General features: G+C 41.9%; 50 protein-coding genes and 1 tRNA gene (1 of these 51 running past the window's edge). 19 read left to right on the top strand and 32 right to left on the bottom strand.

What is annotated here, in order from left to right; genetic code table 11:
• The 3 genes from glp to H0262_RS12700 form a co-directional block, all read right to left on the bottom strand.
• Nucleotides 1-1,174 carry the 5' portion of a gephyrin-like molybdotransferase Glp gene (glp, locus tag H0262_RS12710; RefSeq protein ID WP_181210997.1) on the bottom strand. 116 nt of this gene lie to the left of the window's left edge, so only the first 1,174 of its 1,290 coding nucleotides appear in the window; it begins with the start codon at nt 1,172-1,174; its stop codon lies beyond the left edge, outside the window.
• Between the two features lie 269 nt (nt 1,175-1,443).
• Nucleotides 1,444-2,643 (bottom strand): globin domain-containing protein, encoded by a 1,200-nt coding sequence (locus H0262_RS12705; protein WP_181210996.1) that lies wholly within the window; start codon nt 2,641-2,643, stop codon nt 1,444-1,446.
• 427 nt (nt 2,644-3,070) lie between these two features.
• Nucleotides 3,071-3,586, bottom strand: coding sequence for a hypothetical protein (locus H0262_RS12700; protein WP_149410024.1), 516 nt, complete (start codon nt 3,584-3,586; stop codon nt 3,071-3,073).
• 366 nt (nt 3,587-3,952) lie between these two features.
• Between H0262_RS12700 and recJ the strand changes: the two genes are divergently transcribed.
• Nucleotides 3,953-5,779 carry a single-stranded-DNA-specific exonuclease RecJ gene (recJ, locus tag H0262_RS12695; protein WP_181210995.1) on the top strand — a complete coding sequence of 609 codons (1,827 nt, stop codon included), beginning with the start codon at nt 3,953-3,955 and terminating at the stop codon, nt 5,777-5,779.
• 62 nt (nt 5,780-5,841) lie between these two features.
• Here the strand turns inward: recJ and H0262_RS12690 are convergent, their stop codons facing one another.
• The 7 genes from H0262_RS12690 to H0262_RS12660 form a co-directional block, all read right to left on the bottom strand.
• Nucleotides 5,842-6,504 carry a trimeric intracellular cation channel family protein gene (locus tag H0262_RS12690; protein ID WP_011513071.1) on the bottom strand — a complete coding sequence of 221 codons (663 nt, stop codon included), beginning with the start codon at nt 6,502-6,504 and terminating at the stop codon, nt 5,842-5,844.
• A gap of 74 nt (nt 6,505-6,578) precedes the next feature.
• Nucleotides 6,579-7,214, bottom strand: coding sequence for a trimeric intracellular cation channel family protein (locus tag H0262_RS12685; RefSeq protein WP_181210994.1), 636 nt, complete (start codon nt 7,212-7,214; stop codon nt 6,579-6,581).
• A 15-nt stretch (nt 7,215-7,229) separates the two neighbouring features.
• Nucleotides 7,230-8,333 carry a multidrug resistance efflux transporter family protein gene (locus tag H0262_RS12680; RefSeq protein ID WP_181210993.1) on the bottom strand — a complete coding sequence of 368 codons (1,104 nt, stop codon included), beginning with the start codon at nt 8,331-8,333 and terminating at the stop codon, nt 7,230-7,232.
• Between the two features lie 59 nt (nt 8,334-8,392).
• Entirely contained in the window at nt 8,393-9,127 is a 735-nt protein-coding gene (gene queE / locus H0262_RS12675; RefSeq protein WP_181210992.1) for a 7-carboxy-7-deazaguanine synthase QueE, read from the bottom strand.
• Between the two features lie 221 nt (nt 9,128-9,348).
• Complete coding sequence (gene dapD / locus H0262_RS12670; RefSeq protein WP_020443027.1) at nt 9,349-10,170, bottom strand: 2,3,4,5-tetrahydropyridine-2,6-dicarboxylate N-succinyltransferase; 822 nt, start codon at nt 10,168-10,170, stop codon at nt 9,349-9,351.
• A gap of 110 nt (nt 10,171-10,280) precedes the next feature.
• Nucleotides 10,281-11,213: an alpha/beta fold hydrolase gene (locus tag H0262_RS12665; protein ID WP_181210991.1), complete on the bottom strand. Its 933-nt coding sequence runs from the start codon at nt 11,211-11,213 to the stop codon at nt 10,281-10,283.
• A 275-nt stretch (nt 11,214-11,488) separates the two neighbouring features.
• Nucleotides 11,489-11,564 (bottom strand) — tRNA-Asn (locus tag H0262_RS12660).
• Between the two features lie 396 nt (nt 11,565-11,960).
• Between H0262_RS12660 and H0262_RS12655 the strand changes: the two genes are divergently transcribed.
• The 8 genes from H0262_RS12655 to H0262_RS13210 all read left to right on the top strand — a co-directional run bounded on the left by H0262_RS12655 (nt 11,961) and on the right by H0262_RS13210 (nt 20,058).
• On the top strand, nt 11,961-12,698 hold the full coding sequence (locus H0262_RS12655) for an SDR family NAD(P)-dependent oxidoreductase (RefSeq protein WP_181210990.1): 738 nt from the start codon (nt 11,961-11,963) through the stop codon (nt 12,696-12,698).
• A 51-nt stretch (nt 12,699-12,749) separates the two neighbouring features.
• The gene (locus H0262_RS12650; protein ID WP_181210989.1) at nt 12,750-14,462 is read left to right on the top strand and encodes an NAD(P)/FAD-dependent oxidoreductase; all 1,713 of its coding nucleotides are present in this window, start codon (nt 12,750-12,752) and stop codon (nt 14,460-14,462) included.
• 37 nt (nt 14,463-14,499) lie between these two features.
• Nucleotides 14,500-15,540, top strand: a complete 1,041-nt coding sequence (locus H0262_RS12645) for a DUF1365 domain-containing protein (RefSeq protein ID WP_181210988.1) — start codon at nt 14,500-14,502, stop codon at nt 15,538-15,540.
• A gap of 92 nt (nt 15,541-15,632) precedes the next feature.
• The gene (locus H0262_RS12640; RefSeq protein WP_181210987.1) at nt 15,633-16,997 is read left to right on the top strand and encodes a cyclopropane-fatty-acyl-phospholipid synthase family protein; all 1,365 of its coding nucleotides are present in this window, start codon (nt 15,633-15,635) and stop codon (nt 16,995-16,997) included.
• Nucleotides 16,998-17,033: 36 nt separating this feature from the next.
• The gene (locus H0262_RS12635; RefSeq protein WP_181210986.1) at nt 17,034-17,444 is read left to right on the top strand and encodes a DUF2177 family protein; all 411 of its coding nucleotides are present in this window, start codon (nt 17,034-17,036) and stop codon (nt 17,442-17,444) included.
• A gap of 96 nt (nt 17,445-17,540) precedes the next feature.
• The gene (locus H0262_RS12630) at nt 17,541-18,077 is read left to right on the top strand and encodes an acyl-CoA thioesterase (protein ID WP_011513082.1); all 537 of its coding nucleotides are present in this window, start codon (nt 17,541-17,543) and stop codon (nt 18,075-18,077) included.
• 169 nt (nt 18,078-18,246) lie between these two features.
• Complete coding sequence (locus H0262_RS12625) at nt 18,247-19,344, top strand: cation diffusion facilitator family transporter (RefSeq protein ID WP_181210985.1); 1,098 nt, start codon at nt 18,247-18,249, stop codon at nt 19,342-19,344.
• A 279-nt stretch (nt 19,345-19,623) separates the two neighbouring features.
• Nucleotides 19,624-20,058 carry a DUF2059 domain-containing protein gene (locus tag H0262_RS13210; RefSeq protein ID WP_259275471.1) on the top strand — a complete coding sequence of 145 codons (435 nt, stop codon included), beginning with the start codon at nt 19,624-19,626 and terminating at the stop codon, nt 20,056-20,058.
• A 238-nt stretch (nt 20,059-20,296) separates the two neighbouring features.
• Here the strand turns inward: H0262_RS13210 and dps are convergent, their stop codons facing one another.
• Nucleotides 20,297-20,794: a DNA starvation/stationary phase protection protein Dps gene (dps, locus tag H0262_RS12615; RefSeq protein ID WP_133105181.1), complete on the bottom strand. Its 498-nt coding sequence runs from the start codon at nt 20,792-20,794 to the stop codon at nt 20,297-20,299.
• A gap of 329 nt (nt 20,795-21,123) precedes the next feature.
• On the bottom strand, nt 21,124-21,543 hold the full coding sequence (locus H0262_RS12610; RefSeq protein ID WP_181210984.1) for a GFA family protein: 420 nt from the start codon (nt 21,541-21,543) through the stop codon (nt 21,124-21,126).
• Nucleotides 21,544-21,727: 184 nt separating this feature from the next.
• Between H0262_RS12610 and uvrB the strand changes: the two genes are divergently transcribed.
• The 3 genes from uvrB (at nt 21,728) to H0262_RS12595 (ending at nt 25,714) form a co-directional block, all read left to right on the top strand.
• Nucleotides 21,728-23,839 carry an excinuclease ABC subunit UvrB gene (uvrB, locus tag H0262_RS12605; RefSeq protein WP_020443038.1) on the top strand — a complete coding sequence of 704 codons (2,112 nt, stop codon included), beginning with the start codon at nt 21,728-21,730 and terminating at the stop codon, nt 23,837-23,839.
• A 229-nt stretch (nt 23,840-24,068) separates the two neighbouring features.
• Nucleotides 24,069-25,121, top strand: a complete 1,053-nt coding sequence (locus H0262_RS12600; protein WP_181210983.1) for a histidinol-phosphate transaminase — start codon at nt 24,069-24,071, stop codon at nt 25,119-25,121.
• A 221-nt stretch (nt 25,122-25,342) separates the two neighbouring features.
• Complete coding sequence (locus tag H0262_RS12595) at nt 25,343-25,714, top strand: hypothetical protein (RefSeq protein ID WP_181210982.1); 372 nt, start codon at nt 25,343-25,345, stop codon at nt 25,712-25,714.
• 140 nt (nt 25,715-25,854) lie between these two features.
• Here H0262_RS12595 and H0262_RS12590 read toward each other — a convergent pair whose 3' ends face one another.
• Both H0262_RS12590 and H0262_RS12585 read right to left on the bottom strand, forming a co-directional pair.
• Nucleotides 25,855-26,127 (bottom strand): hypothetical protein, encoded by a 273-nt coding sequence (locus tag H0262_RS12590; RefSeq protein WP_181210981.1) that lies wholly within the window; start codon nt 26,125-26,127, stop codon nt 25,855-25,857.
• A 51-nt stretch (nt 26,128-26,178) separates the two neighbouring features.
• Nucleotides 26,179-26,565, bottom strand: coding sequence for a hypothetical protein (locus H0262_RS12585; RefSeq protein ID WP_011513090.1), 387 nt, complete (start codon nt 26,563-26,565; stop codon nt 26,179-26,181).
• Between the two features lie 638 nt (nt 26,566-27,203).
• On the opposite strand from H0262_RS12585, the gene H0262_RS12580 reads away from it, so the two are divergent.
• From H0262_RS12580 to H0262_RS12570, 3 genes are read left to right on the top strand one after another with little or no spacing between them, the layout of a single operon-like run.
• Nucleotides 27,204-28,235 carry a TAXI family TRAP transporter solute-binding subunit gene (locus H0262_RS12580; protein WP_181210980.1) on the top strand — a complete coding sequence of 344 codons (1,032 nt, stop codon included), beginning with the start codon at nt 27,204-27,206 and terminating at the stop codon, nt 28,233-28,235.
• A complete protein-coding gene (locus H0262_RS12575) occupies nt 28,216-28,770 on the top strand; it encodes a DUF1850 domain-containing protein (protein WP_310502996.1) in 555 nt (184 codons plus the stop codon). Before H0262_RS12580 ends, H0262_RS12575 begins: the two co-directional genes overlap by 20 nt.
• On the top strand, nt 28,742-30,820 hold the full coding sequence (locus tag H0262_RS12570; RefSeq protein ID WP_220432436.1) for a TRAP transporter permease: 2,079 nt from the start codon (nt 28,742-28,744) through the stop codon (nt 30,818-30,820). The genes H0262_RS12575 and H0262_RS12570 overlap by 29 nt, the downstream gene beginning before the upstream one ends.
• 134 nt (nt 30,821-30,954) lie before the next feature.
• Here H0262_RS12570 and lipA read toward each other — a convergent pair whose 3' ends face one another.
• Nucleotides 30,955-31,998, bottom strand: a complete 1,044-nt coding sequence (gene lipA, locus H0262_RS12565) for a lipoyl synthase (protein ID WP_181210978.1) — start codon at nt 31,996-31,998, stop codon at nt 30,955-30,957.
• Nucleotides 31,999-32,160: 162 nt separating this feature from the next.
• On the bottom strand, nt 32,161-32,580 hold the full coding sequence (locus H0262_RS12560; RefSeq protein ID WP_181211013.1) for a carboxymuconolactone decarboxylase family protein: 420 nt from the start codon (nt 32,578-32,580) through the stop codon (nt 32,161-32,163).
• A gap of 542 nt (nt 32,581-33,122) precedes the next feature.
• Here H0262_RS12560 and acnB point away from each other — a divergent pair.
• Together acnB and H0262_RS12550 are read left to right on the top strand one after the other, a co-directional pair.
• Nucleotides 33,123-35,726, top strand: coding sequence for a bifunctional aconitate hydratase 2/2-methylisocitrate dehydratase (gene acnB / locus H0262_RS12555; RefSeq protein WP_181210977.1), 2,604 nt, complete (start codon nt 33,123-33,125; stop codon nt 35,724-35,726).
• Nucleotides 35,727-35,966: 240 nt separating this feature from the next.
• Complete coding sequence (locus H0262_RS12550) at nt 35,967-36,410, top strand: PACE efflux transporter (protein ID WP_259275470.1); 444 nt, start codon at nt 35,967-35,969, stop codon at nt 36,408-36,410.
• A gap of 117 nt (nt 36,411-36,527) precedes the next feature.
• On the opposite strand, the gene H0262_RS12545 is transcribed toward H0262_RS12550, so the two are convergent.
• A complete protein-coding gene (locus H0262_RS12545; protein WP_020443046.1) occupies nt 36,528-37,325 on the bottom strand; it encodes an enoyl-CoA hydratase/isomerase family protein in 798 nt (265 codons plus the stop codon).
• A 444-nt stretch (nt 37,326-37,769) separates the two neighbouring features.
• Between H0262_RS12545 and H0262_RS12540 the strand changes: the two genes are divergently transcribed.
• Complete coding sequence (locus H0262_RS12540; protein WP_181210976.1) at nt 37,770-38,582, top strand: alpha/beta fold hydrolase; 813 nt, start codon at nt 37,770-37,772, stop codon at nt 38,580-38,582.
• 122 nt (nt 38,583-38,704) lie between these two features.
• Here H0262_RS12540 and H0262_RS12535 read toward each other — a convergent pair whose 3' ends face one another.
• The 11 genes from H0262_RS12535 to H0262_RS12485 all read right to left on the bottom strand — a co-directional run bounded on the left by H0262_RS12535 (nt 38,705) and on the right by H0262_RS12485 (nt 52,092).
• Nucleotides 38,705-39,784: an HpcH/HpaI aldolase/citrate lyase family protein gene (locus H0262_RS12535; protein ID WP_181210975.1), complete on the bottom strand. Its 1,080-nt coding sequence runs from the start codon at nt 39,782-39,784 to the stop codon at nt 38,705-38,707.
• Nucleotides 39,785-39,861: 77 nt separating this feature from the next.
• On the bottom strand, nt 39,862-41,043 hold the full coding sequence (locus H0262_RS12530) for a cysteine protease StiP domain-containing protein (RefSeq protein WP_181210974.1): 1,182 nt from the start codon (nt 41,041-41,043) through the stop codon (nt 39,862-39,864).
• Nucleotides 41,044-41,124: 81 nt separating this feature from the next.
• Nucleotides 41,125-41,943 carry an HAD hydrolase family protein gene (locus H0262_RS12525; RefSeq protein ID WP_181210973.1) on the bottom strand — a complete coding sequence of 273 codons (819 nt, stop codon included), beginning with the start codon at nt 41,941-41,943 and terminating at the stop codon, nt 41,125-41,127.
• Nucleotides 41,944-42,487: 544 nt separating this feature from the next.
• Nucleotides 42,488-43,459, bottom strand: a complete 972-nt coding sequence (locus H0262_RS12520) for a peptide ABC transporter ATP-binding protein (RefSeq protein WP_011513103.1) — start codon at nt 43,457-43,459, stop codon at nt 42,488-42,490.
• Nucleotides 43,456-44,517, bottom strand: a complete 1,062-nt coding sequence (locus tag H0262_RS12515) for an ABC transporter ATP-binding protein (RefSeq protein ID WP_181210972.1) — start codon at nt 44,515-44,517, stop codon at nt 43,456-43,458. The genes H0262_RS12520 and H0262_RS12515 overlap by 4 nt, the downstream gene beginning before the upstream one ends.
• Nucleotides 44,517-45,431: an ABC transporter permease gene (locus tag H0262_RS12510; protein WP_133105167.1), complete on the bottom strand. Its 915-nt coding sequence runs from the start codon at nt 45,429-45,431 to the stop codon at nt 44,517-44,519. The genes H0262_RS12515 and H0262_RS12510 overlap by 1 nt, the downstream gene beginning before the upstream one ends.
• A 235-nt stretch (nt 45,432-45,666) precedes the next feature.
• Nucleotides 45,667-46,683, bottom strand: a complete 1,017-nt coding sequence (locus tag H0262_RS12505; RefSeq protein ID WP_181210971.1) for an ABC transporter permease — start codon at nt 46,681-46,683, stop codon at nt 45,667-45,669.
• Between the two features lie 212 nt (nt 46,684-46,895).
• Nucleotides 46,896-48,539, bottom strand: coding sequence for an ABC transporter substrate-binding protein (locus H0262_RS12500; RefSeq protein WP_181210970.1), 1,644 nt, complete (start codon nt 48,537-48,539; stop codon nt 46,896-46,898).
• A gap of 476 nt (nt 48,540-49,015) precedes the next feature.
• Nucleotides 49,016-50,287 (bottom strand): phosphoribosyltransferase domain-containing protein, encoded by a 1,272-nt coding sequence (locus H0262_RS12495; protein ID WP_181210969.1) that lies wholly within the window; start codon nt 50,285-50,287, stop codon nt 49,016-49,018.
• 173 nt (nt 50,288-50,460) lie between these two features.
• Nucleotides 50,461-50,886, bottom strand: a complete 426-nt coding sequence (locus H0262_RS12490; RefSeq protein ID WP_149492791.1) for a hypothetical protein — start codon at nt 50,884-50,886, stop codon at nt 50,461-50,463.
• 39 nt (nt 50,887-50,925) lie between these two features.
• Nucleotides 50,926-52,092, bottom strand: a complete 1,167-nt coding sequence (locus H0262_RS12485) for an ATP-grasp domain-containing protein (RefSeq protein WP_181210968.1) — start codon at nt 52,090-52,092, stop codon at nt 50,926-50,928.
• A 309-nt stretch (nt 52,093-52,401) separates the two neighbouring features.
• On the opposite strand from H0262_RS12485, the gene H0262_RS12480 reads away from it, so the two are divergent.
• Nucleotides 52,402-53,685, top strand: a complete 1,284-nt coding sequence (locus tag H0262_RS12480; protein ID WP_181210967.1) for a TerD family protein — start codon at nt 52,402-52,404, stop codon at nt 53,683-53,685.
• Between the two features lie 128 nt (nt 53,686-53,813).
• Here H0262_RS12480 and H0262_RS12475 read toward each other — a convergent pair whose 3' ends face one another.
• From H0262_RS12475 to H0262_RS12460, 4 genes are all read right to left on the bottom strand, one after another.
• A complete protein-coding gene (locus H0262_RS12475; RefSeq protein ID WP_011513115.1) occupies nt 53,814-54,422 on the bottom strand; it encodes a TerD family protein in 609 nt (202 codons plus the stop codon).
• Nucleotides 54,423-54,481: 59 nt separating this feature from the next.
• Nucleotides 54,482-55,201, bottom strand: a complete 720-nt coding sequence (locus H0262_RS12470) for a TIGR00266 family protein (protein WP_181210966.1) — start codon at nt 55,199-55,201, stop codon at nt 54,482-54,484.
• 225 nt (nt 55,202-55,426) lie between these two features.
• Nucleotides 55,427-56,002, bottom strand: a complete 576-nt coding sequence (locus H0262_RS12465) for a TerD family protein (protein WP_011280043.1) — start codon at nt 56,000-56,002, stop codon at nt 55,427-55,429.
• Nucleotides 56,003-56,487: 485 nt separating this feature from the next.
• Nucleotides 56,488-57,555, bottom strand: a complete 1,068-nt coding sequence (locus H0262_RS12460) for a DUF475 domain-containing protein (protein WP_011513117.1) — start codon at nt 57,553-57,555, stop codon at nt 56,488-56,490.
• Between the last annotated feature and the right edge of the window lie 116 nt (nt 57,556-57,671).

Genomic DNA, 57,671 nt, shown 5'->3' with positions numbered 1-57,671 from the left:
GTTGTTTGGTAAAGCTTTCAACGTAAAAACTGCCTGCTTCATCTTGGGTTAAAACGCCTCTTTGGAAGTCCTTACGACCAGCTGATTTTTTAACATCGTTTTTAAGTGTTGCCATGACTGTTAATTGCATGGGTCGCTCTGAACGAGACGCGCCTGCCATTTGCCACAAAGCAGGAATCACAAACTGTAGCGTACCAACGACCGTCGATAGTGGATTACCAGGCAAACCAAAATATAAGACAGGCTTGGCAAGGTTTTGTGTCAGCTCACCAAAAACAAACGGCTTACCAGGTTTCATCGCGACTTTGTAGTGATTAATCTTGCCCAATTGCTCAATGACGGTGGTCAAAAAATCATAATCACCAACGGATACACCAGCGGTAGAGATTAGTACGTCACACTCTTGCATGGCTTGAGTGACAGCAGCCGTCGTTTTGTCTAAATCATCAGGGATAATCCCATAATCACGAATAGCTATTGGTAAATCAGAGAGCAGGCTTTTAAGAGTGGGGGTATTAGAATTATAGATTTGCGCCAAACTTTTAAGCTCATTGCCAATCGCCACTAGCTCATCGCCTGTCGCGAGTACACCAACAATTAATGGCTGATAGACGTTGACTTTATCAAAACCCAAATTCGCCAATAAACTGATATCAGCAGGATTCAGCCGCTTACCTTTGAGTAAAACGGCTTCTCCCGCTGCAATTTCTTCGCCTTGTTTGCGAATATGGTCATCAGACTGGGCAGTTTGACTAAGGATGATAGGGTATGGCTGTGATTTATCAATGCTGCTTTTTATCGCGGCAAAATTGGTGTTTTCTTGCATGATGACGGTATCACATTCATCAGGTACGACCGCACCAGTAAAAATGCGTACTCCTTGACCTGACTGGATATCACCATTATAAGGGCTACCAGCTTGCGATTCGCCGATGATGGTGATGGTAGTATTTGTTGCAAGCTTAGTCCCTTTAGCAATCGCATAACCATCCATCGCGGATAGGTTCTCTCTTGGTACCGAAAAAGGCGAGACGATATCTTCAGCCAGTATGTGATGACAGCTGTCTAATAAATCGTAGTTAGCGACGGCTCTTTTATCAAGCGGATAGTCGTTATTATTATAATTCTCTACGCGCTGCTGTATCTCAGCTACAAGCCCTTCAACCGTAATCATAACCTTGTACTCATCTTATTAATGTTGAGCTATATATAGCATCAGACATACTTTATACCATAAGAATGACATGGCTGACAGGGATTTTATAAGCGGAGTCGTAAGATATGATTGAGGTTGTACGTTAAAGAATGGATGAAGATAGAGCAGATTTTCATATCACTTTACCGAGATAGTTTTTTTATCGATTGCTCGAAGAAAACGATGCAGAAGCTTCAAAAAACCCCATCCCAGTAATGCTATTTTGTCATTAACAATTGCTTATAACCTTAAGCCAGCTCTATACTCATTTTAGGACCAAAGGGTTCGTAATGAATGTTATTAAGGACATGGTCAAGGATGATCAGGCTATCAATAATGCTTTCCATAAAAGGCATGGAACCACAAACATAAATATCAGCAAGTTTAGGCAAATTGCTAAGCCAAGCTTCATTCAGAATCTGCCCAGACTCAAAGTAAAAAATGTGCTTTTCTACGTTTGTCGCAGTAGCCAATAGTTTATTAACTTCACTATCAAAAGCATGATGCTCTCGGTTTTGGCAAGCATAAACCCAAACGATAGGACGTTTTGGATTAGCGGTAACTTGAGATTCTAACATGGATAAAATAGGTGTCACGCCAACGCCAGCACTGATCAGTACCAAGGGAATATCATTTTGCTGCATCAACTCCTGATTCAGCTCAAAATCACCAGCCGGTGCCGACAATAAAACGGTGTCACCGATGGCTAGATGATCATGTAAATAATTAGACACTAGACCATGATGCTCATTGCGATTGTCACGTCTAACTGCAAACTGGATACCTTGATCGCTATTGGCTGAGTATAAAGAGTAGTGACGCAGAGCAATATGATCGCTATCTGCTGGGTCTGTTTTTACGGTAATGTATTGACCGGCAGACAGTTTAATTTTGCTTAAATCGATAGTCTGATTGTTTACTGAATGGTCATTTACCGAGACGACGGTAAAGGCGGCGATATCAGTTGCTGCTTCTACTTTTGCCGTTACTATAAACGGTGCAAAGCCTTGCCATATTGCCTGCTCATACATACCGTGCTCGATTTGGATAAATATCGAGGCAATCTCATCATAAGCTTCTGCCCAAGCCGTAAGGATATCGTCAGTTGCTGCATCACCCAATACTTCCTTGATGGCAGCAAGCAGATGCTTGCCAACGATAGGGTAGTGCTCTGGTAGGATTTGTAAGGCGCGATGCTTATGGCTGATTTGCGTTACTTGAGGCAATAACGTGGCTAAGTTTTCTAGATGTTTAGCCGCTGCCAAAACCGTCATTGCCAACGCAGTCTGTTGACGACCAAGCTTTTGATTGGTTTCATTAAAAATATCAAGTAGTTCAGGATGCTCATGAAACATATTTTTATAAAATACAGTAGTAATCGCGATCCCATGCTCTTCGAGTACCGGTACCGTTGCTTTGACGATTGCTAATGTTTGTAGTGACGCCATTGTGGATCCTTTAGTGATTATTCACATTGATAATATTTAGTGATTTAAGATTAATGAACGAAATTAATAACGATAATCAAAATTTCGAACCGTTTGGATGAGCCAATAAAACGCAGTGACTCAACACTTAAAAGTCAAATCGTTAACCGAAATTATAAGATTCATTTAAAATGAATCTTATAATATATTATCTCTGTTCTAATATCAATGATGCAATACTATTGTACTGATTCCTTTTGGCAACATTTCTGTATCACAATCTAATTTTACTTTGCAGGCAAAGGGGTTCATTTATGCAAAGTCCACATACATAAATCATTAGCTTTAAAACGCTACGGTTCATTAAATAGGTGGCACAAAAAAGCCCTGTTAGGTACAGGGCTTTTTTTATTAAGCGATAGGTAACTTTTTTATTTAAAATAGTACTTTAGACATTTTTGCCGTGTTGCTTTTGCTGAATGTCTTTAGCTAAGTTATAGCATTCATTGATATGGTCAGTAGCAATCTTCTTAAAGATCATATAGCCCATAGTACCTGCGACCAGTTGACCACCAAGTGGGATAAATTTGGTTACTTGCTTAGCAGCGATACGACCACCGAAGCCTTGCACGGTCTTTTTAACGATACCACGAGTTGCCATTAAGCCTGCAAAGTCAACGGTACGATCTTTTAGCGCACTCCAGTGAATAGCGCGTGACTCTAAATCTACCGCTGCTTGGCGATCCTCGAGTAAACCAAAGCGCTCACTGATTTCAGGTAAAAGCATTGTCAGCATGCTAGCGTCAATTGCCACATCAAAAAATGGTACCGGAACGATAGCAACACCAGCAGAGATTCTGGCGCGCTTTTTGACCATGGCGATACATTCTTTTTTGACTTGTTCAAGATTTAAGTTTGGATCAATCGTATTCGGTAGTTTTTCAGCTAAAGGGGTCGTTTTCATGAAATATCCTTAAAATAGGTAAAATAGCAATTAAAAGAAAAAAATAAAAAATAAAACATAGAATAAATAACAAGCAACTGCAGTGTTTATAAGATGCCTACCATTTTATGTATTTATAAACGCCATACAATCGCTGCTTTGTAGCAAAATGCTGAAAAATAGGGGTAATCTGCACCGTTTTTGTAAATGAAGCCATACGCTAAAAATATAAGTTTAGAAATAAATACATTGTCTAGGTGCGCTAAAATTATTCTATAAGTTACGTGATGATGGATGTATAAGCAATCTCTAACCTTGCACCGACATGCCAAAAATTACCTCTAAATTAATATTGTGAGCACTTACTAAAGCCAGTAGAATACGTTCATGCTAAATTTAACTCCCCGTTATACCAGCACTCGCATTGACGAGTTGCCCGCCGCGTTGCAACCACTTGCCGCCCAATCACTGACGCTTGCTCGCCTATATGCCGCTCGCGGTATTATGCAGCCAGATGAGCTTGAGACTCAGCTGGCTGGTTTGCTGCCTGCTGAGAAGCTAAAAGGTATCATTGAAGCGGTAGATCTATTAGATATCGCTATTGATGACGGTCAGCGTATTCTGATCGTTGGTGACTTTGACTGTGATGGCGCAACCAGTACGGCGTTAATGATGCGCGCCCTGACTGCCATGGGTGCCAAGGTTGATTTTCTAGTCCCTGACCGTTTTAAATACGGTTATGGGTTGACGCCAGAGATTGTCGAATTGGGTATTAAAACTTATCAACCGCAAATGATTGTCACGGTAGATAATGGTATCTCAAGCCATGAAGGCGTGGCGCGCGCGCAGGCTGATGGCATTACTGTCATTATTACAGACCATCATCTCACTACCAAAGAGACACCGCCTGCTGAAGCGGTAGTCAATCCCAATCAGCTTGATTGCACTTTTTCTAGTAAAGCTTTGGTAGGTGTTGGGGTAGCTTTTTACGTACTCGGACGACTGGCAAAGCTGCGCCGCGATGCTGGCAAATCTACCGTACAAGTCAGTCAGTATTTGGATTTAGTGGCGCTTGGTACGATTGCTGATGTGGGCGTACTTGATAAAAACAATCGTATTTTGGTCCATCATGGCTTAGCGGCTATTCGTCAAGGACGTGGCTCTCTTGGCATACTAGCGCTACTCGAGCAAGCGGGTCGAGATCCCAAAAAACTACAGGCGCAAGATTTTGGTTTTGTCTTGGGTCCACGTATTAATGCGGCTGGGCGTATGGATAATATGCGCATCGGTATTGAGTGCTTGCTAGCAGATGATTGGGCAACAGCGCAGCGATTGGCACAAGAGCTTGAGCAGCTTAATCGTACGCGTCGCCAAGTAGAAAGTGAGATGCGTACGCAAGCGGATAATATCGTCCAAGCATTAGCTGCTGCTGATACAGGTATTGAAGCTGATGTTGAAGAAAGCGATGATATTATCGTTCAGCATAGGCTTGAGAAGAAGAGCACTAATACCCGCAGTATTGTGTTATATCAAGATGACTGGCATCAAGGTGTTATCGGTATCGTCGCAGGACGTTTGAAAGAAAGCCATTATCTGCCGAGCATTGTCTTTGCGCCGGCGGATACTGAACGTACAGGTGCTGAAGATGTCATCAAAGGCTCAGCGCGTTCTATTGCTGGCGTGCATATTCGTGATGCCATTGAACAAGTTGCCGAGAGCCATCCTGATTTAATCAGCCATTTTGGCGGTCATGCCATGGCAGCTGGACTGACGTTGAAACGAGGTAACTTTGATGCCTTTGTGACAGCATTTAACGCGGTGCTGGCACAGATGGAGGATGAGGTGTTCGCTGAGCAAAAATTCACCGATGGTGCTTTGCAAGCAAGTGATTTTAGCTTATGGTTTGCTGAGCATCTGGCAGAGTCTAGTATTTGGGGACATGGGTTTGCGCCACCGATATTTGATGGGGTGTTTGAAGTGTTGAACTTTAAAGTGTTAAAGGATAAGCATCTTAAACTGTCGCTACGTTATCCTGATGTACAGTATCCGATTGAGGCGATTCAATTTAATTTTGATAGCAGTGCTTGGGATTACCGTGCCGAAAAAGTACATATATTGTTTGAGCTGGACATCAATGAATGGAATGGCAAACAAAGCTTGCAGTTAATGATAAAAGATTTGGCGCTGGTAAAAGAGACGGTCGAAGCAAATTAGAGACTTAACAGTACAGATAGTAACTGCGCTAATAGTCTCTAAGCGTCCATATTTCCAATGCTTTAATATTTCCATTCAATGGTCGGAAACTGCCAATCATAGCGAATAGCAAGCATGCGTAAGGTAAAAATCGTTGCCATTGCTGAGATATCAGCAATCCAAGCGGTCACACCAATATGGTGTAGCGCAAAGTAAAGGATACCACCTGTTAAAGCGGCGGTGATATAAATCTCTTGCTGTAGCACCAGCGGAATTTCATTGCAGATCATATCGCGGATGATACCGCCGACAATAATCGTAATAACCCCGAGTAATAGTGCCACCGGCATATTTGCGCCCATACTATCAGCCACCTTGATACCGATTAAGGTGAAGGCTGAAAGACCAATAGTGTCAGAGAGTTTAAGAAATGTGTCAACACGTCTAGAATTGGGGTGAAAGAATATCTGCATCACCAGTGAAGAGATGGTAATAACTGTCAAATAGCTCATATCTACCATCCAAAACAGTGGGTGACGATCCAAAATCACATCGCGCACCGTACCCCCTCCGATAGCCGTCACAATCGATACCAGCAAGCAGCCGAACACGTCGAAATTTTTATGCTTAGCTAATATCGTCCCTGAAATACTACAAGCGACAATACCAATCATATCGAACAAATAAATCAGTGAGCGCGGGTTAAAAGTAGTAATCAAATCCGAATCTAAGGCAATAATGGGCATGAGTTATTCTCATTAAAGCACTGAGATCACAGTGCTGCTAGTTTATTCGCTCATCGTAAAAACTGGCTAATCTGTTAATCGATCAAACGAATCGAAGGCAAGTGCCAATCGAATTTCAATGCCAGCATACGCACAGCAAAGATGATAAATAGCATTATAAATTCGTTTATTGTCGCGTCTAGCCCCCAGTAGTCGAGCACCAAATACGTCAATGAGCCTGCAATACTGGCAGTGATATAAATCTCACGCTGTAGTACGAGCGGAATCTCATTACAAATGATATCACGCAATAAACCACCAATAATGGCTGTCCAAACTCCCATCATAATAGCAATCATTGGCGCTATATCTTGCGTCAATCCCACTTTAAAGCCAATCACACTAAAGGCTGCCAGACCAATAGCATCAAAGAACTTAAGCGCGTTATCAATTTTATGATACAGATGAAAAAACATTTGCAAGATAAGAGAGGTGGCAGTAATCACAATGACGTAATTGAGATCTGTCATCCAAAATAAAGGATGGCGATCAAGTGCCATATCCCGTAGTGTACCACCGCCGATAGCATTGACCAGTGCAACTAATATGCAGCCTGCAATATCAAAACCTTTGTGCTGCGCGAGCAATGTGCCAGCGATAGCACAGGCGATGATCCCAACCATATCCAACATATACAGCAGGATATCGGGGAAAATAAAGTTATTTATCATCGCTATATTTGAGCCTTAACCATCTTTGGCAAATAATATCAGTCCCAGAATGATAAGCGCAATACCCACCAAGCCCAGTGTAGAAGGAAGGGCATTATTCAGTAATAACATGCCGCCAATTAAAGCAAATATCACTTCACTGGCTTGGGTAGAATCTACGCCTGCCACCTCGCTCGATGTTACTGCTTGCTCACGGGCATATAAAAATATACTCGTCGCCGCCACACCTGCGAGTACTGCTACCAGTAACGTATTAAACACTTGTGTGGTCGCCGGTTGCTCAGGACGTATGATTAAGCCTAATAATAACCAAAATGGCAAACTACCGAGGGTCATTAACCAGACTTTATTAAAGGCATTTTGTAATAATGTTGTCTCAATCGCAGGAATGCGCGCAATGAGATTTTGTAAGCGTGACGCAGCTTGTCTATCGATAGGTAGGATAGGGGCTTCGGTAATGATGCGTTGGGTATGAGTGTCAATGCTATCATCAGTGTCATTTGGCTGAAGATTATCACGAGCCTGTTTCTGCTCAGCACTGTGTTTGCGCGAATTATGAGACACTTGCCAAACCAGCTGATTGCCAATCGGATAACTGAATGCTGCAATAAGTGCAGGCAGCGCGCCATATAGCAGCATATCAGCCATAGGTACGGTATCAGCGAGAGTGGATGCATGTAAGCCTTCACTGACATTGACCATCACTACACCGATAAAGACGAGTAGCGCATAAATGATAAATTTCTTATCAAATCTTTGCCCAAATGCCACCAATACCAATAAACTTGTCACCACCGTAAACATAAAGGTTGCTGCAACCACCCAGCCTGCAACGTGGTCACCAGCATAACAAATGCCAGTATAGAACACACCAAAGCCGATACTGCCGGTAATACACCAAAATCGCCAATGCTGAAAGAAGATAGCACTTAATTCTCTAATACGTCCAAAACCATGCTGCATCGCAATCAGGACAGTAATGATGAGCCACATAAATAAATAGCGTAGGCTTGCTGACCAAAACCAGTGCCCACCAGCACTGCTCATCATCTCATTTAATATAAAAGTGGAGCTAAAAAACGCGCCCGCTAATAAGCCCAATAAAATGAGTTTGACCATAGCTATCCCTTTCTTCCTTGGCTTGCTATTTATTTGAGAATCCATTCAGATTTTAGAGACTATTTGCCCTTAGCATCTGCCCAAATAATCTTATGTAGTTGCAATTGAAAACGTACGGGTAGGGCGTCGCCTAACATCCATTCGGCAAGCTCACGTGCGAGTACTGGCACTTCTGGACTATTATCGTTTGCCGTATCTTCATGTGCCACATTAAACATCGGTGAAAACCATACCGTACCGACCAAGTCATTTAGCTTATAGTCGATAAGCTTCGCTTTTGCCCAGTCATAATCGGTGCGATTCATGATGACAAATTTTATTTGGTCATGTTGAGTGAGGTAATCGAGGTTTGACCAAAGATTCTTATCAACTTCACCTGAGCTTGGGGTTTTCAAATCCATCACTTTGCTGACCGATGGCGGGACATTTTCGACCGTCAGTGCCCCTGCCGTTTCAAGAGAAATCTCATAACCCTCATTGAGCAGACGCTTCATCAATTCAATAGCGTTAGGCTGAGCTAAAGGCTCACCACCGGTTAAGCAAATACGCTTACAAGGGAAGCTGGCAATAGTCGCCATAATAGTCTCAAGCGACTGACGTTCGCCGCCACTAAAGGCATATTCGGTATCGCAGTAAACGCAACGTAGCGGGCAGCCGGTCAGACGCACAAATATCGTCGGCAACCCTGAAGTCATTGCCTCACCTTGCAGAGAATAAAAAATCTCCGTCAAACGTAACCCCGCTTCAGGGTCAGTGACAGGGATAGCAGCGGTGCGTAAAGATAACTCACTCATAATATTTCAAATACAGTTAAGGATTGATTGTGCCATCGAGCACATATCAAATAAAAAAGGTTTAAGAATCTGTCTAATGCTTGGAAATTCAGTGCCCAGACAAGACAAATATTATAACGTAAAGTCCTCTATTAAGCTGCTACCTAACAACAAAAAGATGCTAGAGCACAAAGCTTCAGCATCTTTTTTTATTTACAACAATCACTATCGTGATTAAGTATTTAAGCTAAACGTAATAACTCATTTACGGATGTTTTAGCACGGGTTTGCGCATCGACTTTTTTCACGATGATAGCTGCATACAAGCTATGCGTACCATCTTCAGAAGGCAAGCTGCCTGGCACAACAACTGAGCCTGCTGGTACGCGACCACGATGAATCTCGCCAGTTTCGCGATCATAGATGCGGGTAGATTGACCAATATAGACGCCCATAGAGATCACTGCGCCTTCTTCTACGATAACGCCTTCAACGATTTCAGAGCGCGCACCGATAAAGCAGTTGTCTTCAATGATAGTCGGATTGGCTTGTAATGGCTCTAGAACACCACCGATACCGACGCCGCCTGATAGATGGACATTTTTACCTATTTGAGCACATGAACCAACAGTCGCCCAGGTATCTACCATAGCGCCTTGATCGACATAAGCACCGATATTGACATACGATGGCATTAATACGGCGCCTGGCGCGATATAAGAGCCTTTACGCGCAACGGCTGGTGGTACAACACGCACGCCAGCTTCTTTAAACTGCGCTTCTGTCCAATCTGCAAATTTCGTTGGTACCTTGTCATAAAACTGGACATGCTCGCCCGCTGCTTGAACGTAGTTGTCATTTAAGCGGAACGATAGCAAGACAGCTTTTTTTGCCCACTGATTGACGACCCATTCGCCATCCTTTTTTTCTGCAACGCGCAAAGTGCCGTTATCTAGCTGCTCAAGTACTTGATTGATGGCATCACGGACATCTTGGGGCATGGTTGCTGGGCTATATTCGTTGCGGTTCTCAAAAGCTTGTTCGATGGTTTGTTGTAATGACATAAACATTCCTAGAATTGATGAAGGTAAATAAAAACTTGCCGTATTGTCGCTAATTTGGCGACTTTTAGCAAACGTGATAGACGATACTATAATTTCGGGATTTTATGAGCTTAAGTATTGCTATTTATCCAGCCTAAGATGTCTTGGTAAACCTGCTCTTTATTCTGTTCATGGAGCGGCTCATGGCGCATATGAGGGTAGAGCTGCACAGAGACATGATCAAAATGTTGTCTATCTAAGCGATTGGCAATATTACGAATACCGCGACCCATATCACCGATTGGGTCATTTTCTCCGCTGATTAATAACATTGGAAAATCTTTAGCAATCGTCATTGCCCAGTTTTTATGCAAGCCTGCATTCATCAGTGTAAAGAGGGTCATAAAGCCGTTATTAGTAAAGTCAAAACCCGTCAATGGATCGGCTTCATAAGCTTCAACAGCGGCAGGATTTTCGCTTAACCACGCAAACTTTGATGAAGAAATACGATTATTAAGCTTGCTATTAAGTACTTTATTCATCACGTTAGCAAATAAGGTATTTGGCTTTTTAGGCGCCGCTTTTGTCAGTAACTTATTGACCGGCAATAATACTTTGATCAATGGATTGGCATCCGCTGTGCCCATTAAAATAGCACCAGTAAAGTTGCGCGCATGGTGTTTAAGGACGTTACGGACGATAAACGAGCCCATAGAGTGACCCATGACGAAATGTGGTACATTCGGATGACGCGCTTTTAAGCTGTCCGCCATGACGATGACATCTTTTAATAATGACTGCACAGGATGCTCTTCACCAAAAAAACCTAAGTCTTTGGCTGATTTAACAGTTTTTCCATGACCAAGCTGGTCATAAGTGGCGACCGCAATACCGTGATCGGCTAAAAATTGCGCCACGTCTGCATAACGCCCGCTGTGCTCTGCCATGCCGTGTACAATCAGCAAGGTTGCACTAATGGCAGTATCACTATGGCTCGGCTCAAAAAAAGTATGATGCAGATAATGGGTATTGTCAGAGGAAGTTATTTGTTCATTATTACTCATAAAAATCCAGTCCTTGAATGGTTAAGGGTATGATGAGATAGATTATATATTTTTTAGGGCTTTATTATAGGGATAAGTTATTGCTACAACCAATCTAATTGCGAAATTTGGCAACATTAGTATGTTATTTGGTTTTTAGTGAGCGTCATGGCCTAGTCATTTAAACGACAGCTACAAAAATATCGACCATAAAAAAACCCCCATCAAAGTGATGAGGGTCTTGGCAAATGCCATAATCGAATCAAATATGACTCAAAAAATTTACTACTAAAATATGGCTCTCCAACCTGGGCTCGAACCAGGGACACACGGATTAACAGTCCGTTGCTCTACCAACTGAGCTATTGGAGAATAAGCGGTAAGTGTTTAATGACTTACTGCGAGCTTAGAAAGTCTCTAACGAGTTCTTGCTAAGTGGGGCGTATTCTAGCAAAGATAAAAAATACGTCAAGCTTTTTTTGCATGTTTTTATACATTAAAGATATTAACGCTAGCGCAAAGGTTGTTGTCGAGCCAATTTGCGTCATATCTTAGATATCACTCTGTTTGCGAAGTAACAACAAATAAAGCAACTTGCTTATACTATAATTATTTAGATTTGATAAATAAAAGACTGTATTGGTTAATAAAATAATGCTAATGAAATTACATTGTTAATAGCTATAAAGCTGCTAAAGGCTTATAAGATAAAGATTTATCAAAGCCAAACCAAGAATAAGATAGCAAACGACGAAAAGGATATTTGCGATGACAGACACTGCTAAGAAACAACATATTGTGATTACGGGTGCGACCTCTGGGATTGGTTATCAGCTGGTAAAAGACTATCTGCGAGAGGGACAGCATGTCTATGCCGTCGGTCGCGATGAGGAAGCCTTGTCTGAGCTAAAATCATTAGGAGCAGAAACTATCGATTTAGATCTAATGGATCGAGATAAGGTGATTGCTGCTTTTGATAAAATTAATGAGATTGATTTGGCGATTTGCGGCGCTGGCATGTGTGAGTATCTAGATATGCCAAACTTTGATAGTGCGGCGTTTATGAAAGTGCTGTCGGTGAATATGGGTACGTTATCGCATGCCATTGAAGGAGTACTGCCAAAGCTGATGGCTTCAAAAGGACGCTTAGTTGGTATTGGCTCGGCGTCGGCTTACGTGCCTTTTGCTCGTGCAGAGGCTTATGGTAGCTCAAAAGCAGCTGTTCACTATTTAATGAAAACTTTACAGATTAGCCTTGCACCGCAAGGTGTAGCAGTCAGCCTAGTAGTTCCCGGCTTTGTAGAGACGCCAATGACCAAACAAAACGATTTTCCGATGCCGTTTTTACAGACTACACAGCAGGCAAGTCAAGCGATTCGTGATGGTATAAAAAGTGGCAATGACGTTATTGAGTTTCCCAAAAAACTGACGTTGCCATTAAAAGTATTAGGGACATTACCTGATATGGTTTGGCAACAGGTCAGTACAAAAATCAATAAAAAATAGCCAGTTTTACTATTTTTGAGCACCTATAAAGAAAATAACTAGGAATATTTTATGCCGTTTTTGCGCCGTAAATCTAAGCAGCTATCTAATCAAGTAGAAGCCGTTGTTAAGGCTACAAGCCGTCATTCAGAGGATAAGAATGATGCACAAGTCAGAAAAAGTATCGCTATTATTGGCTCAGGGGTATCAGGTTTAACTTGTGCTCATTACTTGGCAACGCAATTTGACGTCACCATATTTGAAGCCAGTGATTATATCGGTGGACACGTAAATACCATCGATGTGACGTTACAAGATGGTAAAAAAGCCAAGCCTAATAAGGTTGAGAAAAGTGCCATAGATACCGGCTTTATTGTCTTTAATGAGCGTACTTATCCTAACTTCTTTCGCCTGCTTCATGAGCTGCAAGTACCGTTTCAAGCAACGGATATGAGCTTTTCTGTCAAAAACGCGGCGCGTCATTTTGAATATAACGGCCATACGCTCAATACCTTGTTATCACAGCGCAAGAATCTTCTGAATCCGAAGTTTTGGGGATTTATTAATGATATTTTGCAGTTTAATAAACAGGTACGTCAGCTACGTCAAGATTATGATAAGGCGCGTGAGCAGGGGCAGGATATTGCTGTTTTTACCAAGCAAACGCTAGGCGAGTATCTAGATACTAAAAAGTATGGTGATTTATTCACTGGCAATTATTTATTACCGATGGTGTCTGCTATTTGGTCGACCAGTCTACGCGACGTACGAGATTTCCCCTTGGTGTTTTTCGCTCAATTCTTCGATAATCATGGTTTGCTTGATGTGGTCAATCGTCCGCAGTGGTTTACGATAAAAGGCGGTTCTAAGCAGTATGTAAATAAGCTGATCAGACGTTTTGTGAAGGCAGGTGGCAGCGTTCGCGTGAACAGTCCCGTGCAATCAGTTACTCGCAAAGATAATAAGGTGATATTGAGCGTTACAGATACAACAGATAATAAGGCGCAAGGTCTTGTGTTTGATGAAGTCATCTTTGCCTGTCATGCAGATACAGCGCTCAAAATCTTACAAGATGCCAATCCTACCGAGCAAGAAGTACTGAATCATTTTACCTTTACCGATAACACTGCTGTTTTACATACCGATACCTCAGTCTTACCCAAAAAACCGCTGGCGTGGGCAAGCTGGAATTATTTAATCGATGATAAAAATACTATTAAAAAAGATAAAGAATCGCTGCAAACTGCCACAAAGCCCGTATTGACCTATCATATGAATATTTTGCAGCGCTTGACCAAACAGCATAATTACTTAGTGACTCTCAATCATGAGGTGGATGAGAGCCAAGTCATCAAGCGTATCGACTATAGCCATCCAGTATTTAACAATGAAATGATTGCCGCGCAAGCACAGTGGTCAAATATCTCTGGTAGTAGCGATTCGCACACCCATTTTTGCGGTGCTTATTGGTTCAACGGTTTTCATGAGGATGGCGTAAGAAGCGCGCTACGTGTCTGTCAGGCATTGGGATGCAACATCGATATTAAGGATAGCGTTGACCCAAGCCATTTGCCTGATGCTGAAAGCGCACATACGCCGTTCCGCTATAAAGATTTACCAGTAAAAGCAGACAAACAATTACGCAAACTTAAAAAACGTCAGCTAGTCACTGCCACGACCAATCAAGAGTTGGTGCAATACATTGCAATGTTGGCGCCCGCGGCTAAAGCGTTTAAAAAGAAAAAACTGGGATTTTTTGCTGCTCGTAAAGATAAGCACTCGTAGCAGTTAAATACAGCATGACCAATTAAGGTTATTAAGTATGGTAGAAGCAGAACAGCCTAACAGTATAAGCGTAGAGCCTACCTTGGCAGATGATACTAAAGGCTTGCCACACCAAATATTTCACGGAATAACTTGGCACAGCCGGTTGCTACCGAGTGTGCATAAATTTGCCTATCCTTATCGTTATTGGGGTGTCAATATCACCGCATTAGCAGCAGGGCAAGCATTACCAGAAGTGGATATCAGTTCATTTAGCGGCAATAAAATCCTAAAAAAGTTGCCATTTAATAAACGATTACTATTCTCTGGAACAAAAAAAGCCTTACAACAGTTTAATCCTGAGGATTATTTACAAGGTTTAATTACCCAAGATAAAGATAGCATATGTAAAAGCAAAGATGCTGACGATAAAGGAAGGGATTTATCAGATGTTCAATCACTAGAACAACGTTTAATTCAGGTATTTACAGAACGGACGGGTAGTGCACCAACAGGCGATATGATTGGGATGGTCGTTTGTCGTAATGCAGGGATATATTTTAGCCCAGTAAATTTCTATTTGGGCTTTGATAAAGAGCAAAAACCCAGCCATCTATTGGCAGAAGTATCTAATACGCCATGGGATAAACACCATTACTATGGGTTTTTATTAGATGGCGCAAACACTGAGTTTTGTCACGATAAAGATTTCCATGTCTCACCTTTTAATCCTATTGACCAGCAGTATCAGTGGCAAGTAACGATTAAAAGGGCAATAAAAAATACTGTCACTAGTGAAGTAAAAAGTGAGATAGAGGAGCAGTCTAATCACTGCTTGGACGTTCGTATCGCTATAAATATCAGCGATAAGCGCGGTGAAGTATTAAAAACAGGTATTAAAGTGTCTGGCGTACCAATGACGGCATCGACGATTTATGAGAGCTTGCGCAAAAATCCACTGATGAATATAACGTCTTTAATGCGTATTTATGGGCAGGCTTTTAAACTCTATGCTATCAAAAAAGTACCCTATATTAATTACGATGAAACATTAGCCGATAGCAAGCAGCAGAATGGCAATAATAAGCATGAGCAGTGACAGTAACTATTATGCCAAAACTTTAAAACTTCAAAGGTTCAAGAATTTAACGTAGACCTTTTACTATCGAATAATTATACAAGGATGGATAAATGATGTCAGCAAGACTAGCAAGCAAGGCACCCGTATCAAAATTAGGAAAAATCACTGCTCACATCAATCAAACGGTTAACGATAGTGCTATTTTGCAGCCAGTTAGTAATAGTGTGAATTATCTGGCGCGAAAAGCCATATTCCGAGCTTTGAAGCACATTCAATTTGGTAGTATTACTATTATTGAGGGTTTTGTTGGGCAGGATGCTAAGCCGCATTGTTTTGGCACAGCTGCTTCTAGCAACATAAGTAGCTCAGCTATCGGTCGTCATACATTGGATGTAACGCTGACCATTCATGATAGCAGCGTCTATCGTCAGTTATTATTTGGAGGTTCTATTGCGCTAGCGGACAGCTATATCAATGGCGAATGGGATACAGATGATTTAACGGGTTTGATTCGACTGGCAGCGCGTAATTTGGCGGTACTTAATCAGTTAGAAAATCGTTTTGCGGTTATTAGTAAAACCTTTGAGCGAGCCAATCATAAGTTACGCAGTAATGATAAATTGGGTTCAAAGTCTAATATTTTGGCGCATTACGACTTAGGTAATGACATGTACCAGCGTTTTTTAGACGATACGATGATGTACTCATCAGCAGTCTATAAAAAAGTAGATACGACATTGGCTGAAGCGCAGCAGCATAAACTCGCTTTGATTTGTGGGCGTTTACAACTGAAACCAGAAGATACTGTGATAGAAATTGGGACTGGTTGGGGCGGTTTTGCTATTTATGCAGCAACGCATTATGGTTGTCATATAACGACGACCACTATCTCGGATGCGCAATATGAAGAGGCGCAGCGCCGTGTCGAAGTGGCTGGACTGTCGGATAAAATTACCTTACTGAAGCAAGACTATCGTGAGCTGACAGGGCAGTATGATAAGTTGGTCAGTATCGAGATGATTGAGGCGGTCGGACATGAGTATTTACCGACGTTTTTTGCCAAATGTAATAGCCTGCTGAAGCCAACAGGTTTGATGGTATTACAAGCCATTACCTTTAATGATCAAAATTATCAAGACTATATAAAGTCGGTCGATTTTATTCAGACGCACATTTTCCCCGGTGGTTGCTTACTATCTAATCAAGAATTGACGACGCAGTTTACTGAGCAGACCGATATGGTCATCAAACAATTGCATGATTATGGTTTTGACTACGCTTTTACGCTGCGGGATTGGCGTACTGCGTTTATGGCACAACGTGAGGAGATAAAAGCACTCGGTTATGATGAAGCGTTTATTCGCTTATGGGAGTTTTATTTCTGCTACTGCGAAGGGGGGTTTTTGGAACGTACGATTGGAGTCGTGCAAGTCACCGCCGTTAAGCCAAACAACATTGATGCATGGCATTCATAGGCTGCATTTTAGTCCCTATTATAAAAGGATCTTACTATGGGTTATATTTATATCTATCTTGCTTCTCTTGTCATATTTTTGGGCATTGATGCGGTTTGGCTGAAGACCATGACCGGTCTGTTTTATGAAAAGCGTATCGGACACTTACTTGCCGAACAGCCAAATATGACTGCTGCTGGGGTGTTTTATCTGTTTTACCTATTGGCGCTGTGTATTATTATTTTATACCCACAAATCAGATCAAATGCGCCGATTCACCATATCTTCTTATTGGGCGCTTTGATAGGACTGATGGCTTACGGTACTTATGATTTTACTAGCTTGGCGTTATATAAAGGTTTTACTCTGGACACCGCTTTGATTGATTTTGCTTGGGGTGGTATTTTAACAGGTTCAGTGAGTGCTATCGTGGCTTGGCTTGCTTATCGTTTTCATTGGTTAAGCTAATCTAGTAGTTAAGTTAAATCGACTATATTTGCGCTATCGAAATTGCTACTGTATAAATAGCACTTTAAATAGATTCTACCCCCGTTAAGGAACATTATGACGCAATATAACACCAGCTCTACCGCCAAAACAGTCCCATTAAACCATGAGCTGTATATGTCAGTGCTTATGACGCCAGATATGGCCAATTTTATTGGTAACGTCCATGGTGGGGATTTGCTCAAGATGCTGGACCAAGTCGCTTATGCCTGTGCCAGTCGCTATAGCGGTAGTTATGTAGTGACACTGTCAGTTGATCAGGTGATGTTCCGTGAGCCTATTCATGTTGGAGAGTTGGTAACGTTTGCAGCTAGTGTCAATTACGTTGGTAAGACTTCAATGGAAGTCGGCATTCGAGTAGAGGCAGAAGATGTACGTGCACGTACCGTTCGCCATACCAACAGCTGCTACTTTACCATGGTGGCGATTGATGAAAATCGTAAGCCCACGCTAATCCCTGAGCTTGAGATTAAAGATGCCTTGCAACAATGCCGATTTGACGCAGGCTTAGAGCGCAGAAAGCTGCGTATGGAAGGCTCGCAACGTATCAGCTGTGACATCAGTAAATTGACTAATAAAGTAGCAAGCGCATAATCTGCTCATTAATGCAGACAATAAACATACTCTCACCAAAACATTACTGATAAGAACAGGTTTTTTGACTACAGTAAATGGAATCTAAAGTAACTAATAGATCAGCTAGTGTATATATATATAACTAGTCTGGTTTTATACCTTAAACCATCCATTTATTGAGACCTAGATGAGTTTAAAGCCGCTAGAATCCAATCCAAAAGATGCGCCAACGCCGCGCGCTGATACGCACGGCATTGGTCGCTCACGCGCTCAAAACCCTTTTAATGCTTCAGATAACACCAATTCTGACCCCTCTAAATCTACGCCAAGCCATGACGACAACAAATCAAGCTCATTAATAACGGTTTTGATTGCAGTTGGTGCCAATCTTATTATTGCAATTGCTAAAACAGTAGCAGCGTTTATGACGGGTTCCGCTTCCATGATAGCGGAATCAGCGCATTCTTGGGCAGACGCGGGCAATGGCACCTTATTGATCGTTGCAGAGAAAAAGTCGGTCAAACCTGCTGACAAAAGCCATCCACTCGGCTACGGTAAAGAGTCGTATGTATGGTCGATGATTGCTGCGTTTGGCGTATTTATGGCAGGTTCAGTAGTGTCTATTTATACTGGCATTACCGAGTGGAATGCAGCTGAGACTGAAACCAACTATACCATCGGTTTTATTATCTTGGCAGTCGCTTTTGTGCTTGAAGGATTTTCTTTAACACAAGCGTATTTGCAAAGTAAAAAACATGGTGAAGCGATTAATGTCAGTGCCATCGGCTATGTGATGGACACCTCTAATCCCACCTTGCGCGGTGTGTTCTTTGAAGATTTGGCGGCAGTAGTAGGTTTGGTTGTGGCAGCAGCTGCTATGGCAATGCATGCCTATACTGGCGAACCATTTTGGGATGCGCTTGGGTCTATCATTGTCGGTATATTGCTGGCCGTAGTGGCAGTCTTTTTAATCAGTCGTAATCGTGATTTTTTGGTTGGCTATAGAGTCTCAGAAAAAATGCATGATTATATTTTATCAGAGCTTATCAAGCATCCAGATATTGATAGTGTTTCTTACTTGCACTTGGAGTGGGTAGGTCCCAAAAAAATATTTATGGTCGCGGCGGTCGATATTGCTGGAAATCAACATGAACATGAGATTGCGCACAAATTTGAAAGTATAGAAAATCAGTTTCGCAGTCAGTCATTGTTTCAAGAAGCTATCTTAACTTTATCTGTCCCTAACGCTGAAATCTTACGCTTACCTGATAATGAACATTTATAATCTATAATAAGAATGAGAACATAATATGAAAAGTCCTTTAAAACCATTAACAAAATATCCTAATCGCCATACACAGATAGTGTCACCGTTGCTGACATTAGTAGTGGTGACTTTGATGTCAGCTACTGCTGTACAAGCCAATGCAGAATTAATCGTACACAGTGATACCAATCAAAAACGGTCACATCAGCACCCTATAACGTCCGTAAGATCGATGATCCACAGAGTGTCAACCGCCCGTTACCTACCGATATCTCTATTATTAAACTGATGCAAGTCATGCATATTGACGACCAAATCCAATCTATCGTCGATGGCAAGCAAGCGGCTATCAATGCAATCAATACGCAAACTCAGAATCAACAGGTGACTGATGAACCGTTGAATAAACGTCAACGTGAGCTACAAAATCAGATCCAAAGTGTGTTAGGGCAATATGCCAAAATTATGACCAATGGGATGGGCAATACGGCAGATATTCAAACCTTAACGCAAGCTTATATCAGTGCAGCAAAAACTTACTATACGCAAGCGGAAGTGGATGCCCAAATCAAATTTTACGACACTGCTGTCGGTCAAAATATCTTAGCAAAACAACCACAAATTACTGCCGCTTTTTTAAAGCAATCTTTACCGCAAGATACCTCAGAGACTGAAAACCAATTGAGTGAGCTGTTACCGCAGATGAAGCAAATTGTGAAAGGTATTTTTTAAAGTGTGTGTTAGAAATATAGCTAAAGTTCCTGAAAGATCTATGCTAGTGCTGGTATAAATGTTTTGCTGCCTCTGTCTGCGTATGCACAGCAAGCAAGAAAAATTAATACCAGTAATATACGATTCATCGGTATTGATGTTTAATGATTCTAGTCAAAATCGTCAAACATAAAAAAGGTCACCATAGAGGTGACCTTTTTCTATTTAGCAAATAAGTTAATCTTAAGTTGAAACGTGCTTATTTTTTAGACGTATCTTTTTTCGGGGCGTTTGCACCGATAAACCAAGCATCTTTATCAACAGTACGACTCACTTCAGTCAATAAGTCAGCGGTATCTTCATCACCAGCATCGCCAGCGGCATCAATCCCTTCACGCAAAGACGCAGCAATGGTCTTATAGCGATTGGTCAGCTCACGAACATGCTGGTCAACGTCAGTGATATCAGTGGGGTAAGTCTCTAAGATAGAGTCCTCAACGACACGCTTAGAGATACCATTGGCTTTACCACCAAGGATAACAATGCGCTCAGCGACTGTATCATAAGCTTCTGTTAAGCGTCCATAAGTGTCATCCAATAACTGATGTACACCAATAAAACCAGTACCTTGAAGATTCCAATGACATTGCTTGCTATCCATACTCAAATCAATCAGGTTTGCTAAATTCGCATTCAACAGATCGATCATTTTTTTTGCAGTTGCGTCATCTATTCCACTTGCGTAACGTTCTCTCATATTCTGCTCCATTATTCTATTTTAATAAATCTAAGTTTCTAATTATCAACAGCGCTTTAAATTTTTTATTTATTAAGGTGTTGCTGACTGCTTATAAATTCATTATCGATAATAACAGCTTAAATAACAGATGGAACCCCAACATTTAGGCTTTATACAAGGGTCGTGTAATGAGTTTGTTAATCATGAAAACCTTTGTAAATTTAACCGCTAAAATAGACACTTTGATAACAATCCGTGCACACGCCAGTATATTCAATCGTATTAAAATTTGATTTAATTGACGTTAAGTTAAGAATAGTCATACGCATTTTAAGCATTATAAATGTTTAGTCCTTTGGTCTAATGCCTTTCTCTGCAAATTTATCAAACAGCTGTTGCTGAGTTAAGTTGACTGTATCATTGGCAAATTCATAATAATCGGGTTTTTTATCAATGAAAATCTGGCTCTCAAAAGTAAGGTTTGGATTCTCTTGAAACAGTCCTAGTGACAGAACATAAGTCTCAGAGCTAAGCTGATGATAATAGAGATTGGTGCCGCATTTATGGCAAAACGCACGTTCCGCCCATGCTGAAGAGGGGTAAATAGTCATTGACTCCTCGCCTTTAATATCAGGTTTTGACTGGCTATGTATTGCCATTAGTGGTCCGCTGCCCCAACGACGACACATCGTACAATGGCACGCCTCAAAGGTATTGATATCTTCTAATTCAATGGTGACGTTACCGCACAGACAGTGACCTTTCATAACTCGTTCCTTGATTAATAGTCATTGAACTATACCTGAGTTTCTATACTTTTTATTGAGTGTTTGTGCATCCATTTATGGGCGTTTTGCGCAATAAATGACCTTTAAAAATAAAGGTTTAACCCCATATTGTTATAAACCCAACCTCTTATAACCTTTTATAAATACCAGGAAGACAACCATTATGCGAATGCCTGAACCGCGCTCATCGCGTCAGTTAAATCAATTGGCCACTCAGCTGCAAGGCGAAGCTGAAATTAGTGGTGTCAACGCGTCTGGTACGCAAATATCAAGTCGCGCCTTTGAGATGGTCACCGAATTTGAGCCAGCAGGCGATCAGCCGCAAGCGATAAAGAAACTGGTTAATGGTATTAATGCTGGCATGGATGAGCAGCTATTACTGGGTGTGACGGGTTCTGGTAAGACCTATACCATGGCAAAGGTCATCTCTGAGACGCAACGTCCAACTATTATCATGGCGCATAATAAGACGCTTGCCGCCCAGTTATATGGTGAGTTTAAGTCGTTCTTTCCGAATAACGCGGTTGAATACTTCGTTAGTTATTATGACTATTATCAGCCAGAAGCCTATGTCGCAGCGAGCGATACCTTTATCGAAAAAGACAGTGCGATTAATGATCATATTGATCAAATGCGTCTGTCAGCGACGCGTGCACTACTTGAGCGTCGTGATGCGATTATTGTTGCCTCAGTATCCTGTATCTATGGTCTAGGTGATCCAGAAAGTTATCTAAAAATGCTGCTACACGTAGTCGTTGGTGACAAAATCGATCGCACTGCTACCATTAAACGTCTTGTTGAAATGCAGTATACGCGTAACGAACTAGACTTTGGGCGTGGTACTTATCGTCTTCGCGGTGAGCTATTAGATATTTATCCTGCTGAGTCTGAGCAGCTAGCGGTGCGTGTGCACTTGTTTGATAATGAAGTGGAAAAAATCACGTGGTTTGATCCTTTAACAGGGAAGACCGTGCGTACAGTGCCGCGTATTACTATTTATCCAAAATCACATTATGTGACGCCGCGCAATAAATTGGAGGCTGCTAGTCATACCATCCGCGCTGAGCTTGAGCCACGGCTAGAGTATTTCCGTGAAAATAACAAGCTGATTGAGGCACAGCGTCTTAAAGAGCGTACTCAGTATGACCTTGAGATGATTCAACAGCTCGGCTACTGCAACGGTATCGAAAACTATTCACAGCATCTCTCTGGTCGTCCATCAGGGGAAGCACCACCGACTTTGTTTGATTATATTCCAGAAGATGCGTTATTATTTCTTGATGAGTCGCACGTGACTGTGTCGCAGATTGGTGCAATGTATAAAGGTGATAGATCACGTAAAGAGAATCTCGTTAATTATGGCTTTCGACTACCAAGCGCGATGAATAACCGTCCCATGAAGTTTGAAGAGTGGGAGCGTATCAAGCCTAAGACTATTTATGTGAGCGCCACGCCTGCATTGTATGAACTGGAACATAGTGAGCAAGTGGTCGAGCAAGTCGTACGTCCGACTGGTTTGATTGACCCTGAGATTGAGATTCGTCCTGTATTAACGCAGGTCGATGACGTGTTATCAGAGATTACTAAACGCAGAGAAAAAGACGAACGCGTGTTAATCACTACCTTGACCAAGCGTATGTCAGAGGATTTGACCAGCTATCTCAAAGAATACGATGTCAAAGTTGCTTACCTACACTCGGATATCGATACCCTTGAGCGTATGCAGATTATCCATGAGCTGCGTACGGGCGTGCATGATGTGCTGGTCGGTATTAACTTGCTACGTGAAGGGCTTGATATGCCTGAGGTGTCATTGGTTGCGATATTTGATGCGGACAAAGAGGGCTTTTTGCGCTCTGAACGTGCTCTGATTCAGACCATTGGTCGAGCGGCGCGTCATATTAATGGTAAAGCCATTCTCTATGCCGACCGTATTACCAACAGTATGCAAAAAGCGATTGATGAGACCGATCGTCGCCGCGAAAAACAAGTCGCCTTCAACCTTGAACATAACATTACGCCAACAGGCGCACGCCGTAGTATCACGGATAAAATTGATACAGGTGATGACCATGATGCCAACGATAATCAGATGATTCCAATTAAGAGCAATCTGCCTGATGTCGATATCAGTATCTTACGCAGTCCTGATTTATTGGCTAAAGAAATCAATCGCCTTGAGAAGCTCATGAAGCAGATGTCACGTGACTTGAAGTTTGAAGATGCAGCAAAAACGCGTGATAAGGTACTAGAGTTAAAAGCGCATTTACTGTAAAGAGTAAAGCTACTGCGTTTAAAATAGTAATAAAAAGGTGAGTTGCCAACGGCGCAGCTCACCTTTTTTATGGTCTTCTTATAACCAAAATAACCTCATTTTTGCCCGAAGTTATTAATAACCAATAATTGGTAATGACAAAACTTGTGTTTATACTAAATGCCAATTAATATGATGTCAATGAGCAATATGAACTTATAACAACGGACGTTGAGGCACATAATCCATCATGCAAAATAATAAATGCTTAGAATTAAATGCGAATGAAAACTCACTAGGCATGTCAGCTTCTGCCAAACAAGCCATTACAGACTCTTTAGGTGCAGGCTTCCGTTATCCAGATAATCCACGTGCGGCACTCATTAGCAAAATTGCCACCATCCATGGCGTGGCAGAAAACCAAATCTCATTGGGCAATGGCTCGACTGAAAATATTCGAGCTACCTTACAAATGCTGCAATATAAAGCTCTAAAAGAGGGCAGGCAGTTTCAAATGGTGATCCCTGTTCCCACTTTTGATTGTGCAGAGATGTATGCAAATGCCATTGGCGTGCCTGTGGTCAAGATACCGTTAATCGCTGAAAACTATGATTATGATTTTGATGAACTACAAAAAGCAGCTGACGATTTTGATGGCATCAGCCTACTTTATATTTGCAATCCAAACAACCCAACTGGAATCATTACATCAACTTCAAGGCTTAAAGCTTGGGTAAGTAATGCACCAGACAACCATTACTTTTTATTAGATCAAGCGTACTTGGAGTACGTGTCAGATCCAAGCTTTGAGAGTGGGATTGAGTGGGTGAAACAAGGGTTATCAGACAAGCTTATTGTCATTCATACTTTCTCAAAGTTATGTGCTTTAGCCGGTATGCGAGTGGGCTACGCGATTTCTAACCCCCAAGCTATTGAGACTGTCGAAGCATTTATGTCTATGGATAATACCAACTTGTCAGGTGCGGTTGCTGCTATTGCGACGTTAAATGATGCAGAGTTTTTAGCGCTAAGTTTGCGCAATACCAATCAATCGCGTCAGATGATTGAAACGGTATTGGACGAGCTTGGCCTGCGCTACTTACCATCACAGACCAACTTTATTTTTCATGAAATAAAAGGTGATTTAAAAACATATATCGACAGAATGCGAGACCATGGCATCAAGGTTGGTCGCGAGTTCCCACCTGTTACAGGCTTCAACCGCTTAACACTTGGTACGCCCGATGAGATGGCAGCATTTATCAAAGTATTAAAGTTATTTCGTGAAAAGGACTGGGTATGAGTGAGATAAATCATATGTCTTAACCAACCTCAAACGCAGTTTTACATATCCCACCTTAAAAAACACCACTTTATCTTATAAGATTGGTCAGTTAAGCACACCCTTTTAGGGTACTAGCTTTCAAGTTGCTAGATAAATTTAAGTCGCTGGATAAACGTTGAGCGATAGCTAAAGTTAGGTGTGCTAACGTCAATTATAATTATAAGGTTAAAGATATATTCATGTTTGATATCAAATCATTTTTTAAACGAGAAGTAGAAAAAAAACTCATCAATTTAGACGATTATATTTTTATGCCTGAGCGTGTAGAGATGGCGCTAGAAGGCGGATTACTAAATTGTGTACTCAATAGTGATGGTCGAGTGGATGTTTTTTATACCAAGGATGGCGTGACAGAAGTAAGTTCCGCATCGCGTAAGCATCCGTTTACTGCGTTTGAGACCGAGCTATATCATGGGGTTTATGATGATATTATTCATGATTTGACTAAAGAAGTGAGTAAGATACTTGAGCGTCGGTCAAAATATTTTCGCCAGAACAAGACATTGCATCCTACAGCGTCTCTAATGTCTCAGCCACATTACAAAAAGTAAGCTATAAGGTGATTTGAACTATTGTAGGTTTAGAAGAAGTAAAAGCAATTGGTAAGAAAAAGGGTGCGTTATATTTAAATGACGCGCCCTTTTTCTTACTTCATTTTTTAGTGTCAGCTTGAAACAGCCATTACTGATGCTTAGTTTTTCGTAGCAACAGCTTTATCTTTGGCAGATAACGCAGATGATTTAGTAATAGGAATAGATTGTGCGCCTTCAACTAAATGATTGGTCTTGGTTTGTGTGACCAAGCCTTTGGTAAAGAGAGTACTGTCGTCGCGTGTTTTTAAAGTATTGGTAAAATACCATTCACACTGAAAAGCTTGTTCATTGATATCAACAGGGCGTTCTGCGGTTAATGATGGATCGCGATCTATTGTTGATAATCTATACGAATAGGCTGGGTTAAGCAATCGCCAACCCAGCCTAATTATTTATAATGACAGATATTATTAATAAACTATTTATTTAACGATACTGGAATAACAGCTCTGCAATGATTTTGCAACGACTCTAGCCACTAATTGCACACGATATTGTGGGTCTATGGCTGCATTACCCAATTCAACGATGCTGACTTGTTGCGGTGCTTGCTCACTAACGCAACCACAAACTCTGCCTTTTACCGCTTCTTCTTGCGCTTCAGTCATAGCGACACTGGCAATACGCCACGCGTTTTGCTGTTCGATCTGACTGCGACATTGATTGTCGATAGCTGCTTTAAAAACGCTCATACCGATCTCGTTTGCAGTACCCATTGCTGTTCCTGCATTGGTATTGCCGCCCGTTGAAGCACAGCCCGCTAGTGCAAATGTTGCTAGTAATGCTGTTGATGCGAATAATTTTTTCATCAAATTTCCTTTCAGATTGATCAGTATTATGAGGGGATATTCTTAAAGTTTTATATCGTGCTGAGCAGATGTACCAAAACCTATAAACTGCTTTTTACTGTCTATACCTTGTGATATTTGCATGATATACATCAGCACAGATAAAAAGTCATCTTACTAGAACTCAATATTGATGACAAAGGAAATATAAACGTGCTATCAGAATATCTATTAACAATTGTTTTTTATACCAAGTTATGTCGTAGAAAAAATGATGATAAATATTCTAGGAGTAGTTCAGCTTTATGGACTTAAAGGTTTACAAGGCGGTTAAAGTTTGTTTAAATAACTTACAATATGAAACTTAGTATCGCTTAGCGAAACAAGAAAGCGGTATTTAGTGAATAATAGCGCTTAACTTTCAATAAATCTCGATTTATAGTCAGGATAAGGGCTAGTGAGAAAAACAATATAGCAATATAAAGTCTCTCATGTTTTAATTAGATAGACTGTTTTTTTATGGCGCTCTTATGATAACAGAGTGAGTAAAAAGCCATTCAAAGTAGCACGTTGCTAGTGTGACGGATATGGATAGTACCATTATATCTGAGTCATACTTTTATAAGTCCATTTGCTTTATTTTATCAAGGAAGAAAATAATGAAGTCCATTTATAAACTGCCTTTACTTGCAGCAATGATTGCAGCCAGTATGACAATGGTTGCCTGTTCAGACAAAGCGGCTACTGATAGCGCAGCTACTGACGGTGCTACTGCTGATACCACCACAGATACCGCTGCCACAGCAAATGACAAGCTTGAAACCAAATTTGTCACCATTGCTACAGGAGGCGCCTCCGGTCCTTACAATATTATTGGAACGTCTTTAGCAGAGATTTATGCCAAGACTTTTGGCGTTAATGCTAAGACCCAAACGACAGGAGCGTCAGTAGAAAACGTCAACCTATTGACCCAAGGTAAAGTAGATATGGTACTGGCACTTAGTGATGTTGTCACTGATGCAGTCGAAGGTAAAAATGACTTCAAGGCACCTATCGCCAATATTCAGCAAATTGCTGTTCTGTATCCCAACGTCATTCAGCTAGTTGCTTCAGAGAAATCTGGCATCAAAAACATTGAAGATTTAAAAGGCAAACGTATTGCGGTTGGTGATCAAGGATCTGGTACTGAAGTCAATGCTCGTACCCTGTTAGAAGGTTTTGGTATTACCTATGATGATGTCAAGGTAGATTATTTAGGCTTTGCAGATGCTGCAGATGCGATGAAAGCTGGCAAAATTGAAGCGGCATTTTTTAGTAGTGGCTTACCAAACTCTTCGCTTTTAGAGCTAGAGCAAGGTATCAAGTTGCAGTTGGTGACCATCAATCAAGATAAGCTCAAAAAAATTATTGAGACCAAGCCTTACTTTAAGACTTTTGAGATTCCTGCTGGTACCTATGGTAATGCTGCTGCTATTCCAACCACAGCCGTCATGAATGCTTTATTGGTACGCTCTGATATCTCTGAAGAAGATGGCTATAAGCTGACCAAAGCATTATTTGAAAACTTGGATGGTCTAAAGAATGCTCACCAAGCGGCGAATGATATCAGTTTAGAGACTGCCCAAGTCGGTATGGTTGCTCCTATTCATCCTGGTGCCAAAAAATACTATGATGAGAAAGCAGCTAAATAAGCAAGTATGGTGGTTTGCTGGCGTAGCATCTATTGCTGCGCTGGTTTTATTTATACTATGGGCGATTTTCAGCCGCCAAACAGTCATTGAAATACGAGTAGCGGGCGTTGCTGGTAACAATAACAATAGTGCCAGCCTAGTCTGCTATTTTGTTGAGCCCAATTTTCAATTGCGCTGGATTCACTCGGTAGAAAAGCAATGGTGGGAGGAGCATTATCTTCGTGAAGAAGAGGGCTTACTATTAACCACTACCTACTTTCAAGCGTTTGGTGCTGGTACGCCGTCTACTGAAAATGTCGCTCCTATACAAAAAGAGGGCTATGTCGGGTATCAAATCAACCAAAGGTTTCCCCATCTCAACTGGGTTGTATCAAGACTGACAAAAGGTGAGATTGATTATGCCGGTCAGCGCATTCTTATTCATCAACTGGTACCAGATTATTCAGAAGTAACTATCATGCCCAAAGCATATAGTCCAATCGATAGATTCAATAAGGATTTTTGTCATGAACTCCCAAGTGATGGATCACAGTAGCGATAAGCCTCATGTCAGTGATGATGCTAAGTTGGCAACTCAGCCAAATGCGCCTGAAGATACTGAGAATTACGATGACGTTGATCCTAGTGTCACACAGGCAATATTAGAAAAATACGATCGAGAATCTATTACGCGTCATATCACCCAAGGTCCAGTGAAGTATATTATCGCTGCGATCTGTATTTTCTACTCCATTTTTCATTTATACATTACCTTTAATCCAATGCCATCGTTACTACAGCGCTCTGTGCATGTGGGCGTTGGCTTCGCTTTGATTTTTTTGATTTTTCCTGCCAGTAAAAAAAGCAGCCGTAAGAAAGTGGCATGGTATGACTGGATTTGGTTTATCTTTTCCTTATCTGGGATGACGTATCTCATTTATGAGTATCAAGATATTGTCACCAGTCGCGGCGGTATGGCAAATTCGGTCGATGTGATCTTTTCTATTATTACGGTTATCTGCGTCCTTGAAGGCAGTCGGCGTATTACTGGCTGGATCTTGCCCATATTAGCCTCTATATTTTTGCTATATCCCTTTATCAGTCATTTGGACTTTATGCCGGATAGACTGCTGACCAGACCTTATGATTTGGGCGATATTTTTGGTCAATTATTCTTAAAGACCGAAGGCTTATATTCGGTTGCAATTGGTGCCTCGGTCACTTTTATCTTCTTATTCATTCTATTTGGGGCATTTTTAGCGCGTTCTGGAATGGGTCAGCTGTTTAATGATTTGGCATTGGCGCTAGCAGGTGATAAAAAAGGTGGACCTGCTAAAGTCGCTGTCATATCAAGCGGCTTTATGGGCAGTATCAATGGTTCAGCCTTATCAAACGTGGTCAGTACGGGCGCATTTACCATCCCATTGATGAAAAAGGTTGGTTATCATAAAGACTTTGCAGGAGCCGTAGAGGCAAGTGCGTCGGTCGGTGGTCAAATCTTACCGCCTATTATGGGTGCCAGTGCTTTTATTATGGCGGAGACGACAGGTCTACCGTATAGCACTATTGCTTTGGCTGCGTTATTACCTGCCATTCTCTATTATCTAGGCGTTATCGCACAGGTGCATTTTCGTGCCGGTCGCCGAGACTTAAAAGGCATGGCAAAAGAGAGTTTGCCGCAAGTAAAAGAAGTATTAAAAGCACGCGGTCATATGTTGTTGCCGATTGTATTCTTGATTTATTTACTAATACAAAATGTTCCTGTAGGTTATGCTGCGGCTTATACCATTGGCTTTACTGTTGTCATCAGTATGCTACGCAAAGAAACCCGCATGGGCTTTAAAGATATTTTAGGCGCTCTAGAAGATGGCGCACGCCAATCATTAGCAGTGATGGCAGCTTGTGCAGTTGTAGGTATCATCATTGGGGTCGTTAGTTTGACCAGCTTTGGTACAGTAATGACCTCTTCAATTGTTACTTTGGGTGCAGGGTCTTTATTGCTTACTTTGATTTTGACCATGCTAGCGTCTATGGTCTTGGGTATGGGATTGCCTTCTATCCCTGCTTATATCATTACCGCAACCATGGCAGCGCCTGCTCTAGCAGGATTTGATATTCCTATTTTGTCAGCGCATATGTTTGTTTTCTATTTTGGTGTGTTTGCAAATATTACCCCGCCCGTCTGTCTGGCAGCTTTTGCTGGTGCTGGTATCTCTGGCGGTGATCCGATGAAAACAGGGTATTTATCATTAAAGTTAGCGTTAGCAGGTTTTATCGTCCCCTTTATGTTTATTTATAATCCTGCGATGTTGATGATTGACCCAACAGATCTTGCGGTCACGGCGAAAGAATTTCCATTGCCGCCGGTCATCGATATTATTATTGCTGTTGTGACATCGGTCATTGGTGTGATTGGACTTAGCGCCGCGTTAGAGGGTTATTTTAAAAGTGATATGAATCTCGCTACGCGCTTAATATTAGCATTAGGCGCATTGCTGCTGATTTATCCTGGGCTGATCACAGGTGCAATAGGTGGCGTAATAGTACTAGGCATTGCGGCATTCAATATAAAAGGTAGTAAGGCGCCAACCGCTTTAAGTGTTTAACATTGAAGCACTGCTACTTTAAGTGAGACAGAAAAATTAGAAGCATAGAAAAGGGCGAATAGCAGATATCTGCTATTCGCCCTTTTTATATTTTAAGACCAGTCACGTTATGTTGATATAGTGACGACTCTCACTTAACAGCCAAGTTTACCTTCTGCTGCTAAGGCTTTTTTGCTACGGATAGGTGCAGGGCAATCTTCACCGTAGTACTGACGATCAGCAAAATAGCTTGAGCGCACCATAGGACCTGCCCAAATATTAAAGAAGCCAATCTTTTTGCCATAGTCCATATAGCGCTGGAACTCATCTGGATGCACATAGCGATCGACTGGCGCATGGTCTTTACTGGGTTGTAAATACTGACCAACGGTAATCATATCAACGTTATGCGCCTTTAGATCATCAAGCAGCTTATAGATTTCTTCTTCTGTTTCACCAAGTCCAACCATAAAGCCGCATTTGGTCGCGATATCAGGGCGACGTTCTTTATAAATCTTTAGCAAGTCTAATGAATGCTGATAATCTGAACCTGGACGGAAAGCTTTATATAAACGAGGCACGGTTTCGATATTGTGGTTAAAAATATCAGGCGCCGTTTCAGTCAATAAGTCCAATGCGATATCCATACGACCACGGAAATCTGGTACCAAAATCTCGATCAAGCAATTTGGGCTTAGCGCACGCGATTCATTCAATACTTCAACGAAATGCATGGCGCCGCCATCTTTTAAATCATCACGGTCAACCGAGGTAATGACGGCATATTTAAGACCTAAACCTTGGATGGTCTCGGCAGTATGACGCGGCTCATCTTTATCAAGCTCATTTGGACGACCATGTCCGACATCACAGAACGGGCATCGACGTGTACAGATATCACCCATAATCATAAAGGTGGCGGTACCATCGGCAAAGCACTGTGGAAGGTTAGGGCAGGCAGCTTCTTCACAAACGGTATAGAGTTTCTGTTCACGCAAAGTAGACTTGATACGTGCGACTTCCGCAGGTGAAGACAGTTTTACCCGAATCCAATCTGGCTTTTTCTTGGCCTCGACGGTCGGGATAATTTTAATTGGGATACGAGCAACTTTATCGTAGCCACGGAGTTTTTCGCCTTGAATGGCTTTTTTGGGTTTTGCGCGGGCAGCAGGCGTGTGCGTTTGTACGGCGTTTGTCATAATCGAATGTTCTCTTAACCCTTGATAGAACAAGGGTTTATGGAATTATTAGAATGCTTTATGAATAGAGCTATTATAGCAGATATTTGGTCAAGGTTTTTTAGGCAATCGTATGAAATTCAGTTTATCAAGGCTACTATAAATAAGCGATTTAGCATAGTTTCATTTATTGATATCAATGTTCATGTCATTTAGTACGTCTATGGCAGCGCGAAACGCTTCTTGAGTGGCAGGTGCGCCGCAATAAGGCAGGCTGTGCATCAATACTTCTCGAACCTCAGCGACAGTGGCGCCATTATTGATGGCACCTCGGATATGTCCCTTTAGCTCACTTGGGCTTTTTTGTGCAATCAAAAAACCAATCGTGATAAGCGAGCGATATTTGCGCGGTAGTACCGAGTCATCTTGCCATGTACTGCCCCAAGCGTGCTCGATAATCCAATCTTGTAATGGCTGAGTAAATGGCGTTGCTGAGTCAAGTGAGCGTTTGACATGTGCTGCACCCATCACTTCGGTACGAACTTTTAAACCGTTTTCATAATTGACGTTTTGACTGGTGCTTTGATTGGCATTGTGACTCATGCTGTGAGTAGTATTGCGATCTTCATTTTCTTTATGAGGCATTGTCATCCTTGATTTTATGATTAAATCCTTTGCATTTAATCGGTATATTCTTATCAAACATTATAACAGTCGAGTAGGTTTTATTTAACCGTTAATCGAGATATAGTTGATTCCATTTAACAATAACAACGTATAACAATAATGAGATACTAAGACAGTAGCGTTATATATTTTTAAGTGAATATATGGTCGCAACCGCAATTTATTACTAATATATTATGAATGTTAAAAAACAAAATAGGTCCTCAGTATGAAAAATTTAGAATTTATGATATAGGCACCATTAGTCATATTATTTATGGCACTATTTATATAATAAATGTTCAATATGCCCCCTTTATGACCGCTTTATGAGCCTTTTAAAGGCTGAGCCATTAACATTTAGGGCGTTTTAAGCTATGATTGCACGGATAATTATTCCATCTAGTATATAGACGCAGGCAGTCATGCTGACTACCCACGTAATGTGCTAATACTCCCAACTGACGAGGACGACTATTGTGTTAGAAGCTTATCGTAAACATGTCGAAGAACGTGCTGAGCTAGGAACGGTTCCGCTACCACTGAACGAAAAACAAGTAGCAGAGTTGGTTGAACTACTAAAGAATCCACCAGCGGGCGAAGATGCGTTCTTGATGGACTTGCTCGAAAATCGTATTCCTGCCGGTGTTGACCAAGCTGCTTACGTTAAAGCGGCATTTTTAGCAGCGATCCTTAAGGGTGAAGCGACCTCTTCACTAGTAAGTAAGAAAAAAGCGGTTCAAATCTTGGGTACGATGCAAGGTGGTTACAACGTTCAACCGCTAGTTGCTGCTCTTGATGATGCGGAAGTCGCGCAAGAAGCTGCCGATGCGTTGAAAAAAACCTTGCTAGTATTTGACGCGTTCAATGATGTGACCGAAAAAGCAGAAGCGGGCAATACTATTGCTAAAGAAGTCGTTCAATCTTGGGCTGACGCTGAGTGGTTCTTGAGCCGTGATGCTGTACCAGCAAAGACGACTTACACGACGTTTAAAGTGACTGGCGAAACCAATACCGATGATTTGTCTCCTGCGCAAGATGCGTGGAGCCGTCCTGATATCCCATTACATTCATTAGCCATGCATAAAAACTCTCGCGACGGCATTACTGCTGACGAAGAGGGCGTTATCGGTCCGATGAAACAGATCGAAGCGTTAAAAGAAAAAGGTCATCCATTAGCCTATGTTGGCGACGTAGTAGGTACTGGTTCTAGCCGTAAATCTGCAACCAACTCAGTACTGTGGTTGATGGGTGATGATATCCCGAACGTACCAAACAAACGTGGTGGCGGTCTAGTATTGGGTAACAATATTGCTCCTATCTTCTTTAACACTATGGAAGATTCTGGCGCATTACCAATCGAAAAAGTAGCCGTTGATAACCTAAACATGGGTGATGTCTTTGACATCTATCCGTATGATGGCAAAATCACTAAGCATGATTCTGATGAAGTACTGTCAACCTTTAAGCTAAATTCGCCAACTTTGCTTGACGAAGTTCGTGCGGGTGGTCGTATTCCGTTAATCGTTGGTCGTGGTCTGACCAATCGTGCTCGTGAATATATGGGTCTTGGTCATTCAGACGTATTTGCTAAGCCAGAAGAGCCAGTTGATACCGGCAAAGGCTTTACACTAGCGCAAAAAATGGTTGGTAAAGCTTGTGGCCTGCCAGGTGTTCGTCCTGGTATGTACTGTGAACCAAAAATCACTACGGTTGGTAGTCAAGATACCACTGGTCCGATGACTCGTGATGAGTTAAAAGACTTAGCCTGCCTAGGTTTCCAAGCAGATTTGGTGATGCAGTCATTCTGTCATACGGCTGCTTATCCAAAGCCAGTTGACATCGAAACTCAGCATACACTACCTGACTTTATTATGAACCGTGGCGGCGTAAGCTTACGTCCAGGTGATGGTATTATTCACTCGTGGTTGAACCGTATGCTACTTCCGGATACCGTTGGTACTGGTGGTGACTCGCATACGCGTTTCCCAATCGGTATCTCATTTCCAGCGGGTTCTGGTCTAGTAGCGTTTGCTGCTGCGACTGGTGTTATGCCACTTGATATGCCTGAATCGGTCCGTGTCCGTTTCATCGGTGAGCGTCAAGCCGGTATCACCTTACGTGACTTAGTCCATGCAATCCCATACCAAGCGATTAAAGAAGGTCTGTTAACCGTTGATAAGAAAGGTAAAATCAACGAGTTTAACGGTCGTATTCTTGAAATCGAAGGTTTAGAAGATTTAACCGCTGAACAAGCGTTTGAATTGTCTGATGCTTCTGCTGAGCGTAGTGCTGCTGGTTGTACGATTACTCTATCTGAAAAGTCAGTTGCCGAGTATCTAACGTCGAACATCACATTATTAAAATGGATGATCTCAGAAGGTTACGGCGATGCACGTACGATTAGCCGTCGTATCGAAGGTATGCAAGAGTGGTTGGCGAATCCAAGCCTGATGCGTGCTGATGAAGATGCAGAATATACCATCGATATGGTTATCGATATGTCTGAAATCAAAGAGCCAATTCTTTGCTGCCCGAACGATCCAGACGATGCAAAAACATTGGCTGATGTCGCTGGTGACACCATTGATGAAGTATTCATTGGTTCATGCATGACTAACATTGGTCACTTCCGCGCTGCTGGTAAGTTGCTAAAAGATGTCCCAGCAGGTTCTTTGCAAACTCGTCTATGGATTGCGCCACCAACCAAAATGGACGCGCGTCAGTTGATGGAAGAAGGTTATTATAATATTTATGCACAAGCCGGCGCTCGTACTGAGATGCCAGGTTGTTCATTATGTATGGGTAACCAAGCACGTATTGCACCGAATTCTACTGCCGTTTCGACTTCTACCCGTAACTTCCCGAACCGTTTAGGTCAAGGTGCTAACGTATATCTAGCATCAGCTGAATTGGCTTCTGTTGCTGCGGTACTTGGTAAATTACCAACCAACGAAGAGTATCAGCAGTACGCTGGCATGCTTGATAGTATGGGCGAAGAGGTGTATCAATACATGAACTTCGACCGTATGGAAGACTATACTGAAGAAGCTGATAAGATCAACGTTGCTCAGTTGAGCTAATTTTGGTCAAATCTTAAATGCTTTGAAGTTTTACAATTATTATTTAAATAGAAGCCCTGTATCGTCATGATGCGGGGTTTTTTGCTGTGAGCAATGGCTGGTTTCTCTTATTATCTTATGTATAATATGGGAGCAGGCGGAAACCGTGGCTCTGTATGTTATTTATCCTTTTCTATCTCGGGACGGACCGATACTTTGATAGGCACTTTTTGTTTGCAATCAAGTGCTTTGGAGTTTTGGTTGATTACTTTATCCCCCATCAAACGTCGCATCGTCTATGTGACTGTCTTTGAAATCATTGCTATCATTTCATCTACCTTGGTTCTTATGCTGTTGAGTAACAGCAGCGCCGCAAAATCTCTACCAGTTGCCGTGATGGTCTCATTGGCAGCGGTGATTTGGAATTTTATTTACAATACGGCATTTGAAAACTGGGAACGTCGTAAGCAGGTGCCGCAGCGCACGTTATTGGTACGTAGTGCCCATGCGATAGGTTTTGAAGGCGGGTTGGTTCTGATTTGCCTACCGCTATATATGATTTGGTATGATGTTGGTTTTATCAAAGCCTTTATGATGGAAGCCGCGCTATTGCTGTTTTTCTTGGTTTATACTTTTTTCTTTACCTTGGGTTTTGACAAAATATTTACCTTACCACATCACTATAAAAGTGCTTCTGCTTCTTGATAAATAAAGAGGTCAATGGGAATAATTTTGACCATTAATTATATAATTTATCCAAAATAAAAGGCTACCTAATGGCAGCCTTTCGAATGATATTTAGTAGAACAGTGTTATCAGTTTTTATTTGCCTTGATAAACGGGCTTACGCTTTTCCATAAATGCGGTAATACCTTCTTTAAAATCATCGGTTTTAGCAAGCATCGTTTGTTGTTCTACTTCCATATCCAATGCTTCATTCAGACCCATATAGGCATGAGTATTAATCATGTGCTTCATCGATGCCAATGCTTTGCCGGGTAGATTGCTCAGACGCGTTGCCAATGCCAGTACGCTCGCATCAAGCTCATCGTTACTAACCACATCGTTGACTAAGTTTAAGCGTGCCATATCTTCCGCTTTGAGCTTATCGCCAAGCATGACCATTTCAGTCGTTTTTGCGACGCCAATCAATTGATTCAATAAGTAAATACCACCAGCATCTGGAATCAGACCAATATTGACAAAAGCTTGTACAAATTTGGCATTTTCAGCGGCAATACGAAAGTCACAAGTCAGCGCCAAGTTCATACCAGCACCAGCAACTGCACCTTCTAATTTGGCGATAATAGGCTTATGAATATTACGCAGCTTTAAGCTAATCTCAGCGACTTCACCAACCATAAAGTTTAGCTTATCCGATAATGCCTCGCTTTCCATACCGTTTTCTAACATCTCACCGATATGCCCGCCACTTGAGAAGTTATTGCCGGCGCCCTGCAAAACGATGACTCGTACTTGTTCATCTTCATCGGCTTTGGTCAATGCTGCCATCATGGCATCTTTGAGTACCGTGCTAAAGGCGTTCAAGGTTTTAGGATCGTTCATTGTGATGGTAGCAATATGGTTTTCGGCTTGGTATTCGACGAGAGCTTGTGACATTTTGGATATCCTTAAGATGATGTTCTAGATAATGGTTGCAATAAAATACTGGTATAGTCATGCCTGAATAAAAGAAACATACATACATGTTATAAAGCACTACTGAGGTTAATTTTTCTTGCTTTCTGTGCCTGCGCAGACAGAGGCTGCGAATAATTAACCTTAGTAGTGTTGTAGTCTTTTAAAATTGGATCAACTATATCGGCAGTAAGTAAAACAAATAGTGCAATACTAATTACTATAGCAGTTTGAGCTTATTATAAAAGCGAGATTTGTGCGCGCTTAAGGCACGTTTTGAATAACATTTTTTGCTGCTATCACTATTGCCAAAGGTATAAAACCTATCATTCAAAAATAAGGCTACTATCTGTAAGAGCGTTGAATTATTCTAGAAGACAGATTTCAAAAGGTTTTATTTTTTATCACACCAACAAGGAAGTGGTTATGCCAATGATTCATGTCAATGATATCGATATTTATTATGAAGACAGCGCGCCAAACGATAAGCAAAAGCCCATCATGGTATTCGCCCATGGTTTGCTATGGAATACGCGTATGTTTGACAAGCAAGTCGAGTATTTTAAAGCGGGTTATCGCTGTATTGCGTTTGATTTTCGGGGACAAGGTCAGTCTGAAATTACCAAATCTGGCTATGATATGGAAACCTTAACTGAAGATACGCTGGCGTTGTTAGATGCGCTAGATATTCAGCAGTGTCATTTCTTAGGACTATCAATGGGTGGATTTGTCGCCCAACGTATAGCGTTAAAGCGTCCTGAATTATTGCTATCGCTGACGCTGCTTGAAACCTCTGCTGATCCTGAAGATCCTAAAAACGTGCCACAGTACCGCAAGTTGATTAAAGCCATTCGTTGGTTGGGCATGAAGCGTGTCAGCCAAAAAGTAATGCCCATTATGTTTGGCAGCAGTTTTTTAGCTGATAAATCGCGTAAAGCTGACCGTAGAGAGTGGTTGTCTATGTTGCAAAGCAATCGTAAGGGCGGGGTCATCAAGGCAACTACTGGCGTGATTGAGCGCTCTGCAACGTATGATCAGCTCAGTGATATCAAGACGCCGACGCTTATCATTGTTGGCGATGAAGATGTGGCAACACCGTATGCAAAAGCTGAGCGCATGCACTTTGCGATAGCAGGCTCTAAGCTGGTGGTTATTAAAGGTGCGGGGCATACGGCAACGGTTGAAGAGCCGGAGCAAGTTAATAAAGCCATTAATAAGTTTCTGGTAAACTTTATATAGTGTTCATTGCGGATCTATATACCTGATATAACAGCGTTTATTATCGCAAAAATGTAGCAAAAAAGCCGTTATCATGGATTTGATAACGGCTTTTTTAACGCTTTAAAAGGAGTGTTTAAAACTTATAAGCGCGCTGTATAGTCGTTATTGCCATCATTAATGGTGCCAAAAACGTTAGCTCTATTAACGATTTCGGTTGCCCAAGCACGATGGGTAGCAGGCTCTAGCATAGTATTGTTATATTTAAAGACCGCTTTTGCCTCGCTATGTAATATCGCCTGTGCCTCATCTAAAGTGCTAAGCGGTACGCAGTATGCTTGCTGTACCAAGGCAATCTGACTTGGATGAATAACGGTTTTTCCGACCAACCCCAAGCTGACATCACGCGTCAACTCTTGCATAAATAACGTAGGCTCATCCAAATACTCAAACACCGGTGCCGACAGATAAAAGCCATGTGGTACAAAACAGCCAAGCAGCTGGTAGGCTAGTGTACCAACAGGTGTATCATAGACAAGGCTATTCTTAGGACGGCGCAAACGCAGTGCTGCAAATAAATCATTACCACCAATACGCAAAGCAAATACCGGCTGGCTAAAAGCTTCTTTAAAACCAATCGCCAGCTCTTGATTATGATGTGGATTAAACAATGCTGCCGTCTCAAGCGTCGGCATTAATAGCATGTCAGTACTAAGATTCTGGCATGCCATGCGCCAATTAGATAGGCTGTACATATCGACTTTTGGCATCACAAAACCATCAATCAAATCAATATGGGTAAAGCCCGATAACTGCTCTAGCATGGCAGGATGGCGCGGACGTACAAATACCAACGGACGCGTTGGCTGCTCAGTCTGTATCTTGGTTTGTTGTGTTTCAGCTTGCTGTGTCGGCTCATTGATACTATCAACGTGTGTCGCCCACGTATACAGCAGCGTCTGCAAGCGCTCAAGTGCCAACTCAACATCATTGTGGCTGACCGCATCTTCTAGACAGATGATAATACTATTAATCGTCGGTAATTTATCACGCTTCATCACTTGCCAGATATCTTGGCGCGTCGCTGGCATATATAAGCTCGCTCCCAACTGATACGGATGATGCATGTTAGGCTTGAGCATAGCATGACGCTCAGTAATCAGATGCGCGTAAGACTGGGTGTTTTGATAAAGGTGGGACTCGTTTTTTGGCATATCTGACATAATGGGCATCGTAAATAGTGGTAAATGAATGGGTCTAAAAGTATGGTTTCAAGATTAGGTAGAAAGATAAGGAGTTATTAATCGTCTGTAGCGCGCTGCTTAATAAGGGTAATCGCTTGATAAGGCAGTATTTTATCACCTAGTACGCTAATAGCGATATGTCGCTGTGTACATAAATGCCTTAATAATATAGTGTCGGGGTGCTCAGCGCTCGCTAACAAAATACGTTCAGGGTCGCGGCGTAGTATCGCGCGTGTCGCCTCAGCAATGGTCGGTTTAATACGATTACGATTGCTGATATTGTATTCTGCTGCCAGCTTATCGACTAAGTCGGCTGTTTGATAGCGAGGTTGCTTATGTGTTGGCAAGCATTTCAAAGGCGTGTTTAATATACGCCTTGTCGCATCGATACAATCAATAAAGGCCAGACTATGATCTGCACTGATCAAATTATCATAAAAGACACTGCGATGCAGCCCCAATTCCGGCTCAGTATATAAACTGCGTGATATAAGCCCTGATACAGTACTATTTAATAAACCTGACGGAATCAACCAGTCATCGATACTAGCAGCCAGCCAAGCAACACCAGCCGGATCAGCAAGGGTCAGTAGCGGTATAACATCCTGACCTTGATGGAAAATATTGGCAAAGTTAGGGTGGTTAGGATCAGCAAAGGCTTTTAGACTATGCGCCAGTTCTTGATAAATCGCCCCTTTACCTGTCCAACCATCGACAAATACAATCGGGCTATGAGGATGATTATTTAATATCATTTTTAATGCAACTGGATCAAGACCACGATCTCGGATAATACTGACGCCATAATGCACACTTGGTAGAGAGTAGCTGCTATCGGCAGTTGCTAATGCGCGTTGTAACAGCACGCCTATTGGTAAACCGGCACGCACAAGACTGACTAATATTAACGGGCGCTCATTATTGACGTTTGGCTGAAAAACTTGCTGTAGCGTATAGGCCAAGTTGGTAATATCAGTCGCTGCTCTTACTTTTCCCTGCTCTAACGCCTCGATATATAGCTGCTCATGCATGGCACTTGGCGCGTCTTCCAAGGTCAGCATATCAGAGTAATGACGCTGCCCACTTTGAATCAGTGCTTCTTTTTGACTGACAGGCACATCAGCAACGGCATTTTTATCAACGATATTGAGCAGCACAGTGACATCGCTAGCAAGATAGCTGCCTGAGCCATATTGTGATAAATAGGCTGTTTTAATATTAGAATGGATTGAAGTCATAGTAGAAATAGTTGTACTCGTTTGATGACGGTTTAATAGTAGATTAATAGCAGAATATCATTTAATAAAAGGTAGCGCTCATCATTTAGCTGCAAATTTCTCATGTAGCTGTCCATGATTGGGCATGCCGTACCAGTCAAGTAATTGCAGAAATGGCAAATCTGCCAGACTGTCACCAAAACCGAAGCTTGGGCGCTGATGATCCAAATGCTGTTCCAATAAAAATTGTACCGCATGACGTTTATGAATAACATGCGGCAATATTGCTAAATTATTAGCATTCACATGCACATAAAAAATCTCATCAAAATCTGGTATGAGCGTTGGTAATTGTGTGGCTAAATCTGCCAATGCTTGATGGTCTTTTTGCGTGTGTTTGATCGCTATATAAATGGTCATCTCGCTATCGATAAAAGTATCGGTATGCGGGGTTAACTTTAAATCGTTATGAGTACTATCGCTTTCTGGTCTATAACTATTGACCAACTCAGTCAGCTGACTGAGCTTATCTTGTACTGGAGCAAGCGCATTATACATATGCTGCTGCCACGTGCTTAGTAGCTCACCATCAGACGCTAAAATGACCGCGCCATGGGTCAATACTTGCCAGCTGTTAAAGGGCAGATTGACGCGTTTAATTTCTTGACGATCACGTGCTGTGACAGCTATCAATTCAGTACTGGCAAATAGCCAATTAAAAAAGACCGCTTGGCGCTGACTCATAAAGCTTAACGGCTCACCTTGTTTATTGATGGTAGCGCAAACCAAATTTTCCGGCTCAGTCGTTGGTAATTTCCATGCATCAATTTTACGCTGAGTTTGAAAGAGCGTATCGTCCAAATCCATCAGCGCATATGGCTTTACAATGTTTGGACTAGACTGGAAAAATGGGAAGGTCATTATGTTTTCCAAAGATAAAAATGATGATAAGACTGTTTATAGATGGCTTGGATACGAATATGTAAGGGAGGTGCAGCGCTGTTTTTTAAAACTGAGCATTACCTATTTATCAGACTTTAGCCAAATGCAGACAGTATAACGATAATCATAAAAAAGGTCAGAATAAATCGATAATAAAAGTGCAGAATTATCGCAAGAGGATTGGCTTTAACCAATGTAGGATTGGATAGATAAGCTTAAATGACAGAGTTTAAAAATGGCTTGTGGCTGATTATAACCATCGATTTAATAAACTCAGAAAATTCAGTGTGAAATTTTCCGAGTTTATTAAAGTGAGGTTTCTTGAATAATAGGACGGTATTAAACTGATAGAGTCGATTCCAAATAAAATAGATACGCTATATTGCAACGCGGAACTGGTATGAATTTTTCTGGCGTGCTGTGCCTACGCCGACAGAGGCTGCGTAAAATTTATTCCAGTCCCGCTGTATCGTTTTAATACTGAGTTCACTATAGAGACAATAGTTATGAAGTCAGCACCCAATTATCCGTATATTTCTTCTAACCTTAGGCAAGAGACTAATCGTCCTTCCCATTCACGTAGCTCAGGCTCAATTTCGCTACATATTGGTTTGGCATAGGGGCAGCGTTTATGAAGTGCGCAGCCACTTGGCGGATTAAGCGGACTAGGTAATTCGCCTTGTAGAGTCAGCTCTTTTTTATGACCCGTCACTGAGGGCGCTGCTGAGAGTAAAGCGATGGTATAAGGGTGTTTAGGATCATTATAAATAGCATCTTTAGCACCGTGCTCAACGGCTTTGCCTAAATACATGACCATCACGTCATCTGCTACGTGGCGTACGACAGAAAGGTTATGCGAGATAAAGACATAGGCGGTATGATATTCATCTTGCAAATCCATAAATAGATTCAGTACTTGCGCCTGAATAGAGACGTCGAGTGCTGACGTCGGCTCATCAGCGACGACAATTTTAGGATTGAGCATCATGGCACGAGCAAGAGCAATACGTTGGCGCTGACCGCCAGAAAACATATGCGGATAGCGACCGGTATGCTCAGGACGCAAACCAACGTGCTTCATCATTGCATGGACTTTGGTGCGTTTTTCTTCTTTGCTCAGCGTGGTATGAATGTCTAACGGTTCTGTGAGCTGAAAACCAATAGTATGACGTGGATTAAGACTGCCATAAGGGTTTTGGAATACCATCTGAATCTCAGTACGCAAGTTTTTAAGCGCACTTCTACTATAACTCGTAGTTGCCTCATCGTTAATAAATAACTCGCCACTGGTAGGTTCCTCTATCAAGGTAAGTTGGCGCGCCAAAGTAGATTTGCCGCATCCTGACTCTCCGACGACCGCTAGGGTTTTACCTGCTTCTAGCTCAAATGAGATGCCATTTAATGCCTTAACGAAAGCTTTGCCTTTTCCTAAGCCTAGAGACACTTGATAGTGTTTATGTAAGTTATCTGCCTTTAAGACGATTTTATTACTCATATTTCAGACTCCATCGTAGCGGTTTGAGTAGTCCGAGTAGGATCTTCAGGAAGGGTAGCGTGAATACAGCGGACTTCGCCATTTGGGGTTGCTAAAATAGGTGGCGGCACCTCACAAGCAGGCTCTTTGTAGGGACAACGTGGTGAAAGCAAGCAGCCTGTCGGTCTATCATATTGACTAGGCACCACACCTGGCAAGCTATTCAATCTATCTTGTCCGACCGCAAGCTCAGGAATAGCCTGCAGTAGGGCTTCGGTATAAGGGTGCGCAGGTTTTTGGAATATCTCTGGCACTGTACTGGTCTCGACCACTTGACCGGCATACATGACAGCGACATCACGAGCGTTTTGTGCGACTAAGCCCAAGTCATGAGTGATGAGCACCATTGCCATTTGCTTTTCACGTTGTAAGCGACTGAGTAAATCCATGATTTGAGCCTGAACGGTAACGTCGAGAGCGGTCGTCGGTTCATCAGCGATAAGCAGTTTTGGCTCGCAAGCCAGTGCCATCGCAATCATGACCCGTTGACTCATACCACCTGAAAGTTGGTGCGGATAGACACGTAGGCGATTCTTAGCATCTGGCATCTCAACCAGCTCTAATAATTCTAAAAGACGCTGCCGGACGGCTGCGCCGCGCAAGCCGAGATGGGTAGTTAATACTTCTCCCATTTGCATCTCGACCGTAAAGCTTGGATTCAGGCATGACATGGCGTTTTGAAATATCATCGAGATATCTTTGCCGATAATCTTGCGCTTTTGTTTTGCTGGCATGGTGAGGAGATTCTTGTCATCAAAGTTAAGACGATCAGCAACGACAGTGGCAGAAGAGGGTAATAAACCCATCAGTGCCATCATAGTGACCGATTTACCAGAGCCTGATTCACCGACAACTGCGACGACCTCTCCTTGTTTGATTTTTAGAGAGACATCATCGACCGCGCGAAATGCTCTTGCTCCTTCTCCAAAAGTCACTGATAGATGCTCAATATCTAGGAGTAATGGGTTGTCTGTGGCAATGTTATTTGCTATTGGGCTATTTACTTGAGAATCGTTCATTAAGATACCTGCTTCAATTTTGGATCTAAGGCATCACGCAGACCGTCACCCGTTAGATTGATGGACAATGCGGCTAAGAAAATAGCTACACCGGGCCAAATCGCTAACCACACATTGCTCTGGATATATTGGCGAGCAGTACCTAGCATCGCACCCCACTCAGCATCAGGGGGTTGAACACCGAAACCTAAGAAACCAATCGCGCCGGCTTCCAAAATAGCAGTAGAGAAAATCATGGTCGCTTGGACGATTAATGGCGCCATACAGTTGGGTAATATCGTGATAAATAATAATCTTAAGACGCCTGCACCCATGACCTGTGAAGCAATAAAATACTCACGTTGCAGCTCAACCATTGCTGTTGCGCGGGTCAACCTAATAAAAGGCGGCGTACATACCAAAGCAATGGTAATTATGGTGTTGGTCATCGAAGGCCCTAAGATAGCGGCAATGATGATAGCAAGCAGTAAACTTGGGTAAGACATCAAGATATCATTCACTAGCATGACCGCTTTGCCCCAAACCTTGGGCCAAAAGGCAGCACTTAGCCCTAAAGATACGCCTACAATCATCGCTATCGAAGTAGCACTGATGCCAATAAATAATGAATAACGTGCGCCGTGCATGACGCGCGAGAGCGTATCACGACCGGCATCATCGGTGCCCAAAAAGAACATCGAATCACCGCCACTAAAGAAGGAGGGCGGCAACTGCTCTTTACCGGTGAATAATTCATAAGGGTCATAAGGGGCAATGGTAGGGGCCAAGATTGCGACGATGACCATCAGCATCAAGACTATAAAACCCAGTACCGCGCCTTTATTTCGGCAAAAGGTGTATAAAAACAGCTGCCAAGAAGTCGGCGGCTTAGGCGCAACCGGAGCAATGTCAGAAGGAACTACAGAAGGCTTCATTGGATATTCCTTTAGTGAATCAGACCTTGTTTTACTCCACTGGCTTGCTTACTTTATTAGGATAAGTCGCTTATGGTTTCAGCTAACTTAGCATGCGCTTATCTTCTGTAAGCTGAGTAATGCAAACTTAGGGATACAAGATCTTTATGAGCACTATGGGTAATTATTAAAAACTATAAATAGCAATTGTCGATGCAATAACAATGCATCAAATGGGCTTCACCCTAACAATAGACTATGAAGAATGGCGAATTCTAGGATTAATAAATCCATATAAAATATCGATCATTAAGCTCACCAGAATCAGAGCAGTAGCGACCAATAAAATACCATTTTGTACAATAGGATAATCACGCGTAAAGAAGCCATCTAATAACCAGTTGCCGACACCCGGCCAACTAAAGATAGTCTCAGTGATAATAGCGCCAGCTAGTAACGTTGCCATCTGCAATCCCACTACAGTAACCACGGTAATGAGCGCATTACGCATCACGTGAATTAAAATCACACGTTTTGGTGACAGACCTTTGGCTCTTGCAGTACGCACATAATCTTCATCCAATACTTCAAGCATCGCTGAGCGTGTCATACGGGCAATCATCGCTAGCGGAATGGTAGATAGGGCAACCGAGGGCAAGATGAAATGTTTGACAACGTTCCAAAAGGCACCGGGCTCACCAGAGCTTAAAGAACCTAGTAGCCAAGACCCGTATAAAGGTTTGACGTCTAGGAACTGCGCGACAGAGATAACGCCAGAGACGGGTAGTAGACCTAAGTAATGGGCGAAGATACCTGTTAGGATAGGACCAAGTAAGTAGATCGGCATAGAGTAGCCAGCAAGTGCGCCAGACATTAAGGTATAGTCTAGCCAAGTACCACGGCGTAAGGCAGCCAAAATACCCAGACTAATACCAACGATACTCGCTATCGTAATCGCGCAAAGCGCCAGCTCTAATGTCGGCACAAAATGGGCAAAAAAGTCCTGCAATATAGGCGTACGGGTACGAAAGGATTCACCGAAGTTACCTTGCAGTATCCCAGTGAGATAATCCCAATATTGTACGGGTAAGGGTTTGTCCAAACCAAGGCGGGCTAAAGCCTGCGCATGTAGCTCAGGATCAACCATGCGCTCTCCCATCATAATCTCAACTGCATCGCCAGGTACGAGGCGAATAAGAATAAAAGTCGATAGGGTTAAGCAGATATAGACGGGAACTAAGATTAAAATCCGGCGTAGAATATAAAGTAGCATAGCTCGGCTCGTTTTTATAGAAGTGGCTTTTACTAGCTATAGCTCAGGCTCAGACAAATACGGCTGGAACAGAACCTCTGAACCAGCCGCAAACATATATAGAGCAATGACTATAGAATAAAAGGCGTCACTAGGGTTTGTTAGGTACTGGTATTGAATCTAATACCAGTACCTCATGAGATATTGGTATTAGCTAAGGCTATTTAATACAGCTATTCAATATCAACGCCATCAAAGCGAATGGAGCCGAGTGGGCTAATTTTGTAGTCTTTTACATTAGGGGTCGTTAATACCGTCACGACTGAGTTAGCAACTGTCGTCCAAGGTAGTTGGTCTTTAAAGATAACCTGAGCTTGCTTGTAATTGGTAATACGCTCATCTTGATTGGTATTTGCACGTGCATCCATGACCAGCTTATCAAAGTCTTTATTACACCAGCGCGAGTAGTTGTTACCATTAACCGCATCACAAGATAATAGAACGCCTAACCAGTTATCAGGATCGCCATTATCGCCTGTCCAACCGGCTAGGATCGCTTCAGGCTCGCCTTTACCTGCACGCTTTAGGTACTCGCCCCACTCATAAGTCACAAGCTTGGCTTTAACGCCAACTTTAGCCCAATCTGATTGAATCATTTCAGCCATTAGCTTAGCATTAGGGTTATAAGGGCGCTGAACGGGCATGTACCATAAGTCGATTTCTAAATCTTTAGCACCTGCTTCAGCCAGTAGGGCTTTGGCTTTTTCGATATCGTAAGGCGCATCTTTGATCTCATCGTTATAGCCCCACTGCGTTGGTGGCATTGGGTTGCTTGCTTTGATACCAGAACCTTGATATACCGCATTGATGATGGCGTCTTTATTGATTGCCATATCAAGAGCGCGGCGAACATTGACATCTTTTAGGTCTGGTTTTTCAGTGTTGTAGCCTAAGTAACCAACGTTAAATCCAGCATCATCTAGTACGTTTGCTTTGCCAGATTTTTTGGCAGAATCAACTTCAGATGGGTTGGCATAAGCGGAGACATTACATTCGCCTGCTTGTACCTTCTGTGCGCGAACAGCCGAGTCTTTAGTGATGACAAAGACGAGGTTATCGATATGAATGTTGTCTTTGTTCCAATAGTCAGGATTTTTGGTATAACGAATCTGGGCATCTTTTTGATACGAAGTAAAGACGAAAGGTCCGGTACCGACTGGTTTGGTATTTAGATCAGCGGCATTGCCAGCGTCTTGTAACTGCTTAGCATACTCTGCAGAATGCACATAGGCGAACGGCATTGCTAGGTTTTGTAGGAATGGCGCGTTGGTCTCAGTCAGAGTGATTTTGACCGTATAATCATCGACTTTTTCTACTTTGTCGATAATATCAGGCAAACCCATACCTACTGAATACGGGAATTCAGCTGGATAGTCTTTATTAAAAGCAAAGCCTGTATCGGTAAGACGTTCGATAGTAAAGATAATGTCATCAGCGTTGAAGTCACGAGTTGGGGTGAAATAATCGGTCTTGCCGAATTTGACGCCTTTACGTAGATTGAGCGTATAAGTCTTACCGTCTTCGCTGATTTCCCAACTTTCGGCTAAGCCTGGCTCGATTTCGGTTTCACCACGTTTAAACTGTACGATACCATTAAAAATAGGATAAGCACTGGCATCAAAGTCAGTACCTGCCGTATATTGCGCAGGGTCAAAGCCGGCAGGGCTACCTTCTGAACAGTAAATTAAGGTCTTAGCGGCTTTGGCATCGCTACCGGCATCTGCCGTTTTATCCGCAGTTTTATTGTCGCCACTACAGGCGCTGACGCCTAGCGTTAAGGCTGCTAATAAGGTGAGCTTGAAAAATGGAGTTTGCACTGTGATTACATCCTGTATAAATCGTTAGATAATTATCGATTGATAGCACGACAATGACGTTAGACGCCGTTGATGTCGAACTCTAATCGATAAACCTTTAATTCCTTTTAAAGTATTTATCAATTCAAATTATTTCAGGTCATGACAAATTATCAGAATTTGAAACACCTCAGAATGGTGTTTCTCAAGTGTTTGGTCTTCTAATAGTTGATATGTTGACACTGAATAAGCAAATGAATAGACCGAATATATAGGTAAATATGAGGTTGTGCAAGGTATCTACAGCGCAAATATGAATTTTTTTATGCTATGGACATCTTTTTTGTTATTAATGAGGTATTTAACCTCCGTAAAATCACAGGCATGTATGAGTAAACTTTGTTTTAGAAAGATATAATAAATATTCTAAAGATGTTCATATTACGGCTATGACAATCCATTATCAGTAGCTCATAATATGCATGTTAAATGCGCGTCTATTTAGGACTCACCACCAACACATTATCCAAACCTTTCCACATGGTATCCACACTATCAGCCGACGTTTCCACACACAATACAATCAAATCCCACTCATTTGGCTCAACGTTATAGGCAAAATTGGTCATACCAAGGCCATAATTATCACGAAAGCTTAACATCGTGCCAATACCGCTACCAACTGCAATCGGTGAGCGGGTTAATGCACTAAAATTCACCGTATTCTTGCTGTTATCTAAATTCGTCTGTGTCTCAAGCCATTCCGCCAGCAAAAATGGCAACCAGACAAATTCATTACTGCCCAATACCAATATTTTTTGTGGCAATTGAGCGTTATTAAATGCGTTTTGGCCATCAAAACTTGCAAATGCAGTTTGGAAACTTGCTAGATAATCAGCCAAGCCATTCGTGCTATCTAGCGTTGGAAAGCGTCCCCAATTACCGGTATTGCCCAAAGGTTGACTACCAGCTTCGGTCGTATCAACCGATGGCATAATGATAGGCTCAGGGTTGGGCGCATCAGTCCATTTCCAAGCGCCAGATAGTAAATGATGGCGGTGAAAATCAATGTTTGGCAGACGAATGGCAATCGTATCATCGGCGTTAGCATCAGACTCATTTTGATTTAGTGACCAATCAACCAAGGTTGTGAGATGCACTTGCTCTAGTTGGGTCAACCCAGCTTCACGTAATGCTGTGACGACATTAACGCAAGTATTACCCGTTGATGCTTCATCATCGACCATAATCAGCGTTTTACTGGCAAGTAGTTGCGCTTGCGTCATTTTATCGGCACTTTGATAAATCAGATGCTGACTGGCATGACTGTGGTCTTCGCTAAAAGTGGTCAATAAAGAATCGCTACTGTTGTCATCATGCTGGGCATGACGAGTAGAATTCAGCAGTAACGCTTGTGGATAGCGCGTTTGTAGCGCTTGGTGCACACCGGCAGATAAGCCAACCGCCGTCTCTGCCATACCGATGACCAAAATTGGCTCAGGCAAATCATCAGGTACTAAGTTTGCCAAATCAGTAAAGGCATTACGCATGATGCTTGGTGCCACCGGAATATGACGACCTAACACTTTTGAGACAAACAAAAACGCCCGTTTTGGGTTGATACGTTGAGCAAAATCAAGCAAATCTTCTAGCTGATAATGGCTGCTTTTTTTAAGGTCGTTGTTACCACTAGCAGCGTTGGTCTGATAGGTCAGATCAAGCGTACCGCGAGGTAAGGTGATGGTCGTGTAGTGTTGCTTATTTGGCATTCATATTCCTTCCGGATTTTTATAGATTTAAAATTATTTCCTAACTCTTATAATTCATTAGAATAAACTTCATACGGCAGTTGTAAGTGTTATGCTGCTGTTGTATTTTTGAGTCAGGTAGTTGATATGAGTGATTAATATATAATAATGCTAAAGACTGAAATAATCTTATATTAACTACTGTATTGCATAGGTATAGAAAACAAGCTTAGAATAATATTTAAGCCAAAATTAAACGCTGGTGCAAGTACAAGACTTAGATAGGTATGACCAAAATAGTAAGTAAGAGCCAACAAAATAGGTATTGCAATAATATCTATCGCAATCTCATATTTAGGAAAAACACTTTGCTGAATGTTCTCTGACATGATTACTATCGCGGCAAACACTAGCAATAAAGGCAAGATTATTATTGCTATACCTATAAACAATGCTAAACCACCAAACATCATGAAAAAACCAAATATGATTGATAGTCCATTCATAATGGATGAACTTGTTTCAATACTATGGGAAAGATTTCTCGCGATGTCAAAATAAGCATTAGGGAAAGCTTTTAACTCATATACTAAAAAATCATAAATAGAATTAATAATCATATTTAAAAATCTTATAAAATATTTCGATAGATGAAAAGCTTAAACTTCCGAAGCATCGTCTTCAATCTTTACACTCACCATAATAGAACGTACTTGGCACGGTGTAATTTGCTGTGCGATATCTGCCAGTTTTGGCTTCTTACTTAAACCGAGCCAATAAGCAAAACCAACTTGAGTTAGATCTACGCCGCTATGAGTGGTGTAATCAATACCACCAGAGGGGCGACTATTAATCTCAAGCACACGATGCTGACCATTATCATCCGCTTTAGTCTGGACACTAACGATACCATCACAGCCGAACGTTTTTATCAGTGGAATGACCACATCCATGACCGATTGCTCATAACCAATATGCTGAATTTTCCCCGTTTTATAACGAGTAATAGCAGCCAACACTTCGCCGTATTCACAGACGACATCGATAGAGTATTCTTGTCCTGATAAATAAGGCATCAGCAACATGGGAATCGGGCGCTCATGCACCATGAGACTGTTGGTATAAGCATTGATAAATTGCGCGGTATTGATTTTCTTCTCTTCGGTAAAGTATAGATGCTCAAAACTGTCGTATTGCTCACCTTCTTCTTTACCCGTCTCTTTAACTTTGCCTAAGCGCCAGAATCCTTGAGCAAAAATACCCGTTACTGGTTTGACGCATAAAGGCTGATGACCATGTTTAGCAAGTAACGCCTCAAGCTCTGCGACAGTATCAAAGCGCCATGCATCTGCGACAGGGATATCATGCTCATGGCACTGCTGCATAAAGGAAAACTTATCATCGATGGATTCCAATGCTGTAACGCTGGTCGCACCTGTCAATAAACGGATACCTGCTGCTGCAAATTTTTCGCGATGAGCTTCGTAATCAATGCCATTGCGTCCAGTGAGTAACACTTTCACGTTGTTTTTCTGAGCTTGTTCTAACACAAATTGCCAACGTGGCATCAATGGCTTAGCGGCTTCAAGCATTGCTTGCTCATTGTTATCTGCGGTGCTAATAGAAGGCTCGCGGTAAATGATGTCGGCAAATTCAAAAATCTCAGGTCTATTATGACGATGTGAGGCAACGATATGAAAGGGCATGCTAGATTGAGCTTTTAGGGTTTGCAGGCTAGCTAACATATCACGCTGGCTTGACTGACCTTCAGCCAACCAAGCAGCGCTTAACTTTGTATGATGACTATTGTTAACAGGGTTATCCATAATTCTCTTTGCACTCTCTTAAATAATAGGGTTGTGGATCACTCGATATCGTCATCATAAAGTGATTAGCAATTTAATATATGATCGAACAATTTCAGACATGGCATTTATACATAACGGGCTCTATTATATACAAATGCTAGATGTTATAAATGTTTCCAATTAAATAGCATCAAGGATTTTTACTTTTTTTATGATGTTTTATAAGATGCTGGTTCTGATTAAGGTTGTAATGCCATCCATGCTACTATATGGCGATAGTTAACCTCACTCATATAAGTAAATAATAAATAACGTAAAGGATAAATGATGAGTCAACCTCAAGCTTTAATTGCAGGTGCTAACGTGCCGCTGCCAACAGATAATATTAGCATTCGTATTTTAAGCCAAAATGCCATCGACTGTGCGGCTTATCGCCTGACGACTGAAGGTAAAGTACGCGGCGATGGCGATATGATATTTTATGGGCAGACGCGTAGCGATGATGGTAGCGTGAGCTTTCGCGGTCATGACAGTGATGGATTTTTTGATATCAATCTACCTGCGCAGCCAGCAAGTATTGAAAAGATTGCATTAGCGTTTTCTAGTGCGCAGACGTTGGCTCAAGTCGGTGATGTGGATATTCAAGTACTACAAGGCAGTCAAGTGTTGATGACTTGCCAATTAAATGCTGTTGGGCGTAATGAAAAAGCTATCATCTTAGCGGAATGTTATCGTCGGCAGGGCAATTGGAAGTTTCGTTTTATCGCTCAAGGTTTTGAAGGTGGCTTAAAACCTTTATCTGAGCATTTCGGTGTAGAGATTGCCGATGAAGCACCAGCTCAAAGCCCTGTACAAAATCAGTCACAAGGGCAAGCTCAGCCTATTAATACGCAGCGACCAATCAATACGCAAAAAGCTAGTAGTGCGCCTCAGACAACTACGCCACCGCCGATTCCTGCTGGCTCTACCAATCCTTCAATCAACCTAAGTAAAATTACTTTAACCAAAAATCAATCTAGTATCAATCTCAAGAAACGTGATGATTTTGGCAAAATATCGGTCAACCTAGACTGGAACCAACGTCCAGATGTTAGCAAGCAAGCACCCAAAAAAGGGCTGCTTGGCGATTTATTTAAGCAGCATAAAGCTGGTGGAATTGATCTCGATGTTGGTGCGATGATTCATCTGAAAAATGGTGAAAAAACGCTTATTCAAGCGTTGGGAAGTCGTTTTGGTAGCCTACAGTCAGCGCCATACGTTCTATTGCGTGCCGATGACAGAACAGGACAGGTAAGCGGCGGTGAATGGCTCGATATTAATGGGCAACAGTGGTCACAGATTGAAGAAGTATTTATCTTTGCTTTCATTTACGAAGGCGCACCAAATTGGGCGCAAACTGATGGGGTAGTGACTATTCATGTACCCGACCAGCCACCGATTGAAACGCGTTTGACAGAAGGTACAGGTAACTTACCGATGTGCGCTATTGCGCGTCTGGTCAATCAGCAAGGCAGTATCAACGTTGAACGTATCAACCAATACTTTAAAGGACATCAAGAGATGGACAAAGCCTTTAATTGGGGATTTAGCTGGAAACGTGGCAGTAAGTAATAGCTCTAAGGGTATTGTTAGCACACGTAAAAAAACAGCCTATCTAATAATAGATGGGCTGTTTTTCTATGAATCATTTTTATAAATGATAAAGCGGGACATTATTTCAGAAACGACCCTTATGGATATTAAGCATGCGGGGTGATAGCAGGCATTAAGTCATGGAAAGTGCGACCAGTCGCCGTTTCACCGATGGCATGCATCTTCCACTCATTATTATGACGATAAACTTTTGCCATAATCATCGCCGTATGCGTACCTTGTGAAGACAGATTATAGCGTGCTACTTCAGTATTGTTATTGGCATTGACGATACGGCAAAACGCATTTTCTACTGTCTCAAACGTCTGACCAGTAAAGCTGTTGACGGTAAATACCAAGGATACTACGTTAGCTGGAACTTTTGATAAATCAACATTGATTACTTCATCATCACCATCGCCGTCACCGGTGCGGTTATCACCAGTATGCACGATACTGCCGTCTTTCGATTTTAATTGGCTAAACCAAATGGCATCAACTGGCTGTTTGTTGCTATCGAACATAATGCATGATGCATCTAAATCGATAGAATCGCCGCCACTACCGCCGCCGAATAATTTACCTAAGAAGCCACCTTTTTTATCTTGTGGACCTTGGGCAACGTCCCAGCCTAAACCCAATTTTACTTGAGTAAGCTCGCCGCCCGCTTCTTTGCTTAGGGAGATTTTTTGACCCTTTTGTAAACTAACTGCCATGTGATAATCCTTATAATAGTTGTATGAGAAATTGCTATAAAATATTGCCAAGTAATTTGCTAGCGACCACCTGAACTGGTGCCCAAGATGCTTTGTAGCCACCCTTGATAGCTGTCACGATTGCGTGAGCAGATAATAACTTTGCCTGAGCCTGAAAAGTTGAGTACCATTCCTTCGCCACTGGTGACTGAATTGATAATATTGCTCATGATGCCTTTTTTCTTACTGGTTGACACGGATAGCTTATAATCAAGACTTGAGTCCCAGCAGACTACATGACCATTATCGATGATGACGTCTTTATCTGGCGTCACATCAATTTCAAATAATGAACCAAAACCCGATACCACTACCTGACCTTGACCTTGCGTCTGCATGACCATAAAGCCGCCAGTATCACCAAAGACTGCGCCACCTAGATTACGTTGAATATTGGCTCTGATATCGACACCGATTTGCGCCGCGACAAAAGCGCCATCGCTCAAAGTATATTGATGTTTGCCGCAATCAATGATTTGCATATCGCCATCGAGCGTTGGTGCCAGCAAGCAATCACCTTCACCGTTTACCGCTTCGATTTGCTGTTGAAAAAGTGACTCATCGTTAGCAAAACGGCGCATCAATGACTGCATCAGTCCACCTTGCAATTTACCTTTTAGCTCAAGGTTTGATTCCATCATCACCATGGCGTTGGCTTCGCAATAGATTGAGTCGCCTTTTTTAAGATTACAATGTAAAAAAGGTTCAATAGTACCAATTAAGCTAAACGTTGCAGCCATAGGTCAAAAGTCCTTGTTCTAATATTTTTATGAGTCCATCTGTAGAGGATATAGCAAATATGTTCTGTCAATGTCGTGTGGTTATTAAATTCATAGCTACTTAAATTTAAAGCCATCAAATGTCTTAAACAACACACTTGATGGCTTATAGATCTCGTAAGTAGCTCGTAAATAAATAGTTACTTACGATAGTTGGCTTGCGACACGCTTAATTCAATTAGACTATTAAACGTTGACGCCATAAGAAGCCGCTAATGGTCCAAGACCACCGCTAAAGCCTTGACCAACCGCGCGGAATTTCCAGTCACCGCTATGACGATATAACTCACCAAAAATCATCGCTGTTTCAGTACTACCGTCTTCTGATAGGTCATAACGAGCGATTTCAGCGTCGCCATTGTCGTTCAAAACACGGATATAAGCGTCGCCCACTTGACCGAAGTTTTGGTTACGAGCTTGACCTTCATAAATGATGGCACAGATAGCAACTTTGCTCACGTCAGCTGGAATGCTTGCAAGGTTGATTTTGATTTTTTCATCATCGCCATCACCTTCACCAGTACGGTTATCGCCTGTATGTTCAACCGCGCCATTGTCTGACTTTAAGTTGTTAAAGAAGATAAAATCTTGATCGTTACGTACTTGACCCGCTTCATTTACCAAAAAGCCAATCGCATCTAAGTCAAATTCTTGACCGTCAGTGGCGCGTGGATCCCAGCCTAGACCGACCGTAATATTGGTTAAACCTGGCGCTTCTTTTGATAAGTTTACGTTGCCGCCTTTTGTTAAGCTAATAGCCATGTAAATATCCTTTGGATTAATAATTAAGTGGATTGATTGATAAAAAAATGAACTCAAATAGTGCAGTGGTTGATATATAGACGCCGTTAGAAAAAATCTATCTGGACGCCATGCCCTGCATATCATTACGATTTACTATACTAAGCGTTTGCTCACTAAGCAAGGCGTATTTTGTGCGCTGATGTTATGTTTACTAACAGATATAGCAATTGTGCAAATCTGATACTTTCTAACCGTCCCGATAACAATCGTTAAGATATTGTTATCAAAAATGAATTTTTTAGATATTGAAGTTGGTACTAAGGTTGCAATATCGAACCTAGCAATGAAACAAAACCTTATGATATGAATTACTCATAAAGTAAAAAAGGTATAAAAAACAGGTCATACCAATCGCTTGATATAACCTGTCATGACTACGATTTTTTACCAAAGCGCTTTTTCTTAATTTGAACGTAGCGTTTAAACGTAAGACAAAATCAACACTAAGTAATCGCCTTTGCTTGTTGCTTGCGATGCTTAAGTGAAGCAAGCAATGCCCAACCAATAAAGGCAATACCAATCAAACCAGTAATAATCTCTGGTACATGGAATTTCACTGATAGCAGCATAATAATTGCCAAAGCACCAATGGCATAATGCGCACCATGTTCTAGATAGATGAACTCATCAAGTGTGCCTTTGTCTACCAAGAAAATAGTCATCGAACGCACAAACATGGCACCAATGGCCAGACCAAGCATAATCACAATAACGTCATTGGTAATCGCAAATGCGCCAATCACACCATCGAAACTGAATGAAGCATCAAGAACTTCTAAGTATAAGAAACCGATAATACCGCCCTTCATAATCGCGCTGGTCGCTGCGGCGCCTGAACCCTTCTCTTCATTTTCTAAGTCTTCCTCAAGGTCACCCTCGAGCATACCAGAGATAACTTGGACACCAAGATAGACCAAGATACCCCAAACACCCGCAATCAGTACGGCAGAAGCTTGCTCCGCACTGGCCCAAGATACAGCAAACATCAAGACAATAAGCGCAACGAAGACGCTCATGGCATCCACTTTGCCAAGCTTTGCTAAGCGGCTCTCAAGCCAGTTAAACCAATGCACTTCTTTATCATCAAAGATAAAGTTTAAGAAGACAAGTAACAAGAAGATACCACCAAAGGCTGATATTTCAGCATGATGCGCCATCAGTCTTGCTGAGTATTCTTTAGGATCGTTCAATGCCAAATCTATCACTTGCATCATGCCAAGGTCTGCGGTAACCGCAACGATGACAATTGGGAATACCAAGCGCATACCAAATACAGCAATTAAAATACCAACGGTTAAAAATATCTTTTTCCAAAATTCGTCCCAGCCTTTGAGGACTGAGGCGTTGACCACCGCATTATCAAAGGATAATGAAATCTCCATAACGGCCAAAATAGCAGTAATAGAAAGGGTGGTTATCAAACCGCCCATACCGCCATGTGAATATCCCCACCATGCAGCTACCATCAATGCGATAGCTGTGAAGATGAAGTCTAAATAAAAATGTCTCATGACACATCCTGTCTGGTTGCGTAAAGCTAAGGTTGTCTATTATAGACGCAGCATAAAAAAAGTGGCTATCGCTAGCCACTTTTCCATGTGTGATTTTTAATAAAATATAAAGTATT

The organism is Psychrobacter sp. D2 (assembly GCF_013608135.1).
Classification (GTDB): domain Bacteria; phylum Pseudomonadota; class Gammaproteobacteria; order Pseudomonadales; family Moraxellaceae; genus Psychrobacter; species Psychrobacter cryohalolentis.
The sequence above is the reverse complement of the archived record's forward strand: the minus strand, read 5'-3'. Positions and strand labels throughout refer to the sequence as shown.

Bases quoted from the DNA above. Each gene is read 5' to 3' on its own strand.
- H0262_RS12705 (WP_181210996.1), bottom strand. From the start codon at position 2,643: ATGGCGTCACTACAAACATTAGCAATCGTCAAAGCAACGGTACCGGTA.
- H0262_RS12700 (WP_149410024.1), bottom strand. From the start codon at position 3,586: ATGAAAACGACCCCTTTAGCTGAAAAACTACCGAATACGATTGATCCA.
- recJ (WP_181210995.1), top strand. From the start codon at position 3,953: ATGCTAAATTTAACTCCCCGTTATACCAGCACTCGCATTGACGAGTTG.
- H0262_RS12690 (WP_011513071.1), bottom strand. From the start codon at position 6,504: ATGCCCATTATTGCCTTAGATTCGGATTTGATTACTACTTTTAACCCG.
- H0262_RS12685 (WP_181210994.1), bottom strand. From the start codon at position 7,214: ATGATAAATAACTTTATTTTCCCCGATATCCTGCTGTATATGTTGGAT.
- H0262_RS12680 (WP_181210993.1), bottom strand. From the start codon at position 8,333: ATGGTCAAACTCATTTTATTGGGCTTATTAGCGGGCGCGTTTTTTAGC.
- queE (WP_181210992.1), bottom strand. From the start codon at position 9,127: ATGAGTGAGTTATCTTTACGCACCGCTGCTATCCCTGTCACTGACCCT.
- dapD (WP_020443027.1), bottom strand. From the start codon at position 10,170: ATGTCATTACAACAAACCATCGAACAAGCTTTTGAGAACCGCAACGAA.
- H0262_RS12665 (WP_181210991.1), bottom strand. From the start codon at position 11,213: ATGAGTAATAATGAACAAATAACTTCCTCTGACAATACCCATTATCTG.
- H0262_RS12655 (WP_181210990.1), top strand. From the start codon at position 11,961: ATGACAGACACTGCTAAGAAACAACATATTGTGATTACGGGTGCGACC.
- H0262_RS12650 (WP_181210989.1), top strand. From the start codon at position 12,750: ATGCCGTTTTTGCGCCGTAAATCTAAGCAGCTATCTAATCAAGTAGAA.
- H0262_RS12645 (WP_181210988.1), top strand. From the start codon at position 14,500: ATGGTAGAAGCAGAACAGCCTAACAGTATAAGCGTAGAGCCTACCTTG.
- H0262_RS12640 (WP_181210987.1), top strand. From the start codon at position 15,633: ATGATGTCAGCAAGACTAGCAAGCAAGGCACCCGTATCAAAATTAGGA.
- H0262_RS12635 (WP_181210986.1), top strand. From the start codon at position 17,034: ATGGGTTATATTTATATCTATCTTGCTTCTCTTGTCATATTTTTGGGC.
- H0262_RS12630 (WP_011513082.1), top strand. From the start codon at position 17,541: ATGACGCAATATAACACCAGCTCTACCGCCAAAACAGTCCCATTAAAC.
- H0262_RS12625 (WP_181210985.1), top strand. From the start codon at position 18,247: ATGAGTTTAAAGCCGCTAGAATCCAATCCAAAAGATGCGCCAACGCCG.
- H0262_RS13210 (WP_259275471.1), top strand. From the start codon at position 19,624: ATGCATATTGACGACCAAATCCAATCTATCGTCGATGGCAAGCAAGCG.
- dps (WP_133105181.1), bottom strand. From the start codon at position 20,794: ATGAGAGAACGTTACGCAAGTGGAATAGATGACGCAACTGCAAAAAAA.
- H0262_RS12610 (WP_181210984.1), bottom strand. From the start codon at position 21,543: ATGAAAGGTCACTGTCTGTGCGGTAACGTCACCATTGAATTAGAAGAT.
- uvrB (WP_020443038.1), top strand. From the start codon at position 21,728: ATGCGAATGCCTGAACCGCGCTCATCGCGTCAGTTAAATCAATTGGCC.
- H0262_RS12600 (WP_181210983.1), top strand. From the start codon at position 24,069: ATGCAAAATAATAAATGCTTAGAATTAAATGCGAATGAAAACTCACTA.
- H0262_RS12595 (WP_181210982.1), top strand. From the start codon at position 25,343: ATGTTTGATATCAAATCATTTTTTAAACGAGAAGTAGAAAAAAAACTC.
- H0262_RS12585 (WP_011513090.1), bottom strand. From the start codon at position 26,565: ATGAAAAAATTATTCGCATCAACAGCATTACTAGCAACATTTGCACTA.
- H0262_RS12580 (WP_181210980.1), top strand. From the start codon at position 27,204: ATGAAGTCCATTTATAAACTGCCTTTACTTGCAGCAATGATTGCAGCC.
- H0262_RS12575 (WP_310502996.1), top strand. From the start codon at position 28,216: ATGAGAAAGCAGCTAAATAAGCAAGTATGGTGGTTTGCTGGCGTAGCA.
- H0262_RS12570 (WP_220432436.1), top strand. From the start codon at position 28,742: ATGAACTCCCAAGTGATGGATCACAGTAGCGATAAGCCTCATGTCAGT.
- lipA (WP_181210978.1), bottom strand. From the start codon at position 31,998: ATGACAAACGCCGTACAAACGCACACGCCTGCTGCCCGCGCAAAACCC.
- H0262_RS12560 (WP_181211013.1), bottom strand. From the start codon at position 32,580: ATGAGTCACAATGCCAATCAAAGCACCAGTCAAAACGTCAATTATGAA.
- H0262_RS12545 (WP_020443046.1), bottom strand. From the start codon at position 37,325: ATGTCACAAGCTCTCGTCGAATACCAAGCCGAAAACCATATTGCTACC.
- H0262_RS12540 (WP_181210976.1), top strand. From the start codon at position 37,770: ATGCCAATGATTCATGTCAATGATATCGATATTTATTATGAAGACAGC.
- H0262_RS12535 (WP_181210975.1), bottom strand. From the start codon at position 39,784: ATGTCAGATATGCCAAAAAACGAGTCCCACCTTTATCAAAACACCCAG.
- H0262_RS12530 (WP_181210974.1), bottom strand. From the start codon at position 41,043: ATGACTTCAATCCATTCTAATATTAAAACAGCCTATTTATCACAATAT.
- H0262_RS12525 (WP_181210973.1), bottom strand. From the start codon at position 41,943: ATGACCTTCCCATTTTTCCAGTCTAGTCCAAACATTGTAAAGCCATAT.
- H0262_RS12520 (WP_011513103.1), bottom strand. From the start codon at position 43,459: ATGAGTAATAAAATCGTCTTAAAGGCAGATAACTTACATAAACACTAT.
- H0262_RS12515 (WP_181210972.1), bottom strand. From the start codon at position 44,517: ATGAACGATTCTCAAGTAAATAGCCCAATAGCAAATAACATTGCCACA.
- H0262_RS12510 (WP_133105167.1), bottom strand. From the start codon at position 45,431: ATGAAGCCTTCTGTAGTTCCTTCTGACATTGCTCCGGTTGCGCCTAAG.
- H0262_RS12505 (WP_181210971.1), bottom strand. From the start codon at position 46,683: ATGCTACTTTATATTCTACGCCGGATTTTAATCTTAGTTCCCGTCTAT.
- H0262_RS12495 (WP_181210969.1), bottom strand. From the start codon at position 50,287: ATGCCAAATAAGCAACACTACACGACCATCACCTTACCTCGCGGTACG.
- H0262_RS12490 (WP_149492791.1), bottom strand. From the start codon at position 50,886: ATGATTATTAATTCTATTTATGATTTTTTAGTATATGAGTTAAAAGCT.
- H0262_RS12485 (WP_181210968.1), bottom strand. From the start codon at position 52,092: ATGGATAACCCTGTTAACAATAGTCATCATACAAAGTTAAGCGCTGCT.
- H0262_RS12480 (WP_181210967.1), top strand. From the start codon at position 52,402: ATGAGTCAACCTCAAGCTTTAATTGCAGGTGCTAACGTGCCGCTGCCA.
- H0262_RS12475 (WP_011513115.1), bottom strand. From the start codon at position 54,422: ATGGCAGTTAGTTTACAAAAGGGTCAAAAAATCTCCCTAAGCAAAGAA.
- H0262_RS12470 (WP_181210966.1), bottom strand. From the start codon at position 55,201: ATGGCTGCAACGTTTAGCTTAATTGGTACTATTGAACCTTTTTTACAT.
- H0262_RS12465 (WP_011280043.1), bottom strand. From the start codon at position 56,002: ATGGCTATTAGCTTAACAAAAGGCGGCAACGTAAACTTATCAAAAGAA.
- H0262_RS12460 (WP_011513117.1), bottom strand. From the start codon at position 57,555: ATGAGACATTTTTATTTAGACTTCATCTTCACAGCTATCGCATTGATG.